Annotated in this window: 46 protein-coding genes and 1 pseudogene (1 of these 47 only partly in view); 21 read left to right on the forward strand and 26 right to left on the reverse strand. The window is 63.9% G+C overall.

The genetic code is table 11. From position 1 onward, the window contains the following. Nucleotides 1-154: 154 nt before the first annotated feature. The 5 genes from purL to CXY75_RS14575 form a co-directional block, all read right to left on the reverse strand. A complete protein-coding gene (purL, locus tag CXY75_RS14555) occupies nt 155-2,461 on the reverse strand; it encodes a phosphoribosylformylglycinamidine synthase subunit PurL (RefSeq protein ID WP_104083523.1) in 2,307 nt (768 codons plus the stop codon). Nucleotides 2,462-2,602: 141 nt separating this feature from the next. Further along, on the reverse strand, nt 2,603-4,306 hold the full coding sequence (locus CXY75_RS14560; protein ID WP_104083524.1) for an ABC transporter family substrate-binding protein: 1,704 nt from the start codon (nt 4,304-4,306) through the stop codon (nt 2,603-2,605). Nucleotides 4,307-4,403: 97 nt separating this feature from the next. Beyond that, nucleotides 4,404-6,464: an ABC transporter ATP-binding protein gene (locus CXY75_RS14565; protein ID WP_104083525.1), complete on the reverse strand. Its 2,061-nt coding sequence runs from the start codon at nt 6,462-6,464 to the stop codon at nt 4,404-4,406. Beyond that, the gene (locus CXY75_RS14570) at nt 6,461-7,312 is read right to left on the reverse strand and encodes an ABC transporter permease (RefSeq protein WP_104083526.1); all 852 of its coding nucleotides are present in this window, start codon (nt 7,310-7,312) and stop codon (nt 6,461-6,463) included. Before CXY75_RS14570 ends, CXY75_RS14565 begins: the two co-directional genes overlap by 4 nt. A 70-nt stretch (nt 7,313-7,382) precedes the next feature. Beyond that, nucleotides 7,383-8,366 carry an ABC transporter permease gene (locus CXY75_RS14575; RefSeq protein WP_104083527.1) on the reverse strand — a complete coding sequence of 328 codons (984 nt, stop codon included), beginning with the start codon at nt 8,364-8,366 and terminating at the stop codon, nt 7,383-7,385. 391 nt (nt 8,367-8,757) lie between these two features. Here CXY75_RS14575 and rsgA point away from each other — a divergent pair, with 391 nt between their 5' ends. Beyond that, a complete protein-coding gene (gene rsgA / locus CXY75_RS14580; RefSeq protein ID WP_104083597.1) occupies nt 8,758-9,786 on the forward strand; it encodes a ribosome small subunit-dependent GTPase A in 1,029 nt (342 codons plus the stop codon). Here the strand turns inward: rsgA and CXY75_RS14585 are convergent, their stop codons facing one another. Further along, nucleotides 9,787-11,040, reverse strand: coding sequence for an MFS transporter (locus tag CXY75_RS14585; RefSeq protein WP_158251215.1), 1,254 nt, complete (start codon nt 11,038-11,040; stop codon nt 9,787-9,789). A gap of 232 nt (nt 11,041-11,272) precedes the next feature. Here CXY75_RS14585 and CXY75_RS14590 point away from each other — a divergent pair, with 232 nt between their 5' ends. From CXY75_RS14590 to CXY75_RS14600, 3 genes are read left to right on the forward strand one after another with little or no spacing between them, the layout of a single operon-like run. After that, nucleotides 11,273-11,818: a hypothetical protein gene (locus tag CXY75_RS14590; RefSeq protein WP_104083529.1), complete on the forward strand. Its 546-nt coding sequence runs from the start codon at nt 11,273-11,275 to the stop codon at nt 11,816-11,818. Between the two features lie 13 nt (nt 11,819-11,831). Beyond that, a complete protein-coding gene (locus CXY75_RS14595; protein ID WP_158251216.1) occupies nt 11,832-13,064 on the forward strand; it encodes an MFS transporter in 1,233 nt (410 codons plus the stop codon). Next, nucleotides 13,061-13,900 (forward strand): endonuclease/exonuclease/phosphatase family protein, encoded by an 840-nt coding sequence (locus CXY75_RS14600; RefSeq protein WP_104083531.1) that lies wholly within the window; start codon nt 13,061-13,063, stop codon nt 13,898-13,900. The genes CXY75_RS14595 and CXY75_RS14600 overlap by 4 nt, the downstream gene beginning before the upstream one ends. 299 nt (nt 13,901-14,199) lie before the next feature. Here CXY75_RS14600 and CXY75_RS14605 read toward each other — a convergent pair whose 3' ends face one another. Then, complete coding sequence (locus CXY75_RS14605) at nt 14,200-14,874, reverse strand: hypothetical protein (RefSeq protein WP_146069486.1); 675 nt, start codon at nt 14,872-14,874, stop codon at nt 14,200-14,202. Nucleotides 14,875-14,980: 106 nt separating this feature from the next. On the opposite strand from CXY75_RS14605, the gene CXY75_RS14610 reads away from it, so the two are divergent. The 4 genes and pseudogenes from CXY75_RS14610 to CXY75_RS14625 form a co-directional block, all read left to right on the forward strand. Beyond that, complete coding sequence (locus tag CXY75_RS14610) at nt 14,981-15,379, forward strand: DUF4190 domain-containing protein (RefSeq protein WP_233201929.1); 399 nt, start codon at nt 14,981-14,983, stop codon at nt 15,377-15,379. Between the two features lie 347 nt (nt 15,380-15,726). Continuing rightward, nucleotides 15,727-16,473 (forward strand): phosphonatase-like hydrolase, encoded by a 747-nt coding sequence (locus CXY75_RS14615; protein WP_104083534.1) that lies wholly within the window; start codon nt 15,727-15,729, stop codon nt 16,471-16,473. A gap of 2 nt (nt 16,474-16,475) precedes the next feature. Next, complete coding sequence (locus CXY75_RS14620) at nt 16,476-17,714, forward strand: alcohol dehydrogenase catalytic domain-containing protein (protein WP_233201930.1); 1,239 nt, start codon at nt 16,476-16,478, stop codon at nt 17,712-17,714. A 273-nt stretch (nt 17,715-17,987) separates the two neighbouring features. After that, a pseudogene (locus CXY75_RS14625) lies at nt 17,988-18,539 on the forward strand (MFS transporter); the annotation flags it as partial. A gap of 7 nt (nt 18,540-18,546) precedes the next feature. Here CXY75_RS14625 and purQ read toward each other — a convergent pair. The 5 genes from purQ to kynA all read right to left on the reverse strand — a co-directional run bounded on the left by purQ (nt 18,547) and on the right by kynA (nt 22,712). Further along, on the reverse strand, nt 18,547-19,242 hold the full coding sequence (gene purQ / locus CXY75_RS14630; RefSeq protein ID WP_104083535.1) for a phosphoribosylformylglycinamidine synthase subunit PurQ: 696 nt from the start codon (nt 19,240-19,242) through the stop codon (nt 18,547-18,549). Beyond that, nucleotides 19,242-19,526 (reverse strand): phosphoribosylformylglycinamidine synthase subunit PurS, encoded by a 285-nt coding sequence (locus CXY75_RS14635; RefSeq protein WP_104083536.1) that lies wholly within the window; start codon nt 19,524-19,526, stop codon nt 19,242-19,244. Before CXY75_RS14635 ends, purQ begins: the two co-directional genes overlap by 1 nt. A gap of 77 nt (nt 19,527-19,603) precedes the next feature. After that, nucleotides 19,604-20,836, reverse strand: a complete 1,233-nt coding sequence (locus tag CXY75_RS14640) for a kynureninase (protein ID WP_199182477.1) — start codon at nt 20,834-20,836, stop codon at nt 19,604-19,606. 89 nt (nt 20,837-20,925) lie between these two features. Further along, nucleotides 20,926-21,861, reverse strand: a complete 936-nt coding sequence (locus CXY75_RS14645) for an amidohydrolase family protein (RefSeq protein ID WP_104083538.1) — start codon at nt 21,859-21,861, stop codon at nt 20,926-20,928. Next, nucleotides 21,858-22,712, reverse strand: coding sequence for a tryptophan 2,3-dioxygenase (kynA, locus tag CXY75_RS14650; RefSeq protein WP_104083539.1), 855 nt, complete (start codon nt 22,710-22,712; stop codon nt 21,858-21,860). The genes CXY75_RS14645 and kynA overlap by 4 nt, the downstream gene beginning before the upstream one ends. A 97-nt stretch (nt 22,713-22,809) precedes the next feature. Between kynA and CXY75_RS14655 the strand changes: the two genes are divergently transcribed. Continuing rightward, entirely contained in the window at nt 22,810-23,529 is a 720-nt protein-coding gene (locus CXY75_RS14655; RefSeq protein WP_104083540.1) for a TetR/AcrR family transcriptional regulator, read from the forward strand. Between the two features lie 104 nt (nt 23,530-23,633). Here the strand turns inward: CXY75_RS14655 and CXY75_RS14660 are convergent, their stop codons facing one another. The 3 genes from CXY75_RS14660 to CXY75_RS14670 form a co-directional block, all read right to left on the reverse strand. Then, nucleotides 23,634-24,482: a VOC family protein gene (locus CXY75_RS14660; RefSeq protein ID WP_104083599.1), complete on the reverse strand. Its 849-nt coding sequence runs from the start codon at nt 24,480-24,482 to the stop codon at nt 23,634-23,636. Between the two features lie 178 nt (nt 24,483-24,660). After that, nucleotides 24,661-25,647: a phosphoribosylaminoimidazolesuccinocarboxamide synthase gene (locus tag CXY75_RS14665; RefSeq protein WP_104083541.1), complete on the reverse strand. Its 987-nt coding sequence runs from the start codon at nt 25,645-25,647 to the stop codon at nt 24,661-24,663. Nucleotides 25,648-25,661: 14 nt separating this feature from the next. Then, on the reverse strand, nt 25,662-26,333 hold the full coding sequence (locus CXY75_RS14670; RefSeq protein WP_104083542.1) for a FadR/GntR family transcriptional regulator: 672 nt from the start codon (nt 26,331-26,333) through the stop codon (nt 25,662-25,664). A gap of 155 nt (nt 26,334-26,488) precedes the next feature. Here CXY75_RS14670 and CXY75_RS14675 point away from each other — a divergent pair, with 155 nt between their 5' ends. From CXY75_RS14675 to CXY75_RS14685, 3 genes are read left to right on the forward strand one after another with little or no spacing between them, the layout of a single operon-like run. Then, complete coding sequence (locus CXY75_RS14675; protein WP_104083543.1) at nt 26,489-27,856, forward strand: SLC13 family permease; 1,368 nt, start codon at nt 26,489-26,491, stop codon at nt 27,854-27,856. Between the two features lie 32 nt (nt 27,857-27,888). After that, nucleotides 27,889-29,097, forward strand: a complete 1,209-nt coding sequence (locus tag CXY75_RS14680) for a CaiB/BaiF CoA-transferase family protein (RefSeq protein ID WP_104083544.1) — start codon at nt 27,889-27,891, stop codon at nt 29,095-29,097. Nucleotide 29,098: 1 nt separating this feature from the next. Further along, nucleotides 29,099-30,625 carry an acetyl-CoA carboxylase carboxyltransferase subunit alpha/beta gene (locus tag CXY75_RS14685; RefSeq protein ID WP_233201931.1) on the forward strand — a complete coding sequence of 509 codons (1,527 nt, stop codon included), beginning with the start codon at nt 29,099-29,101 and terminating at the stop codon, nt 30,623-30,625. Between the two features lie 112 nt (nt 30,626-30,737). On the opposite strand, the gene purD is transcribed toward CXY75_RS14685, so the two are convergent. Next, the gene (purD, locus tag CXY75_RS14690) at nt 30,738-32,003 is read right to left on the reverse strand and encodes a phosphoribosylamine--glycine ligase (protein WP_104083545.1); all 1,266 of its coding nucleotides are present in this window, start codon (nt 32,001-32,003) and stop codon (nt 30,738-30,740) included. A gap of 55 nt (nt 32,004-32,058) precedes the next feature. On the opposite strand from purD, the gene CXY75_RS14695 reads away from it, so the two are divergent. The 3 genes from CXY75_RS14695 (at nt 32,059) to CXY75_RS14705 (ending at nt 37,467) form a co-directional block, all read left to right on the forward strand. Next, nucleotides 32,059-32,262, forward strand: a complete 204-nt coding sequence (locus CXY75_RS14695; RefSeq protein WP_104083546.1) for a hypothetical protein — start codon at nt 32,059-32,061, stop codon at nt 32,260-32,262. 17 nt (nt 32,263-32,279) lie between these two features. Next, nucleotides 32,280-32,639, forward strand: coding sequence for a sterol carrier family protein (locus CXY75_RS14700; protein WP_104083547.1), 360 nt, complete (start codon nt 32,280-32,282; stop codon nt 32,637-32,639). A 166-nt stretch (nt 32,640-32,805) separates the two neighbouring features. Then, complete coding sequence (locus CXY75_RS14705) at nt 32,806-37,467, forward strand: lamin tail domain-containing protein (RefSeq protein WP_146069487.1); 4,662 nt, start codon at nt 32,806-32,808, stop codon at nt 37,465-37,467. Between the two features lie 72 nt (nt 37,468-37,539). Here the strand turns inward: CXY75_RS14705 and CXY75_RS14710 are convergent, their stop codons facing one another. Next, on the reverse strand, nt 37,540-38,457 hold the full coding sequence (locus tag CXY75_RS14710) for a ribokinase (protein WP_104083549.1): 918 nt from the start codon (nt 38,455-38,457) through the stop codon (nt 37,540-37,542). Between the two features lie 38 nt (nt 38,458-38,495). Here CXY75_RS14710 and CXY75_RS14715 point away from each other — a divergent pair, with 38 nt between their 5' ends. The 3 genes from CXY75_RS14715 to purM are packed head-to-tail and all read left to right on the forward strand — an operon-like array spanning nt 38,496 to nt 41,668. Next, on the forward strand, nt 38,496-38,939 hold the full coding sequence (locus CXY75_RS14715; protein WP_104083550.1) for a hypothetical protein: 444 nt from the start codon (nt 38,496-38,498) through the stop codon (nt 38,937-38,939). A 12-nt stretch (nt 38,940-38,951) separates the two neighbouring features. Next, the gene (gene purF / locus CXY75_RS14720; protein ID WP_104083551.1) at nt 38,952-40,541 is read left to right on the forward strand and encodes an amidophosphoribosyltransferase; all 1,590 of its coding nucleotides are present in this window, start codon (nt 38,952-38,954) and stop codon (nt 40,539-40,541) included. Continuing rightward, the gene (gene purM / locus CXY75_RS14725; protein WP_104083552.1) at nt 40,538-41,668 is read left to right on the forward strand and encodes a phosphoribosylformylglycinamidine cyclo-ligase; all 1,131 of its coding nucleotides are present in this window, start codon (nt 40,538-40,540) and stop codon (nt 41,666-41,668) included. The genes purF and purM overlap by 4 nt, the downstream gene beginning before the upstream one ends. 267 nt (nt 41,669-41,935) lie before the next feature. Here the strand turns inward: purM and CXY75_RS14730 are convergent, their stop codons facing one another. From CXY75_RS14730 to CXY75_RS14750, 5 genes are all read right to left on the reverse strand, one after another. Continuing rightward, entirely contained in the window at nt 41,936-42,223 is a 288-nt protein-coding gene (locus CXY75_RS14730) for a DUF3073 domain-containing protein (RefSeq protein ID WP_104083553.1), read from the reverse strand. A gap of 204 nt (nt 42,224-42,427) precedes the next feature. Beyond that, on the reverse strand, nt 42,428-44,551 hold the full coding sequence (locus tag CXY75_RS14735) for an APC family permease (RefSeq protein WP_104083601.1): 2,124 nt from the start codon (nt 44,549-44,551) through the stop codon (nt 42,428-42,430). Nucleotides 44,552-44,885: 334 nt separating this feature from the next. Then, a complete protein-coding gene (locus CXY75_RS14740; protein ID WP_104083554.1) occupies nt 44,886-45,572 on the reverse strand; it encodes a PadR family transcriptional regulator in 687 nt (228 codons plus the stop codon). Next, nucleotides 45,569-46,507, reverse strand: a complete 939-nt coding sequence (locus CXY75_RS14745) for a DUF4097 family beta strand repeat-containing protein (RefSeq protein ID WP_233201932.1) — start codon at nt 46,505-46,507, stop codon at nt 45,569-45,571. Before CXY75_RS14745 ends, CXY75_RS14740 begins: the two co-directional genes overlap by 4 nt. A gap of 83 nt (nt 46,508-46,590) precedes the next feature. Further along, nucleotides 46,591-47,385, reverse strand: coding sequence for a CPBP family intramembrane glutamic endopeptidase (locus CXY75_RS14750; protein WP_104083555.1), 795 nt, complete (start codon nt 47,383-47,385; stop codon nt 46,591-46,593). A gap of 111 nt (nt 47,386-47,496) precedes the next feature. On the opposite strand from CXY75_RS14750, the gene CXY75_RS14755 reads away from it, so the two are divergent. Further along, the gene (locus tag CXY75_RS14755) at nt 47,497-48,654 is read left to right on the forward strand and encodes a M20/M25/M40 family metallo-hydrolase (protein WP_104083556.1); all 1,158 of its coding nucleotides are present in this window, start codon (nt 47,497-47,499) and stop codon (nt 48,652-48,654) included. A 32-nt stretch (nt 48,655-48,686) separates the two neighbouring features. On the opposite strand, the gene CXY75_RS14760 is transcribed toward CXY75_RS14755, so the two are convergent. Further along, entirely contained in the window at nt 48,687-49,310 is a 624-nt protein-coding gene (locus tag CXY75_RS14760) for a YitT family protein (RefSeq protein WP_104083557.1), read from the reverse strand. Nucleotides 49,311-49,357: 47 nt separating this feature from the next. Here CXY75_RS14760 and CXY75_RS14765 point away from each other — a divergent pair, with 47 nt between their 5' ends. Next, the gene (locus CXY75_RS14765; protein WP_104083558.1) at nt 49,358-52,531 is read left to right on the forward strand and encodes an efflux RND transporter permease subunit; all 3,174 of its coding nucleotides are present in this window, start codon (nt 49,358-49,360) and stop codon (nt 52,529-52,531) included. A 267-nt stretch (nt 52,532-52,798) separates the two neighbouring features. Here the strand turns inward: CXY75_RS14765 and CXY75_RS14770 are convergent, their stop codons facing one another. Then, entirely contained in the window at nt 52,799-54,424 is a 1,626-nt protein-coding gene (locus CXY75_RS14770) for a peptidoglycan DD-metalloendopeptidase family protein (RefSeq protein ID WP_146069488.1), read from the reverse strand. Between the two features lie 227 nt (nt 54,425-54,651). Next, the gene (gene hutH / locus CXY75_RS14775) at nt 54,652-56,169 is read right to left on the reverse strand and encodes a histidine ammonia-lyase (RefSeq protein WP_104083602.1); all 1,518 of its coding nucleotides are present in this window, start codon (nt 56,167-56,169) and stop codon (nt 54,652-54,654) included. A gap of 255 nt (nt 56,170-56,424) precedes the next feature. Here hutH and CXY75_RS14780 point away from each other — a divergent pair, with 255 nt between their 5' ends. Further along, nucleotides 56,425-57,198 carry an IclR family transcriptional regulator gene (locus CXY75_RS14780; RefSeq protein ID WP_104083560.1) on the forward strand — a complete coding sequence of 258 codons (774 nt, stop codon included), beginning with the start codon at nt 56,425-56,427 and terminating at the stop codon, nt 57,196-57,198. A gap of 240 nt (nt 57,199-57,438) precedes the next feature. On the opposite strand, the gene CXY75_RS14785 is transcribed toward CXY75_RS14780, so the two are convergent. Next, on the reverse strand, nt 57,439-57,671 hold the 3' end of the coding sequence (locus tag CXY75_RS14785; RefSeq protein WP_104083561.1) for an alpha/beta hydrolase. It continues 1,006 nt past the right edge of the window; only the last 233 of its 1,239 coding nucleotides appear in the window; the start codon falls outside the window, past its right edge — the gene reads right to left on this strand; the stop codon is at nt 57,439-57,441.

The raw sequence follows: 57,671 nt of genomic DNA on the forward strand, positions 1-57,671 counted from the left end.
TTCATACTTCAGAGCATGCCCCGTACCCGGGTCGAACGTGACTTATCCACAGGATTGGCTGTCGCCACAAGCAGACCCCGCTTGCGAGAGCGGTAAAAACGTTGCTTCAGCTGTCTCGAAGCAGCACTTTTTCCGCTCTCGCGAGAAGGGGGGGTTAGGCGAAGGCTGCGGGGAGGGGGGACTGGTGACGGGTGCGCATCTCCGAGAGGGGGGCGGTGAAGACGTCTTGCACTTCGAGTGCGTGCAGGGTGTTGTCGGTTACGCCGATGCGCAGCACGGGGACGTAGCGGCCGGCGCAGAGGCCGAGGAACTTCACGTCGTCTTCGCGGGGCACTGACACGATGACGCGACCGGCCGACTCCGAGAATAGGGCAGTGGATGCGTCCACCCCGTCGCGCCCGCAAATGTCACCCAGCCAGACCCGCGCGCCCACACCGAAGCGCATCACGGCTTCGGCCAGGGCCTGGGCGAGCCCGCCCTCGCTCAAGTCGTGGGCGCTGTCGATGAGGGCTTCCTTCGACGCGGCATGCAGCAGTCCGGCGAGGGCCTTCTCCCGACCGAGATCCACGATCGGCGGACGACCGCCGAGGTGGTTGTGCACGACACCGGCCCAGGCCGAGCCGTCCAGTTCGAGGCGGGTCTCGCCGAGCAGGTAGATGTTGTGTCCGTCGTCCTGCCAGCCGCTCGGGATGCGGCGGGCGACGTCGTCGATGACGCCGAGCACGGCCACGACCGGGGTGGGGTGAATCGGCTGATCGCCGGTCTGGTTGTAGAACGAGACGTTGCCGCCGGTGACGGGAATTTCCAGCTCCAGGCATCCGTCGGCGAGGGCCGTTACGGCCTCACGGAACTGCCACATGACCTCGGGGTTTTCGGGGGAGCCGAAGTTAAGGCAGTCGCTGACGCCGGCCGGCACGGCGCCGGTCGCCGCAACGTTGCGGTACGCCTCGGCCAGGGCAAGCTGGGCGCCGCGGTACGGGTCGAGTTGGCAGTAACGGCCATTCGCGTCGGTGGCGATGGCAAAGCCGAGTCCGCTCTCCTCGTCGATACGGATCATTCCGCCGTCGTCGGGAAAGGCCAGAGCAGTGTTGCCCTGAACGTAGTGGTCGTACTGGTCGGTGATCCAGCTCGGGTCGGCCAGGTTGGGCGAGCCCAGCAGGTCGAGAAACTGCTCGCGCAGGGTCTTGCCGTCAAGCGCACGGGGTAGAACGGAGGCGGTGTCGGCCTGCAGGGCGTCGATCCAGGTCGGGTAGGCGAGGGGACGCTCGTAGACCGGACCATCGACGGCGACGGTGCGCGGCAGCACGTTGACGATTTCTTCGCCGTGCCAGTTGATGATGAGGCGGCCGGTGTCGGTGACCTCGCCGAGCACGCTGGTTTCGACATCCCACTTCGTCGTGACGGCGAGAAAACCCTCGAGCTTCTCGGGCGTGACGATCGCCATCATACGTTCTTGGCTCTCGCTCATCAGAATCTCTTCAGCGGTGAGCGTGGGGTCGCGCAGCAGCACCTTCTCGAGCTCGATGAACATGCCACCGTCGCCGTTGGAGGCGAGTTCGCTGGTCGCGCAGCTAATTCCGGCCGCACCGAGGTCTTGAATGCCCTCAACGAGCTTGCCCGCAAACAATTCAAGGCAGCACTCGATCAGTACCTTCTCGGCGAATGGGTCACCCACCTGCACGGCGGGGCGCTTGGTCGGCCCGCCGGCGCTGAACGTGTCAGAGGCAAGAATCGATGCCCCGCCAATGCCGTCGCCGCCGGTTCGGGCACCAAAGAGAATCACCTTGTTGCCGACGCCGCGGGCATTGGCCAGGTGCAGGTCTTCGTGCCGCAGCACGCCGACAGAGAGCGCGTTGACGAGCGGATTGCCCTGGTAGACCCGGTCGAACACGGTTTCGCCGCCGATGTTGGGCAGACCGAGGCAGTTGCCGTAGAAGCTGATGCCGCTGACGACGCCGTGCACGACGCGGGCGGTGTCGGGATCATCAATCGAGCCGAAACGGAGGGCATCCATCACGGCAACCGGACGGGCACCCATCGAGATGATGTCGCGCACGATGCCGCCGACGCCGGTCGCGGCGCCCTGGAACGGTTCAATGTACGAGGGGTGGTTGTGCGATTCGATCTTGAACGTGACCGCCCAGCCCTCGCCGACGTCGAGCACACCGGCGTTTTCGCCCATGCCGACCATGAGGTTTTTCTTCATGGCGGGGGTGACCTTGTCGCCAAACTGGCGCAGGTACATCTTCGAGCTCTTATAGGAGCAGTGCTCGCTCCACATCACCGAGTACATGGCGAGCTCACCTGACGTCGGGCGGCGGCCCAGAATTTCGCGAATCTTCGCGTACTCGTCGGCCTTGAGCCCGAGCGCGCCGTAGGGCTGCTCCTTCTCGGGCGTGGCAATAGCGTTGGAAACGGTGTCGGCGGCGCCGCGGGAAGAAGTATTGGAAACAGCGGTCACGTGTGGAATTCTCCCCGAGATAGCGGATGCTTGACCCGCCAAGTCTACCGGTCGCCTCGCTACGCCGACATCGGCATGACGAAAGGGCGGGTCGGATGCCGAAGCACCCGACCCGCCCTGTTGGGTTTAGTGGGTCAGCCCCTACTTCTCCCAACCCATGTTCTCGACGGGTTGCACCCCGAAGAGGTCCAAGCCAACGTAGGGCTCGGGCGTGAGGTTCGCGAGGCCGTCCTTGACGGTCCAAATTTCTGGTCCGTTGTACAGCGGGAAGATGCCCCAGGTCTCGGCCATGATCTCGGCCTCGAGCTTCATCGCCTGGACCGTCTGCGCCTCGGGGTCAGAGATCGTCTCGAGCTCCTCGTGAATCTTCGTGTCGATCTCGGGAGTTCCCGTTCCTGAGAGGTTTAGCCCACTGTCGGAGCAGTAGATCTGGCAGAACCAAGCCGCACCGAAGGGGTCAGAGGCACTGAATCGTAGCGAAAAAATGTCCCAGTTCTTCGTGGTGTAATCGGTGGAGAAGTCCTGAGGTGAACGCGTGTCGATGGTGACAGCAAAACCGGCGGCCTTCAGCTGCTGCTGCAAAGCCTTGGCGCTAGCCTCCTGCACCGGGTCGTCGCTGAAGATGGGGTAGGTCACCGCAAGTGCGACGCCATCCTTCTCGCGAATTCCGTCCTCGCCTTCGACCCAGCCGGCCTCGTCGAGCAGTACCTTGGCGCCTTCGAGGTCAAACTTGTAGCCTGCCTCTTCGAGCGCGTTGACGTAGTCGGGCTGGAAGGTGTACAGCGTGAAGGAACCAGCGGGATCTTCTTCGTAGTTCAGACCGTTCCACACGACCTTCTTCTGCTGCTCCACATCAATGGCCATGAAGAATGCCTTGCGCACATTGATGTCTTGGAACTGTGGCTTGTCGGCGTCAACCTGCAAAAGCGTATTGGCTGTCTGCTGAGCCCGGTAGGTTACGACACCCTCCATGTCCTTGACCTGCTCGAGGCGGTCCTTGGTGTTGGTGCTCGTCATGTCGATCTCGCGGTTTTTGAAAGCGTTAATCTCTGCTGCGCGGTCCAGCTGACGAAAGGTCACCTTGTCGAGCAGTGGCTTCTCGCCCCACCAATTTTCGTTGGGCTCAAACACCACGGTTCCACCGTTGATGTCGAAGTTGCTGAGCTTGTACGGCCCGGCACCCCACTCGGCATGCGGCTCGTCAATGTAGCCCTCGTTGAAGATTTCGGGTGTGTTCACATGGGGGTTCAGCACAGTGGTGAAGAGCATCTGGGGCCACGCAAATTCACCCTTGAACGTGACGACGGCCTGCTTATCGGTTTCGCCCTTGGTGACCGACTCGATCTCCTTGTAACCGTCGGTGGCATTGGGACTGTAGCCCTCTTCGTAGGAACGGTTGGCGATCCAGGTTGCCTCGAACGCTGTCCAGTCGATGGGTGTGCCATCGTTCCAGACTGCGTCAGCGTTGATGGTGAAGTTGACGAAGGTCTTGCCGTCCGCGGTGCCGAATTCCCAGGCGTCGAGGTAGGCATCGTTCTTGTAGGGAGTGCCATCCTCTTCCATGAGCAGAATCTGTGGCGTGTACCACGTAGCGAGGCGCGAGGTGTCCGCGCTCGCGTCGCCGTTGAGGGGGTTCATCTGCGGGGTGATCTCCGTGATCGGGAAGACCACCTCGCCACCCTGCTGCAGGTTCTCGCGTGGTTGGGGATTATAGTCAGCTGACGAAACCGCAATGATGCTTTCGTCCTCGTTGCCGGTGTCACCTCCCGCGGTGCAACCGCTGATACCGAGGGTGAGAACACCGCCCAGTGCGACAATTCCAAGTAACTTTCTGTGCTTATTCATACCGTTCCTTACTGTGTAGGTCTGGACGTGGGAAGACTGATTTCGGCTAAAAACCTTGGCACCCGAACGGTGGCACGGCTCACTCCGCGCAGACGTTCTATCTGAAGTGACATGCGTTGCGATGAGCGTTCTCTGGCCCGGTCAATGGCGGCACTTCGCCGAGACAACGTGCCTGTTTCTCTGGTGGCAAAACCTTGAAAAGCTGGCACCTACTGGCGAAGGAGCAGCCACCAACTTGATCGGTGGCGCTTGCCAGATCGCCACTGAGCACGATGCGTTCGCGGGTGCGCTCAACGTCCGGATCCGGGATGGGAATCGCAGAGAGCAACGCCTGCGTATAGGGATGCTGTGGATCTTCAAATATCTCGTCGACGCTGCCATGCTCAACGAAAGCTCCGAGATACATGACGGCCACTCGATCGGCGATATGCCGAACGACGGAGAGGTCGTGCGCGACGAAAAGATAGGACAGGCCCAGCTTGGCCTTGAGCTCATCGAGCAGGTTGATCACGCCGGCCTGGATGGAAACATCGAGTGCCGAGACGGGTTCATCAAGCACCACAATCTTGGGGCTGGTGGCCAAGGCTCTGGCGATACCGATGCGTTGGCGTTGGCCTCCCGAGAACGCGGACGGAAAACGGTTGCTGTGCGTTGGATCGAGGCCGACCAAGTCCATCAGCTCATCGACACGCGTTTCGCTCCCAGCTTTCTTGGTCCCGATCGCACGTAACGGCTCGGCGATGATATCGGCCACCGTCATGCGCGGGTCGAGAGCGCCCATCGGGTCTTGAAACACGATTTGGATGTCACGCCGCAGCGTGCGCTCGGCGTGACCGCCACGCACGTCGGCGACGCTCGTTCCGCCGAGGAGGATGTCGCCGTCGACCTGTTCGACCAGATCCATGATTTGCAGTAGCGTAGTGGTCTTGCCGCAACCCGATTCGCCGACGATGGCCATCGTCTCGCCCTCGCGAATGTCAAACGATATTCCGCGGATTGCATGGACTTCCCCGACCTTGCGTTTGAGGAACGCCCCCTTCATCAGGGGAAAGGTCTTGGTTAAATTACGTACTTCGAGTGTCACCGGCCGATCCTCACGGGGTACGCCCGCTAGCGCGCGCTCGGGGATGTCTGGCACCGGAAACACGGGGTGCCCATCGATAAGGCCACCATCAGTAATTTCGTGTGAACGTATGCAGGCAGTTTTGTGTTCGCCCACCTCATCGTTGTCAACGCTCACGAGATCGGGTTCGCGCGTGTGGCAGGCATCGATAGCGATTGGACAGCGCGTCGCGAATGGGCAGGCATCCGGAAGATTTATCAGCAGCGGCGGGTTTCCCTTGACCGGTATGAGGGGTTGTTTCTCCGCTTTGTCGACCCGGGGGATCGCGCCAAGGAGGCCAATGGAGTACGGCATGCGCGTGCGGTGGAAGAGCTCGTGCACGGGAGCCTTCTCGACCGGCTTGCCCGCATACATCACCAGCACATCGTCCGCGGTCTTAGCAACGACCCCCATGTCGTGAGTGATCATGATGACGGCGGCACCGGTCTCGCTCTGGGCTTTGGCGATCAGGTCGAGAATCTGGGCCTGGATTGTCACATCGAGGGCGGTTGTCGGCTCATCGGCGATGATCAGTTTCGGCTTGTTGGCCATCGCGATCGCGATCACCACGCGCTGGCGCATCCCGCCTGAGAACTCGTGGGGGAATGACTTCATGCGCCCTTCGGGATTGGGAAGCCCCACGGTCTCGAGCAGTTCGACGGCACGAGCCCACGCTGCACGCTTCGACAGCTTGCGATGAACGGTGAGCGCCTCAATAAGCTGGTCACCAATGCTGAAGACCGGGGTGAGCGACGACAGCGGGTCTTGAAAGATCATCGCCAAACCGTTGCCCCGAATCGCGGAGAGCTGCTTGTCAGACTTGCCGAGTAGCTCCTGGCCGTCGAAGGTGATTGATCCAGAGACCCGAACGTTCTCGTCTAGCAGCCCCATGATCGCCAACGACGTGACCGACTTGCCCGAGCCAGACTCGCCGACAATGCCGAGTGTGCGACCCGCCTCGAGGTCGAATGAGATGCCGCGCACGGCGTCTACGGTGCCCGTCTCCGAAGGGAAGCTGACCTTGAGGTCGCGAACAGAAAGCAATGCGTTGGTCATGCTCGCCCTCCAGCGGCCGAAGTCGGGTCGAGCGCGTCCCGCAGGCCGTCAGCGACCAGCGCCATCGAGACGGTGAGTAGCGTGAGCGCGGCGGCAGGAAAATAGAACAACCACGGTGCGCTGGTGATGGTGTTTGCACCGGAGCCAATCAGTGAACCGAGCGAGACATCCGGGATTTTGACACCGAAGCCGAGGAACGAAAGACCGGTCTCGGTCATCACTGCGGCAACCACACCTAGAGTGAAGTTGATCACCAGAAGCGACCCAATGTTGGGCAGCATGTGGCGCAGCACGATCTTCATACCCGGCACGCCCATATAGCGGGCGGCGTGTACATACTCTCGTTCACGCAGTGAGAGCGCCATCGTCCAGATCACGCGAGCGGGAAAGAACCACCCGATGAGAATCATGATGAGTGAAATAATGCGCCAGTCTCCACCAGAACTGTTGGAGAACATCGCCAGCAGCAGGAACGTGGGCACGACCATCAAAAAGTGAATGAGCAGCAGTGTGAGCCGCTCGAACATGCCGCTGAAGTATGCGGCCGCGGTGCCAACCACTGCGGAGATTACGGTGGTTCCTACCGAGACTGCGACGGCGATCATGAGTGAGCGTTGCAGGCCGATTGCCACCTGGGCGAAGGTGTCGTTGCCTGCGCTCGTGGTGCCAAGCCAGTGTTCGCCGCTCGGCGGCTCACCGAGGTTGAGAAAATCGAGCTCAATGTGGTCGTAACGCGCAAGCAGGGGAGCAACGAGCGCGAACAGCACGAGGACGGCAAAGATCACGAGGCCCGCGACCGCCGGACGATTGCGCCGAAAACGCCTGGAGTAGAGCTCCCATTTCGACATCCGTTTTCTGGGAAGCCGAAGGGCAGTGGTTTCTGGACCGACGGCCGGTTGGATTGAATTTCTGGGCATCTCAGCTCACCCGCACTCTTGGATCGAGAACAACAACGGCGATGTCGGCGAGCAGCGCGCCGATCGCGGTGAGAACCGCGCCAAACGCGGCAATCGCGACGGTTCCATGGATGTCATTCTTTGCAATGGTTTCAAGAAAGTAGCGCCCCATACCGTTCCATCCGAAAATCGACTCGGTGAGGATTGCGCCCATAAAGACGGTGGGGATTGTGAAGGCCACCTGTGTTGCGACTGGAATGAGCGAGGTGCGCAGCGCGTGCTTGCGAATGGCCTGTGCCTTGGTCAGGCCCTTGGCGCGGGCGGTACGCACGTAGTCGGCATTGATGTTGTCGAGCAGCAGCGAACGCTGGAGAAAATGGGTGCCAGCGTAACCAATGATCACGAGTGCGATGGTCGGTAAAATGAGATGCTGCAGGGCATCGATGATGATGGGGAAGAACCCCGTAACACCCAGACTCGACGAGCCGGTGACGAAGAACACCGTCGTTCCGACCATGTTGTTGAAGCCGATCGCCAGCAGCACGATTCCGAGAGCCGCCACGACGATATTGATGTTCATCGTGACGATCGAGGTAGCCTGACCGATGCGGTCGGCAATCTTGTACTGTCTGGACGCGGTGTACACGCCGAGGGCAATGCCCAAGACGGTGGCGAGTATCGTGGCACCAAGTACGAGCTCGGCACTCACCCACATGCGATACGCCACTTGATCATTTACCGACTGGCCGACCGGGCTGACTCCCCAATCCCAGCCGAAGATGATGGCGGAGAACCAGCTCCACCAACGTTCCAGGAGTGGGACGGTATCGCTGAGGTTTCGTGGTTGGAGCAGTTGGACTACCTGCTCCTCTGACAGCGGTGGGCGACGTCCAACATAGTTGTTGCGCGGGTCAAGGAAGCCCCATGCCAAAAAGTAAGTTAAATTCGTCGCGACCACGATCATGAGCATCCAGCCAGCGAAGCGACGTATCAAATACTTGATCAAGAGCTTGTCTTTCTGCAGTGAAAGCGCGTGTCAGGATCGCCGACGCCACGTTGAGTCAGTTTGCGGTGTGTACCCATGCGCTCGCCATTTGTGTACGGCGTGTTGACATGTGTAAAAGTTTTGTATCACCACAGTGTGTACCTACAGTGTGCCACGTCTGGTGTCTGTGGCGTTAGTCGATGACGGCCACCGCGTCTTTTGAAGGTCATCAACGCGATCGCGAGCAAGGTGCCTCAGTAGACCCCGATGCGCTACGGTTTCAGTCACTTTGCACGCAGTCGCTATCTAACCGGTGGCGCCGCAAATTTATGCGATGCCAGCCTTATCGGCCGTGGCCGACAGCCATAGCGTCGTCCGCTGGAGTTCGACGTTTACGGGGTGGGAGTACGAAATGGCACGGGATAGCTTGGTTGATTGCTTTGGACCGCTCGGGTGGACCGCAAGCGACGATGCCACATTTATAGGGAGTCACCCTGGAGCAGTCCTGGCTCGGGTCGTCATCGTACATAGCAACCGAGCTGAGGTAGCACTTTCCGGTGGGTTGGTGAACGAAGATACCCATCTTGCGACCGGTTTAAATTTTACGCCAGTTGCTGGTGATTGGGTGGCTGTCACGAACGGCCAGATCGTTGCTGTGAGTGACCGGCGTACGGCTATCACTCGCCCCGACCCTGACGGGACCCGCACGCAGGTACTGGCCGCAAACGTCGACACCGTTCTGATCGTGGTTGCGATTGATCATTCGCCTAGCCTGCGTGCAATCGAGCGTCTGCAAGTCATGGCCTGGGATTCTGGTGCGATACCGTTGCTTGTTCTGACCAAAGCTGACGCTCACGACGATCCGGAGGAAGTACTCACGTTTGTCGCACCTGTTGCAGTTGGCCTCGAAACCTTCCTGACCAGCACCCGTGACGGGCGCGGGTTGGATGCGCTCCGGGACCGAATCTCGGTCGGAACGACCACCATGTTGGGAGCGTCAGGTGCGGGAAAGACGTCTCTCCTGAATGCGATGGAGGGCACCCATGCTGCTACGGCGGACGTACGAGGTGACGGCCAAGGCCGTCACACCACGACGACCAGGCGGCTGTACCCCATGCAAAACGGAGGCGTCATGCTCGATGTTCCCGGCATTCGCTCTCTATCTCTGCACGCTACCGATGAGGGGATCGCCGAGACGTTCACGGAGATCGCCCAAGCCTCACAGCGGTGTCGGTTCCGCGACTGCGCACACGATGGCGATGCCGGTTGCGCCATCGCTGCTGCGGTTATTACGGGTGAGATCTCCGCTCGGCGGCTCGAGAGTTGGCGGGCTGTGCAGCGTGAATTATCCCATCAAGATCGACGACATGATCCCGCTGCCATGGCCGAGCAACAACAACGATGGAAGCAGATGACCAAAGCGAGCCGCAAGCGTCGGTGATTACCGTCTGCCCTCGGTTACGAGATTCGCCGGTTCATTTTTATTTCTGGTCCCGCCAGAAAAGAGCACCAAGGCACCCATCAGGGCGACCGTGATTGCGATCGTAATCACTGCCACTGTAGTCGTACCGGTTGCACTCGCGACGCCGAAAACTAGCATGCCGGCGGGGATGCCCACTGTGTTCACTATTTGGTCACGCGCGGCGAAAGTATGTACACGAACCTCGTTGCCGATCGATTGCCCCAAAGTATCCCATCGAATTCCCGAGAGAGTAGTCAGCGCGGAACCAATGAAACCTGCAGTCCAAATCGCTACGGGTATGGGGACGAAGAGGAAAAACAGCAACTGCAGTGCGATACCCACGCAGCACAAGAGCTGCAGATACTTCCACGGAACCCGTTTCAGAACACCTAGCAGCGACGATGTCGACCCAAGTAGCGATCCCACAGCCATGCATGCCGCAGTCACCGCCCAGGTCTGTGGAGAGTTTCTGTCAATTACCAGGGTCGGCCCCGCGGTGCCCAGGAGCCCGATCGTGAGCGCAACAAAAAGCCAGGTAATGAGCCCCATGTTCACCCAACGTGGAAGATTCGTGCGAATCCGTTCTGTCTTCACTATTTCTTCGTCGGAAGATAACGCTCTGACTTCGACAGATGCGGGAATGCGCACACCCGCAAGTAATATAATCCCGATCAGAAAACCGACCGCATCAATAAGAAGCACCGCATTGAATCCGAGCAGTAACACCACAACTGATCCGGCTAGCGGCCCGGAAATGGCGAAAGCATCGCCCAGAATAGACAACCACGCATTCGCCTGCCCGTGGTATTGAGTAGGAACGATGCGGGGAATCGCCGTGAATCTCGCTGGTTGAAAGAAGGACGTTGCGATCCCGTATACAGCCGACGAAACAGCCATCGCGACGATGGCCGGCCCCGGACCGTCACTTGCAACCCCGCCAAATACCAGCCAGGCAAGCAAACCAGCCTGCGCGAAAAATCGCACAATATCGGAGCCGATCATTATGCGAACCGGGTTACGTGCTGGTGCAGATCGCTGCACTACTAACATGCCTACGAAACGACCTCCCCACAACGAAAGCAGAACTGCCGTTAGGCCCCAACCAGACGGCTCAATCCTGAGGCTTTCCAGCGTGAACGCAATAGGAATGAGTGACCCGCCCAAGCCCGATACAAAAGCAGCCGAAACGAGTCTGCGAAACCCATCGAGGCGGAAGGGATGAAAAGTGCTCACGCTCAGCGAATACGGCAATCCTGACCCCCGTGATCACTTCGATATGATCTTGAATTGTTTGCGCATACGGAACGTAATTGTTCATATGATTGGATACACTGTAGCGCCCTATAGCTCCCCGTCGAACGAGAGACCACAGAGAGCTTGAGCTTCGCGCATTCTTTGGGCGATATCGGAACCCTCTGGCCACGTGACGACTTCACGTGCCCGGGGCTGGACAAGGACAGTGGGGATGCGTTCCGGTATGTCGGATCTGTGCGGTTTTGGAGCGGTTCGGGCTGTTGATTTGGCCCAGTTTGCAATGGTATTTGACTATCCTAAGCGCGGTAAGAGCTGGGGTGGGAAGATGAACCTGATGACGATACAACCTCCCCGTCTATTCGCTCCGGTAGGCAACGCCACGCACGTTGGCGCTGCTGTGGACACGGTCGAGGATGTCGACGGCTGGCAGGTGTTTGTGCACGGCACGTTGTTCCTTGCCTGGGACACCGATGATATGCCACGGTTAGTGGCTAATCCTGCCCAGGAGAAAGTGAAACTGGGGCGGAGCCGGCCCGGGCAGCAGATCCTGGACCAGGAGATGAAACGCTTCACCCACAGCATCCGCATGGCCGCCGTCAACACCGCCGACACGCTCGCCCGAGAGATCCGCACCAACACCGGATTCCAGCGCGCCGACCGCGAATCCCCTATCAGAACCCCTGGTGTTGAGGGTATAACACGCAACATAATCACAGGTTTCGTAAAAATAAATAGCGGTGAAAACGATGCAGAGTAGCGAGAAACGGAGGGTGTCTAATAAACGAACGTTTATTGGGATTGCTGCAGTTAATCAATTTGGTAACTGGTTGACTTTTCTCTCGGTCATCGTGTTTGCGCAGCAATCATATGGCTCAGCAGCAAGCGCTCTGATATTCCTGGCGCAAACGGTTCCGGCACTACTTGCGGCCCGCTCAATCAGCGACCGTATTCCTGTAAGGTACACCCGGCGTGCTTGGATACTGGGACAGGTTACTCTGGCCGGAATCACGCTAGGAATAGCGGTTACGTATCACTATTTTGCTGCGATTCTTGCTTATGTAGCCATTTCGATGATGATTCGTGCTGTTCTCAATCCACTGTATATGGCACTTCTTGTGGAGTCCGTTCCGCAGCCCCAACGACAATCGACGATGACGGGGGTTGGTGCAGCGGGTTCTATTGCGGTCGTGGTCTCTCCCGCTGTAGGGGGCTTGCTGCTGGCCACCGTGGGGCCGACCTACTTGTTCTTACTTGACGCCGCAACCTTCGTAGCTGTCAGCCTCTGGATGCTGACAGCCAAAGGGGTCCAGTCCCCGAAGAGCGGTAACCCACCAACAAATCGCTGGTGGAGTGGTTTGCCGTCTCCACGTGCTCTAGCTCGTGCGCCAGGCCTGGCGAATCGGCACGTTTGGGGTTTCCCGGCGTTGACTGCCTGGATCTTCTTGCTTCTCGTGGGGGCATTGTTGAATGCACTTGAAACACCCTTTAGTTTCACCATAATTCAGGTATCTGAAGCCGAGTTTGGTTGGATCTTGGCATGTTTTGGCGCTGGTGGCTTGTTGGTACTTATTGCCTCACTGTTTTCTGAGGTCAAGCTACTGCGACCCAATCTCGCGGTGGTGGGGTATGCCGTTGGACTCCTCGTGTGGATGGTATTACCCACTGCTGGGCCGTATCTTGGTTTCTTCATCGCGGGGCTCTCCGCAGCAACTCTTTCCGGCTGGGTACGAGCCTCGGTGGACGCGTGGTCTCAAACAAACAATGTTGACGCCAAGCTGGTGTGGGGTTGGGCCAATCAGTCCACACTTTTCGTGAATTTAGTCAGCTACGTCCTAGCTTCCGTTCTCTTTGGTTTAGGGCTTTCCCCGATCTATCTTGCAGCACTGCTCTTTCTCGCATTCATACCGTTGGCAGTATCTGTTCATAGGCAGCGTCCTGAGCTGGCCGATGTATGGGGAATGCGGAGGAATGCAGCCCGCGCGCGCCATAGGCTGTCTCCATGACAGACAGCGCGCTCATCGGCCCCGTCGCCGCACCGGGTCTGCATGTCATGAGTTTCAACATCCGTCGACGCCTGCCGCACCTCAACCCGCGCAGCCCCGATCGGTGGGTGCACCGGCATCCGCTTCTGAAACGATTGCTCGAGCTGGAACAGCCCGCGCTGATCGGCGTGCAAGAAGCACTGTTCGACCAGGCGAACTTCGTGCGTCACGCGCTCGGCGATCGTTACCGCTCGATCGGTTATGGCCGGGAAGCAAACAGGGGCGGGGAAGGTTGCCCAATCGTCTACGATTCCCATCGTCTGCGCGTGCTCACATGGAAGCAGACGGCCCTCTCCGCCACACCGTCGCAACCGGGCTCCACCTCGTGGGGCAACCGCACTCCGCGCGTCGTCGTTGAGGCGTCCTTTCGCGACATGGCCACCGGCACCGAGTTTCGGGCCGTGAACACGCACTTTGACCACCGCTCCCGCACCTCGCGGCTGCGATCCGCCGACGTGCTTCGACAAATTGTGGCCGCATCATTGCTGCCCACCATCGCGACCGGCGATTTCAATACGGATGCGAATACCGCCCCCTATCACCGTCTCACCGACCACGGTCTCCTGCTCGATACCTGGAACACAGCAGAAAAGCGCCTCACCGACGAGTGGGGAACGTTTCTGAACTATCGCCCGCCGCGGCGCAATCTCAAACGCATCGACTGGCTCCTCGTCACGCCCGGCGTCACCGTGCTGACGGCGGCCATTAACGTGAAGCGCTATGGGGGCGGCTGGCCGTCGGACCACGCCGCGATACAGGCCGTCGTGAATCTTGCCGGCGTCGCCTCCGCGGCTTGAGAGGTGACTGAGCGCTGACCGGTGCGGGGTTAGGTCAGTCGTGCAGCACGAGCCGCATGCCAGTGACGCTCCCGATTCGTGACACCAGAGCGGTGCAGACCGCGCGTTTTGGCCTTCCAGCTGCTTGAGCTATGAACCCTAACTCGTCGTCACTATAGCTCTCAGTGAGGTTATGGGTGAGGCCACAGTGAGCAGGTGAGCGATGGGCATTGACGTCTAGAAACCGCAAAACCCGAGGCCTCGCCCTGCGAGATCTCCCAGGGTCTGCTTCTAGCACCACCGCGAGGGGTCAACCACCGCTAGCACGTGATTTGGGGGCGGTCGAGGTGCGGGCGATAGCCCTGGTGGGTGGCCCAGTCGAGCCAGTTCGCTGGCATCCAGCTTCCGTCGCGTAGCTGGGGATGGTGGGGGTGCCGACGCAGCGCCCAGAGCACGAAGACGAGTTCTGACCATTCGGAGGTCAGTCGCCAGGTGACCGGGCCAGACGTTGACCGCGCCTGCATAATGACCACGTTGAATCCCACGACCTGCATCAGGTCAACCGAGTCCCAGGTCCAGGGGTAGAGCCCCTGCATGGTCTGGATGTAGAAGCCCTCGCTCGTGACGAAGAGCGTGCCGCCGAACAGTGGTCGCCAGGCCTGCTGCGCGTCGGCGGCGGCCTGGTTGCGCCGGGACGCGTTGCCGGCCGCGCTCGCCGCTAGCGTTCCGGCTGCCAAGGCGAGGCCGAACGGTCCAGCGCCCCAGACGAATGTCGAGGACCGCTCGTAGGAGCCGTTGCCAGCTGCATAGAAGGAGTCCACGAACAGGTTGCCCGCCGCCAAAGCGATCTCGCCGCCGGCCAGCGGAAAGAGGGTCTCGATACGGTGCTCGGGCGTCCGCCCCTGCACCGTGTCGGAGACGATGTGGCACGTGGTCCAGAGGGATGTGTCTGCGGGCAGCCACGAACGCTTCCGGGGGTGTGAAAGAGGGGGCACCCTCGAACCATAGCGCTGGTAGCCGGCCACAGGCACGCGCTGTTCAGCGCGTCGGAGCGAGGATATGCTGGGCGCATCGTGCTCGGGCCAGAAAGCGGGAGAAGTCATGTCTGATCCATTGAACCAGCCGGAGCAGCCCGTTCCGCCGCACCCGGTGCAGTACCAGCAGAACGGCTACTCGCCGACGGGCTACTCACAGTACGCCGCACCAATCGCCTATCAGCCGGTGTTTGTCACCCCGGCCAGCACGGGATTGAGTGTCACCTCGCTCGTGCTCGGCCTCGTCTCCATCTTCTTCGGCTTCACCTTTCTCGTTCCACTGGGGGCCCTGATCTTCGGACTCATCGCGCTCAAGCGTGAGCCAGGCGGTAAAGGGATGGCGATCGCCGGCATCGTGATCGGCGCAGCGTTCATGCTGTTCTGGTTGGCCTTCGGCGGAGCCATCCTGGCCCTGTTCTTCGGCATGATGTCGGCCGTAATGTCGGCCGGCACGGTTTCCGGGTAACGGCTCAGGCGGGATCCGCTCAGCTTGCCGACGGCTGTAGTCTGCCGCGGCACGCTCCCGGGCGCCGATTTGGGATCACGCCGATGAACGCGGTGGGGTCTAGGCCAGAGCGCTGAGCTACCGTATAACTGTGCCCGTGGGGCCAGGCAAGCGCTCGTTTCAGTGACACGACGTGTTCACCCGTCGTTTACCCGAGTCGCCATGATTGTTGGCGCGGACTGCCTAACCTTGCAGAACGTAATGCCCTCGAGTTCACCTCATGGCGGCGACCACGGCAATCGGAATGACGACCGGTCGCGGCGTTGCCATAGTCTGCGAATCACCCCACCTCTTCTGAAAGGCATTTCATGAGTACAGCACCCCTCACTTCTGACTTCGATCTTGACGAATTCGACCCGGAAGACGTCGACGTTGAGCTCGTCGTCTTCGACATGGCCGGCACCACTGTGAGCGACGATGGACTCGTCGAACGGGCGTTCGTGCTCGCCGCCCAGCGCAGCGGCATCGCCGACACCTCGGATGCGCTTGAAGAGGCCGTGGCGTTTGTACGTGAAACCATGGGCCAGTCCAAACTCGAAGTCTTTCGCGAGCTGACCGACTCCGAAGAAGCGGCCGTCGAGGCGACGACCGCTTTCGAAACCGCCTACAGCGAACTCGTCGAACGCGTCGGCGTCACCGAAGTTCTCGGCGCGGCCGATCTGTTTCAGGAGCTCCGTGATGCTGGAGTGAAGGTGGCCCTGGTCACCGGATTCTCCCGCGCCACCCAGGACGCCCTCATCGACATGCTTGGCTGGAGGGATCTCATCGACGTCAGCCTGTGTCCGGTCGAAGCCGGTCGCGGACGCCCCTACCCCGACCTGCCGCTCACCGCGCTGTTGCGTACAGGGACCTCGAGCGTCGCAGCCATGGTCGTCGTCGGCGACACCGCGAGCGACATGCTCTCCGGCCTGAGTGCTGGCGCCGGCCTCGTGGTCGGTGTGCGCACCGGAACCCACGACACCGAGACCCTCGAAGATGCCGGTGCCGACGTTGTTATCGACAGCGTGGCCGATCTCGCCGAACTGCTCGGCCTGCGTGGGGACGCGATCGAGTAGTCATGATAGAAAACAACCCGCACGCGAGGCCTTCCGAGAGCGCACCGGTCGCGACAGAAGCGCCCGGTGGGCTGTTTCCGGCCAGCGGATACCGACGCGGGCGCGAGGTCGTGTTGCCACGCGCTGCCGAGGCCATGGTCTGGTCGGGAGTTGGCCTGCCGTTGGAGAGCGTCGCGGTGCCGGGCGTGTTGCTGCGGCCCGGCGATGTGCTGGTCGAGGTCGAATTGGCCACGGTCTGCGGCTCCGACGTGCACACGGCGTTGGGTCACCGTTCGGCGGCAAAGCCGCTCGTGCTCGGTCACGAGCAGGTCGGCCGCATCGTCGCGACCGGGGAGCAGGCATATGCCGCAAATGGAATGCCCCTGCGGGCGGGGCAGCGAGTGGTCTGGTCGGTCGCCGTGAGCTGCGGAACCTGCCAGCGCTGCCGTCGCGGCCTGCCCCAAGAATGCGGCGACCTGGCCCAATACGGCCACGAACGGATGCAGCGGGGCTGGGAACTCAGCGGGGGCTTCGCTACCCACGTGCAGGTGCGATCCGGCACCGCGATCATCGTCGTCGATGAGCTCGTCCCGGCGTCGGTATTGGCGCCAGCCTCCGGCGCGACCGCGACGGTCGTTGCGGCATTGGGGGCGGCATCCGCTCTCGTGCCACTCGCCGGCGCGACGGTATTGGTGACCGGTGCGGGGATGCTGGGCGTGACGGCCTGCGCGATGGCGACGGATGCCGGTGCTCTGGTGGTGGTCAGCGACCCGGATGCCATAAGACGGCAACTCGCGCTCGCCTTCGGCGCTGCAGCCGTTGCCGACCCGAGCGCGCCGTGCGAGTCGCCAACCGGGGTCGCCAGTGTACTCGCCGCGCTGCAGGACGCCGGCGCGGCTGAGCCCACGATCGCGCTCGAATTGAGCGGTGCCCGGTCAGCGGTGCAGACCACTATCGACCTGATCGGCACCGGCGGGGTGGTGGTATTGGTCGGCAGCGTATCGCCGGGGGAGCACGTTGCGCTTGACCCCGAGTCGATCGTGCGCCGACTCATCACGCTGCGCGGCGTGCACAACTACACACCCGGAGATCTGCAGACGGCGGTGGACTATCTCAGGGGGGCGTGGCACCGGCATCCGTTTTCAGCACTCGTTGGCACGACCTTTCCCCTCGAAAAAGCGGATGCTGCCCTCGCGCTGGCCGCAACCGCCCGTTACCCCCGCGTCGGCATCGCCCCGCAGCCCCCAGCCACTCTCGGCTGACCTCGCTGCGTGACCAGGCCGCAGCCGACCGGGCTCGGACGGCGGGGAGCGGCCATCGGACCGACGGGGCCCAATTACTGGGAGCCCACCGATAATATTGCAGTTCTATAAACTTACAGTTGCGCAAAAACGCAGTGCGCGCAAGAATTTTGAGCGTGATAATCGAACCGAACACTGCGACCCTGTGGCCGAACACGGGCCGCTCGAATCGGTTATCCACCTGCTGCTAACCGTCATCGGCCCGCCGTCGACCCGCCGTCGGCCCGCCCGACAATGCGCGAGGACCGACTGGAAATCCTGCGCCGGCCCCCCCTACTCACCGCCCAGCTTGCCCAGTTCACCCAGCTGACCACCGAGGTCACCATGTTCCTCGCCTCGCTCGACCAAACCATCTTCAGCACCGCGCTGCCGACGATCGTGGGCGAACTCAACGGCGTCGACCACATGCTCTGGGTGACCACCGCCGACATTCTCGCGTCGACCATTATGCTGCCGGTCTCAGGCAAGCTCGGCGACCTGATCGGCGGTAAGGGCCTGTTCATTGGTGCGATTAGCATCTTCGTTCTGGGCTCGATCGTCGGCGGCCTCGCCCCTGATATGACCTGGCTCATCATCGGGCGTGCCGTTCAGGGCCTCGGTGGCGGTGGCCTGATGATCCTCTCGCAAGCAACCATCGCCGACGTCGTTCCGGCCCGCTAGCGCGGCAGGTACATGGGCATGATGGGTGGCGTGTTCGCGCTGTCATCCGTGGCCGGCCCGCTGCTCGGCGGTTGGTTCACCGAGGGCATCGGCTGGCGCTGGGCGTTCTGGATGAACATTCCCCTCCGCACGGCTACACCCCGACGAGCGCCCGCGTAATCACCGAGGTAAAGAACGTGAGGCCATCGACGCCGCTCGCCATGGCTTCTGCTGTGTCTGGCCCGAACCCGGCCTCGACGGCGTGCTCGGGGTGCGGCATCAGGCCGACGACGTTGCCGCGGGTGTTGCTCACCCCGGCGATGTCGTTCAGCGAACCGTTCGGGTTGCCGAGGTACCGGGCCACGATGCGGCCCTCGCCCTCGAGCGCCTTGAGGGTCTCGGCGGAGGCTATGAACGAACCCTCGCCGTTCTTCAGCGGAATGACGATCTCCGCGTTGGCTTCGAACCCGTTGGTCCAGTCGCTCGAGTTGTTTTCGATGCGCAGGCCTTGGTCGCGGCAGATGAACCGGCCCTGTTCGTTCCGAATAAGTCCGCCGTCGAGCAGGTGGGCCTCGGTGAGCATCTGAAAGCCGTTGCAGATGCCGAGAACCGGCATGCCCTTATTCGCGGCGTCGATGACCTCGGTCATGATCGGCGAGAGGCTCGCGATGGCGCCGGCCCGTAGATAATCGCCGTAGCTGAACCCGCCGGGCAGCACCAGGGCGTCGACGCCGTGCAGGTCATGGTCGCCGTGCCAGAGTGCTACGGCATCGGCGCCGGCCAGGCGAATCGCGCGCGCGGCGTCGCGATCGTCGAGCGAGCCGGGAAAGGTGACGACGCCGATGCGCATCAGGCGACCGCTGTCGAGGGCTCGTCTTGCACGTGGATGCCGACGACATCCTCGATTACGGAGTTGGACAGCACGGTGTCGGCGAGCTCGCGTACGGCGGCGAGGGTGGCGGTATCCGCGTCGCCGTCGATGGAAATTTCAAAGCGCTTGCCGACGCGCACACCGGCGACGTTAGCCAGCGCTGGCTGGGTCTGACCGAGGCGACCGAGGGCGCCGGCGACGGCCTTGCCCTGGGGGTCAAGCAACTCAGCCTTGGGCATTACTTCGACGACGATCGTTGGCACAGGGCACTCCGCATACAGTCTGGGGGATATAGTCGTGGCAAATCAGTGCAATTCTACAGGTCGGCCCCGATGCCGCCTTACTGGGCGAGGCCGCTCTGACCAAGCAAAATTCCGCGCAGTACATCGCGCACGGCAGCCACACCGTCGTAGGTCTCCACGAAGCTCGTGCTGAGCGGGGCCAGCCCGAGCCGCAGCCCGTTTGGCGCACGAAAATCGGGAATTACATCGTTGTCCCACAGAATCTTGGTCACCTGACGCATCAACGGATGGTTGACGCTCACGTGCCCACCCCGGTGGGTCTGCTCCCGCGGTGAGGCGACGGTCACGCCCATCGGTGCCAGCCACTCGTCGACGAGCGTAATCGCAAATTCGGTCAGCGCGACCGACTTGGCCCGCACCGCCTCGATCGTCGCCTCGTCGAGCATCGCGATCGTGTCCTGCATCGCGAGCATTCCCACGACGGCCGGCGTGCCACTCATAAATCGACGAATGCCGGTGGCCGGCACATATCCCGGCCCCATGTCAAAGATGGCCTGGGCGCCCATCCACCCCTGAATCGGCTGGGTGAGCACGTCATGCAGATCGCTTTTGACGTAGCCGAAGGCGGGGGCGCCCGGTCCGCCACTCAAATACTTATAGGAGCAACCCACCGCAAGATCGACATCGCACAGGTCAAGTTCGACCGGAACCGAGCCGACCGAATGGCTGAGGTCCCAGAGCACGAGCGCGCCATGCTCGTGCGCGATCGCCGTGATGGCTGGCATGTCGGCGAGATAACCGGAACGATAGGCGACGTGGCTGAGCAGTATGAGTGAGGTCTGTCGCCCGACCGCCTGGCGCACCTGCTCGGCGGTGACCCCGCCCTCGGGGTCGGAGTCGATCCAGCGCAGGGTGAGGCCGCGCTCGCGCGCGATGCCCTCGAGAATGTAACGGTCGGTGGGAAAATTGTCGCGATCGAGCACGATCTCGGTGCGCTGTGGGCGGGAATCGACGGCGGCGCGGGCTAGCTTGTACAGCAGAACCGTGGTGGAGTCGCCGACGAAGACCTGCCCGGGCGCGGCGCCGAGACACACCCGACCGAGGTCGTCACCGATCTTGAGCGGCAGGTCCATCCATTGCTCGTCCCAGCCCCGAATGAGTCGGGTGCCCCATTCGGTGTTCAGAAATTCGGCGATGCGTTCGGCGCTGGCCCGCACGGGCCGGCCGAGCGAGTTGCCGTCGAGATAGGCGCGGGGATTGGCCAGCTCGGCGTCGACGTCGGTGCCGAGAAATCGAGCGCGGTAGTGAGCGAGACCGTCGATCCGGTCCATCCGCCGCGCGAATGCGAGGTGCGCGTCGTGGCCGGTCGATTCGGCCGGCGCGCCCTGGAGCGCCGCGCGGTTGACACTGGGGGTGGGAGTCATGCGAGAACCTCGAGTTCGGGGCGGGTGAGGGCGCGAGCGGTGCAGAGCCAGTCGGCGAATTCGGTGGGGTCGCGCGGCCGCTCGCCCGGAATAAAGGTCACACGGTTGTCGGACAGAGCCAGGCCGAGCGGCGCGGGCGCGCACAGGGCAGTGAGCACGTCGGCTGGCTTCAGCCCGGCGTCCTGCAGCGCCGCGATTTCGCGACTATTCACGCCGACGGGGAGGGGCCCGTTGCCGAGGTCGGTTCCGTAGAGAATGCGACCACCGGCCGCATGAAACCGGCGCAGGTTGTCGCTGGCAATGTCGAAGCCGTCGGTTGGGGAACCCCAGCCGTGCATGTCGAGGGTGCTGATCCAGGTCATGCGGGCAGCCATCGCGGTCACGAGATCGTCGGCGAGACGCTCCGAGAACGGCGTGTGCGCGAAGGCATCGACTCCAGCGGCAAAGGCGCGATCGGCCTGCCCGGCACCCTCAGCGTGTGCCACCACCGGCAACCCGCGGGCGTGCGCTTGAGCAACTACTGCTGCGAGCGTCTCGGCGCTCAACACAGGTCCGGCCAGAGCGTTGAGGGTGACCTTGAGAACGGATGCCCCAGCCGCGACCTGGCGGTCGATCGCTGCCGCAGCTTCCGCTGGCCCGGCGGCAGCAGAGCCGACATCGTCGACCGCGCAGCACCAACCGGGCTCAGCCCAGCCGGTTCGGCTCGGATAGCCTCCCGGTGCTGTGACGAACTGGTGAGCATATGCCGTATCGGGCATGTCGTCACGCGGGCCGTCTGGCAGCCAGCCGCCGAGGTCAATCACCCGCGCGATGCCGCCGGCCATGAGCTGGGCGGGGTCGATCAGGGCGAGGTGCACGTGAGCATCGAGAAAGCCGCGATAGATCTCGCCGCGACTGTCAAGAAAGCGCCCGTGAGAGGACTGCCCGGTCACGATCCGATCTCCGTTCGCACGGCGAACAGTTCGGGAAAGAATGTGAGCTCGAGGGCCTTCTGAAGAAACGCCGCGCCGCTCGATCCGCCGGTGCCGTGCTTCATGCCGATGATGCGCTGCACGGTTTTGAGATGGCGAAAACGCCAGAGCTGAAAGTTATCTTCGAGGTCGACGAGCTCCTCGCATGCCTCGTACGCGGCCCAATGCTCGGTTGCATTCTCGTATATTCCGCGAAAGGTATGCACAAGTTCGGGGTGAAAAATCCACGCTTCTGTCACGTCGCGTTCCAGCACGGCGGCCGGAATATCGAAGCCTGCGCGGTGCAGGTAACGCAGAAACTCGTCGTAGAGGCTGGGGGCCTGAAGTGTGGCGGTGAGCAGCGCGTGAGCCGCGGCATCCGCTTCAAAGACCGTGAGCATTCTGCGGTTCTTGTTGCCGAGGGCAAACTCGACCGCGCGGTATTGGTAGGACTGAAAGCCGCTGGAGCTGCCGAGGAACTGCCGAAATTGGGCGTATTCGGTGGGGGTCAGGGTTGCCAATACCGACCACTGTTCGGTCAGCGTGCGCTGAATGTGCTTGACCCGGGCGATGCCCTTCAGCGCCGGTGCGAGCTGATCTTGGCGCAGCGCATCGATGGCCGCGCGCAGTTCGTGCAGCACGAGTTTGAGCCAGAGCTCCGTGGTCTGGTGCTGAATAATGAACAGTAGCTCGTCGTGATGCTCGGGGACACTGACCGGTTTCTGCGCGGCGAGCAGCGTGTCCAGGTCGAGATACGACCCGTAGCTCATGCGCTCTCGAAAATCGGTGACGATCTCTGGGTCAAAGTCGCGGGTGTTGTTTGTCAGTGGCATCGGGTTCCGTTCGGCTTGATCAAATTGTGCGCGGTTTGGGGCAGCCGGCGCAATACACCGGCAGAACCGCACAGGTCGAAGTTCTACACTGGAGTGCATGACCTCGCCGACCCGCAAGCCCCAGGATGGCGTGCCGGCGCCGTCGGTGCCCGAGCGCGCCGCAGCGCCGTCGTCCCGTCGGCGAGACGCTCGGCAAAACCGCGAACACCTCGTCGTTTCGGCGCGTGCCCTGATCGCGCAGCACGGTATCGACGCGTCGCTGGAAGAAATCGCGCGGCTTGCGTCGTGCGGAGTTGCCACCCTGTATCGCAACTTCGCGACCCGGGATGATCTCATCCGCGCGCTCTATGATCTGGCCCTAGCTGAATTGCACGCCGTGCGCGGCGAGATCGAGGCGGCGCCAACTCCCTGGGAAGCCCTCGTCGTCTACACCGAACGCGTCGCCGAGTGGCTCGTTGCCGACCCCTCTTTGCCTCCGATTCTCAAGCGGATGGCGCAGCTCGACCCCTCGGCGCGCCCCGCCGCCGAGTTTGATGGTTTCATCGCGAGTGTGGTCGCTGGCGCCAAGAAAGACGGCACGCTGCGCCGCGACGTGGATGCCATCGATCTGGCCGTGCTGGTGACCATGGTCGGCTCGCTCGGGTCGCTCGGCGACGGATACGCTGGTCAGTGGCGTCGCCAGCTGTCGATCGTGCTCGACGGTCTGCGCGCCGTCGATGCGCCGCGCACGAAGCTTCCGGGCCGACCGCTCAATGTCAAGGAATACCAGGCCACCGTGCACGGCCTGACCCGTCGGGCGGCGCGCGCCGCCCGCTAGACGGACTCAGCTTGGTGCTTATACTCGGGTGCGGCCGGCTCTGGCGGTGCGAGCGTCTGAACGGGACGCTCGATCGGCGAGGCTACGGTGGCTAGGCCGAGTGGCTAGGCCGGCTCGACGGGAGCGGATGCCGCGGCGGTATCCGTGCGCACCACAATGTGGTTAGCCCAGGGGTCATCGAAACTGAGGGTCTGCCCGTCGTGACGGGTGTCGACGCCGAAGTGGGCCATCCGCTCGGTGAGGGCGCCGATGTCGTCGGTGCCGGGAACGATGATGCTGACCTGCCCGAGCCCCAGGGCGAGGCGGCGTTTGCCGCTGCCCGAGCTCTCCCAGGTATTCATGGCCATGTGGTGGTGGTAGCGGCCGGCCGAAACGAACAGGGCCGAGGGGCCGAAGTTCGCGGTCGCCTCGAAGCCGAGACGGTTCACGTAGAATTCGCGTGCACTCGTGACATCGCCGACCGACAGGTGTACGTGCCCGACGATGGCGTGCCCAGCGCTCGAGTCTGGCGACATATGCTCCGAAATGAATGCGTTCGGGTCGAGATAGAGCGAAGCCATTTTGACCTGGCCGTGGGTCCAGCTCCACAGGGTGCGGTCGCGGTCCCAGTACAGTTCGATGCCGTTGCCCTCGGGGTCGGTGAAGTAGAAGGCCTGGCTGACGAGGTGATCCGCGCTGCCGGTGAAGGTTCCGGGCGACTTGGTGCCGATCGAATAGACGGCGGCGGCGAGGTCGGCCTGCGTGTCGAACAGTATGGCCGTGTGGTACAAACCGGCCGACCGCGGTTCGGCAGCCTTGAGCTCCGGAGCATGCTGCAAAATCACGAGTGGAACCTGACCGCGACCGAGCACAGCAACGGCGCCATCATGGCTGAGTAGGTCAAGCGTCACGACGTCGCGATAGTAGGCGATCAGGGCGTCGAGGTTGCCAACGCGCAGGGTTACCGCGCCCATTCCGGTGTCGGCGGCCAGCAGGTCTTTTCCAGTGAGAGTCACAGCGGACACAACGGATGCGCCGCCCCGGCTATTCCGCGTGTGCGATCCGAGGAACACGTGATGCCGCCGGCTGCTGGGCTGTATGTGCTGCCCAGCGCCGACGGTGTACGGCGGTCAGGTGGCGGTCAGGCGCAGATCAGGCGCTGGTCAGGCGCTCGAGCAGCTCGCGGTAGCGGGCGGCGGTCTGCTCGACGATCTCGGTCGGCAGCTCGGGCGGTGTGCCTGAGCCATCCCAATGCGCGGCGAGCCAATTGCGCACAATCTGCTTATCAAAACTGGCCATCCGGGTCTCGGGGGTGGTTGCGTTGTGCCAGGCCTCGGCATCCCAATAGCGGCTGGAGTCGCTCGTGAGCACCTCGTCGGCGAGCACGGTCAGGCCGGTCTGCCGGTCGGCGCCGAACTCGAACTTGGTGTCGGCGAGAATGACGCCGGCCTTCTCGGCGATCGCTCCGGCAGTAGCGAACAGGGCGAGGGAGAGATTGCGCAGTTCGGCGGCAACGACCGGCCCGACGAGCTCGACCGTGCGTTCGAACGAGATGTTCTCGTCGTGCTGGCCCATCGGGGCCTTCCATGCTGGGGTGTAGATGGGTTCGGGAAGCCGGTCGCCATTCTGCAGGCCGGCCGGCAGTTGTATGCCGCAGACCGACGAGGATTCGAGGTATTCCTTCCACCCGCTGCCGGTGAGGTAGCCGCGCACGACGCACTCGATCGGGTACATGTCGAGGGTGCGGCAGAGCATAGCCCGGCCGGCCACCGCCGCGGGAATCAGCTCGCGCACGGTGTTATTGGCCAGTTCATGGTCGGCGACGAGGTGGTTGGCGATTCCCGTCAACTGGTCGAACCACCACAGGCTCAGGGTGGTGAGCAACTCGCCCTTGCCAGGAATGCCCGGCTCGAGCACGTGGTCGAAAGCGCTCACCCGGTCGCTGGCGACCACGAGAACTCGGGAAGCGTTTGCGAGCGACGGGGCGGCATCCGTTAATTCGATACCGTTTGTTTCGATACCGTTTGTTTCAATACTGTTTGTCTCAATATAGAGGTCTCGCACCTTGCCCGAGTAGGCATGACGCCATCCGGGCAGATCGCGGGCGGCGGTTGCTGTGGGCTGAGCGGATTCGGTCACGCTTGTATTCTCCCCTATTTCAGTAGGGCCACGTCGGAGACGAGCTCGATGTGCGAGAGCATTGCCGCGGTCGAGGCCGCAACGTTCTGTGCGCGGATCGCGTCGGTGATCGCGCGGTGCGAGGCCAAGGATTGCTCGGGTCGGCCAGGTTGGGCCAAAGACTCTAATCGCGTTTCGAGAATCATCTCCGCGATAAACGTCATGAGTTGGGCCAGCACGGGGGAGTGAGCCGCTGCTGTGACGGCTTGGTGAAAGAGTTCATCCCCGTGTGCGCCGCGATCTCCGACAGCGATCTCCTCGGCCATAACCCGAATGGCGTTCTCGATTGCGGCCAGGTCGGCATCCGTCCGCCGCATCGCGGCGAGTTCAGCCAGCTTCACCTCGAGGGTGCTGCGAGCCTCGACGATTTCTGGAAGTCGATTTCGGTGGTCCCGGAGACCTTTGATGACCGTTGCGATGCTGGGCCGGTAGACGAGTACGGCGCCGGTGCCATGTTGTACATCGATAACTCCGAGCACCTCAAGCGCCACGAGTGCCTGCGCCAACGTGGCGCGCGAGACACCGAGGCGTTCTGCGAGATCGCGCTCGGCGGGCAGCAGATCGCCGGGACCGAGGCGTGCCGACTCGATGTACGAGAGAAGCTGCTCCACGAGCTGTTCGTACAGCCGAGGCTTCGACACTCGCATCAAGGGTAGGGGTTCTGGTTCCTGGGCCACGCGTGAGCCTCCCGCATTGAAGTGTGACTCTCATGGTACACGGGTATTGACAAACTCACCTACTATCTAGGAGGCTAGGCCAGTGAGCCAATAGCCCACATTCGTTAAATCCTGGAGGAACAAAGATGTCCGCTCCCATCATCTCGATCATCATCCTGGCGGTGATGTTTCTGACCGCCACGCTGCTTCCCGTCAATATGGGGGCGCTGGCTTTCGTTGGTGCTTTTCTGCTCGGCGCCGTTATTCTCGGCATGGAAACGACCGATATTCTCGCCAATTTTCCAGGCGGTCTCTTCCTCACCCTTGTGGGAGTCACCTACCTCTTCGCGATCGCGCAGGGCAACGGCACGATCGATCTGCTCGTGCGCGGTTCGGTGCGTCTTGTCGGTGGACGAGTGGCCCTCATTCCCTGGATCATGTTCGTCATCACGGCAGTGATCACCGCTGTCGGCGCCCTGTCTCCGGCTGCGGTGGCCATCGTGGCACCGATCGCGCTCGGTTTCGCTCGCAAGTACAAGATCAGCCCACTACTGATGGGCATGATGGTGATTCATGGGGCCCAGGGCGGTGGATTCTCCCCGATCGCCGTGTATGGCGTGATCGTGAACAGCCTGATCTCGACGACTGGGCTCGACGCAAGCCCGACCGCGGTGTTCCTGTCGAGCCTCATCTTCAACTTTCTGATCGCCGTCGTACTGTTTATCGTGCTCGGTGGGCGGGGGCTCATATCGAGCAGGGTCGGACACTTCGTCGAGCAGGCAGCCGAAGCTCGCATGGCAGTCAGTGTGCGGGCCCGGAGCGGCGGCGACGTGGCGTTCAAGGGCTTTGGCTCCGGCATCTATGGCCCGCGCGACCCCGCCGGTGATAACGCTCAGGAGACGCCGAACCGGGCGGAACGCATTCCTCAGCTGATTACCGTGGCCGGTCTCATTGCGCTGGCCGTGATCGCCCTCGGCTTCAAAATCGACGTGGGTTTCGTGGCCATTACGATCGCCGTCATCCTCGCTCTGGTCTCGCCCGCGGCGCAGAAGGGTGCCGTCAACAAGATCAGCTGGTCGACGGTACTGCTCATCTGTGGCATGCTCACCTTCGTTGGCGTGCTCGAAGAGGCTGGAACCATCGAATACGTGTCGGACGCCGTCGCCAACCTCGGTATGCCGCTGCTCGCCGCGCTGTTGATTTGCTACATCGGAGCTGTCGTTTCGGCCTTCGCCTCGTCGACAGCCATCCTGGCCGCCCTGATTCCACTTGCGGTACCGTTTTTGGCCAGCGGGGAAATCGGCGCGATCGGCGTTATCTGTGCCCTCGCTGTGGCATCGACCATTGTGGATGTGTCGCCGTTCTCCACGAACGGTGCTCTCGTGCTGGCCAACGCCCCGGACGACGTCGACAAGGACCGCTTCTACAAGCAGATCCTCGCGTACAGCGGAATCGTCGTGGTGGCCGGCCCCGTCATCGCCTGGGCGGTGCTGGTCGTACCCGGCTGGCTATAGATCGCACACCGCACATCGAGAAGGGACTGAATATGAGTACGGACACACAGGCCCGAGCGCGGGGTCCGCTCGAGGGCTATCTGGTCGTTGACCTCAGCCGGGCCCTGGCTGGGCCGCACGCGAGCATGATGCTCGCCGACCTCGGAGCACGCGTCATCAAGGTGGAAAATCCCGGCACGGGAGACGACACCCGAGGCTGGGGACCGCCGTTCGTCGGTCCCGACGACGATTTGCAATCCACGTATTTTCTCTCCTGCAACCGCAACAAAGAGTCAATCGCCCTCGATCTGAAGAGCGACGATGGCCGTGCGGTGCTGCGCGACTTGCTGCTGCGCGCCGACGTGGTGGTCGAGAACTTCCGTCCCGGTGTTCTGGAGCGCCTCGGCTTCTCGCCCCAGGCGATGCACGAGCTCAACCCGTCGCTCGTTATCCTCTCCATCACTGGTTTCGGCCATGACGGCCCCGAGGCGAGTCGCAGCGGCTACGACCAGATTCTGCAGGGCGAAGCCGGCCTCATGTCGCTCACCGGATCCGGCCCCGATGACCCGCAGCGGGTGGGAGTGCCGATCGCCGATCTGCTCTCGGGCATGTACGGGGCCTTCGGGCTCCTCGCGGCCCTGCTCCAGCGCGAGCGCACGGGGGAGGGCCAGATCGTTCGCACCTCGCTTTTGGCCGCGCTCGTGGGAGTGCACGCTTTCCAGGGCACCCGTACCACGGTGGCGGGCGAGGTGCCAGAGGCCCAGGGCAACCATCATCCGTCGATCGCACCCTACGGCCTGTTCGCATGCCGCGACGGCAGTGTACAGATCAGCATCGGCAGTGAGAAGCTCTGGGCAACCTTCGCGGCCGAGTTCGGTCTCGATCCCGACCGAGCCGAGTGGGCTACCAACGCGCACCGAGTGCGCAATCGGGACGGTCTCAAGGCTGCGATAACGGATGCCTTCGCTCATTTCGACGCCGAGCCGCTGCTGCAGAAGCTCGGCGACGCCGGGATTCCAGCCGGAAAGGTGCGCTCACTTGATGAGGTTTATAAGTGGGACCAGGTTTTGTCGCAGGGGCTGTTGATCGACGTCGAGCATGAGGTGCTCGGCCAAATCAGCCTCCCGGGCCCGCCGCTGCGGTTCTTCGGCCCCGCCGATACTGCCGAAATGACCAACACCACTCATTCTGCTCCACCCGTGCTGAATCAGCACGGCACCGAAATACGCGACTGGCTCAATCGCTCCACGGAAGGTAATTAACGTGTCGGATGAAAACGTGTTGATCGAACCGAAAACCCGCCACCTCAGCGCCGCCGAACTCATTGGGGTGGTACTCGATGACGGATCATTCTCGAGCTGGGACCAGCCCGTGGTTGATCCCGACCCGAACGAGGCGTACCGGCTTGATTTGGTGAAGGCGCGTCAGAAAAGTGGAACCGACGAATCTGTGCTGACGGGCGAGGGCCTGATCCGCGGGCACCGGGTAGCAATCGTGGTGAGTGAGTTCGCGTTTTTGGCCGGATCGATCGGGCTCTCCGCCGCGGACCGTATTGTCGACGCGATCGAACGAGCAACCCGCGACGGTTTACCGGTATTGGCCGGGCCAGCCTCCGGCGGTACCCGCATGCAGGAGGGCACACTCGCCTTTCTCTCCATGGTGAAGATCACCGCCGCCGTGCGGGCGCACCGAGAGGCGGGGCATCCGTATCTCGTCTACCTGCGTCACCCCACCACGGGCGGTGTCATGGCGTCATGGGGTTCGCTCGGGCATGTCACGGTGGCCGAGCCCGGCGCGCTACTCGGATTCCTGGGTCCGCGCGTGTATGAGGCGCTCTACGGAAAGAAGTTTCCGGAGAACGTGCAGGTCGCCGAAAATCTGTACAACCAAGGACTGATCGACGCCGTTGTGACACCCGAACAGCTGCCGGAAATCGTCGACCGGGCGCTCACCATCCTCACCGGCAAACCGGCCACCCCGGTGGCAGTCCCGGAGACCGTGCAGGTGCGGCCAGCTTCTGTTGGCGCGTGGCAATCCATCCAAATCTCGCGCAACCCGCGCCGGCCCGACCTGCGCCAGCTGCTCGCCTATGGCGCCCACGACGTACTGCCGCTCAACGGTACGGGCGAGGGCGAGAACGATCCGGGGCTCATGCTCGCCATGGCTAGGTTCGGGCAGCAGAGCTGCATCGTTCTCGGCCATATCCGCCCGCGGCCGTCGCAAGATACCTCGATGGGCCCGGCGTCGCTGCGCGAGGCCCGACGGGGAATGCGTCTGGCTGAAGAACTCGGCCTGCCGCTGCTGACCGTGATCGATACGGCAGGGGCCGCCCTGTCGAAGGAGTCCGAGGAAGGCGGGATGGCCGGTGAAATTGCCCGCTCGCTGCACGAACTCATCGGGCTGCGCTCGGCCAGCGTGTCGGTTTTGCTCGGCCAGGGAGCTGGTGGTGGGGCGCTCGCGCTGTTGCCGGCCGACCGCACCATCGCCGCACAGCATTCCTGGCTGTCACCGCTGCCGCCCGAGGGCGCGAGTGCCATCGTGCACCGTACGACGGAATTCGCCCCGGCCATGTCGGAGGCACAGGGCGTGAACGTTGCGTCGCTCTATGCCAACGGGATCGTCGACCACATTGTCGACGAGCGTCCGGATGCAGCCGAAGAAGGAAAGGCATTCTGCAAGCGGATGGCCGCGGCCATCGAATACGAGTTGTCCACGCTCTCGAGCGTGTCCGTTGACGAGCTGCTGCTGCGCAGAGTGTCGAAGTTCCGTGCGATGGGACGGCGCGCCTGAACCCACTATGGCGATGGCATCGGGGCCGAATTTCGCGTCGAGCCGTGAGCCGGGCTCTGCTGCTTGTGAAATTCGACCTCAACCTCACGGCTCGCCGAGCGGATGCCAAGGGTCAGGTGACCCGGGCGGCGATGTCCGTACGAAAGTGGGCACCGGCGAGGTGCACCTGACCGATGGCCTCGTAGGCCCGGGCTCTGGCCTGGGTGAAGGAATCGCCGACTGCGACGACGCTGAGCACTCGACCGCCGGTCGACACGAGGGCACCGTCGATGAGGGCCGTTGCCGCGTGAGCGATCGTGACACCGTGACCAGACAGAGCGGCAGCAAGTCCGGTGATCTCGCGCCCGACCAGCGGATCTTGTGGGTAATTTTCGCTCGCGAGCACCACGGTCACGGCCACATCCGCGGAAAACTCCGGCCGGGCCAACGCGCCGAGACCGCCGGTCGCCGCCGCGAACAGCAGGCCCGACAGGGGCGTCAGCAGGCGCGGCAGCACGACCTGCGTCTCTGGATCTCCAAAGCGCGCGTTGAACTCGATCACGCGGATGCCGGCATCCGTCAAAATAAGCCCACAGTAGAGCAGCCCGACGAACGGGGTGCTCTCCGCCGCGAGCTGGCGCACGGTCGGCAGCGCGACGGTTGCGATGATCTCGTCGACGAACTCGTTCTCGCTGCCGAACTGGGCGTCGAGCCAGGGCAGCGGCGAGTAGGCGCCCATGCCGCCGGTGTTGGGCCCGGCGTCGCGGTCGAGGGCACGTTTGTAGTCCTGAGCGGGGGAGAGTGGCAGCACATTCTGTCCGTCGCTGAGCAGAAAGAGCGAAATCTCCTGGCCGTCGAGAAATTCTTCGATCAGAACGCTGCCGTGTTCGAGCCAGAACGTGGCGTGGGCGAGGCCTGCGGCGCGATCCTCGGTGACCAGCACACCCTTGCCGGCGGCGAGGCCGTCGGCCTTGACGACGTACGGCGCGCCGAATTCGTCGAGGGCGGCTTCGGCTTCGGCGAGGGTTCCGGCGCGCACGGCGCGGCCGGTGGGAACGCCGGCTTCATCCATGATGCGTTTGGCGAAGGTTTTGCTTCCTTCGAGCGCGGCGGCGGCCCGGTCGGGCCCGAACACGGCTATGCCGCGGGTGCGCAGGGCATCGGCGACGCCGGCAACGAGCGGAGCCTCCGGCCCGATGACGACGAGTTCGATGCTGTTCAGCACGGCATAGTCGGTCACGGCGACCGGGTCGTTGGGGTCGAGGGCGACGACCGGAACCTCGGCCGCAATGCCGGCGTTGCCGGGCGCACACTCGACGCTCGGCCGCGGCTGCTCACGGAGCAGCGCGGTGATGATGGCGTGCTCGCGGGCACCGGAACCAAGGACCAAAATTTTCACCGTTTCAGGCTACCCGATGCCTCGGGGCCACCAGCCCCAGGAATAGGGTGTGGGCATGGCCCTCATCCCCACTCAAACACTTGTGACCGTCAGCGTTCCCGGCTACAGCTTGGAGAACGCCTCGGAGGCCCTGCGCCTGGCGCTGATTCCCCTGCCTGACGCGCGCATCGTCGCCGTGACGCTCCAGACCAACTGGATGAGCGCGTTCTTCGGCAAAACCTCGCTGCTGGCCGTCGTGGAGTACACGCCAGCCGCCTGATCGGGCAGACTGGAACCATGGCACGAGCACGAATTGACGACGGAGCAGGCCGTGCGGCCGTGCGGGCAGCCCTCGCCGACGGTGTCAGCGCGAGCCGAGATATCCGCGCGCAAGCGGTGCGATACACCCTGCAGCTGCTGGCCGAACAGGCCGAAGGCAACACCCTCGAGGTGCGCGTGCCGCCGTTCGGCGCCGTGCAGTGCGTCGGCGGCCCGCGTCACACTCGCGGCACCCCGCCCAACGTCATCGAAACGGATGCCGCCACCTGGCTAGCGCTCGCCACCGGCGCCCTGCGCTGGACCGACGGGCTAGCCTCCGGCGCCATCCACGCCTCCGGCGCCCGCGCCGACCTAACCGGGCATGTGCCGGTAATCTAACCCTCCCGCGAGAGCGCAAAAAGTGCCCGTTTGACCCATCCATCCGGGCACTTTTTGTGCTCTCGAGTGACGGCGGCACCCCGAAGTGGGTGGGTGGTGACCCCGTCCGTTCACCAGGATGTCATCGACCCGACGTCCAGGCTTCCTATCGTGAGCGAGTCCGCCCATGAACCAAAGGTCTCACTCCGTGCGCATTTTGTCTCGTCCCTTCCGTCCGTCGTTGACCGCTCTCGGCCTCGTGCTGCTGATCGGTGTCGGAGCGGGGGTCAGTTCCGGAGAGCTGTCGGCAGCTGCGGCAACCGACGTGGCGATCCCACCGCTTCTGGTCACCGAAATCACCCCGGATAACGTGGGCTACGACAATTTCGAGTTCTTCGAGGTGACCAACACCACGACGGTTGATATCGACGTCGATGATGCGGGCGTCGGCCTGAACTACATCTTTGCGGACTCGGATGACCGTATTAAAGACGTGCCGTTCGTCGTGCCGACCGGCACGGTCATTGCAGCAGAGGGAACCACCGTGTTCTGGCTCGATTACAGCACCGCCACCGTCAATACCCAGGCGTTCACCGAAGCTGATTTCCGTGCGCACTTCGCCAGCGAAACCGATTCGGTCGACGCGTATCCGGTGGTTCGGGTCACCGGTCAGTCGGGGATGGCCAATGGCGGCAATCGCGGCATCCGCATCATCGACGGCACAGGGGCCGCGATCAGCTGGGCGTTCTATCCAACCGGATCCGTCGCCGTCGACGCCAGCTCCCACTTCGGCGCCCCGGCCTCGAGCGCGTCGCTGTCGCAGGAACTGGTGCAATCACTCGGTACTCCGACCCCCGGTAACCCTGCCCCGAAAACCGCACCGACGCCGACACCAACTGCCACCGCAACGCCGACACCAACCGCGACCTCGGCACCCTCCAACGCCGACACCGCCCCACTGCAGATCACCGAAATCACACCGGACAGCACCAACGTCGGGTCGGCCGACGGCTTCGAGTTCATTGAGGTGTACAACGCCACCGCGGACCCCATCAACTTTGCGGACTACACGCTCAACTACCTGTATCCCCTCGCCGACCTCACCAACAGCTCAACGGTGCGCTGGCCGAGCACCCCGAGCGACGTGGTCATCGCGCCCGGCGGCACCCTCGTGTTCTGGATCAAAAATGGCCAGAACGACACTCTCACGGCAACCGAATTCAACGCCGCATTCGGGTCGAGTCTGACCTTCGGTACCGACCTGGTCGAGGTCTTCGCCGGCGGCATGGCCAACGGTTCGGCGCGCGGCATAGAGATTCTGACCAATACCGGTTTCAGCGTCAACACCGCCTATTACAACCTCAACAGCGTCGACGATGTCGATCCGAACGTCGGCATCCAGTACGGCAACGATGGCAGCAATCCGGCGCGGCAGCTGAACCTCGCCAAAGTCGCGGCCAACCCGGGCACGGTGTTTGCGGCGCAGGTTGCCAGTGACCTCAAAATCGTTGCCGATGACAGCACGCCACCCGCGATCACCGACCACACCCTCGGTGAAATCGATCCCGCGCAGAACTTCACTCTCTCTGCCACCGTCACCGACGACGTACAAGCTCGCACGGTCGAGGTGCACCTCAAGAGCAATATCGACACCGAATTCGTGGCGACAAACCTGTCGACCGACGGCGCCGACGGCTACCGGCACGACCTGCAGCGGGTCGATCTCACCGGCAAGCGCTGGTACGAGTACTACTTCACGGCCGACGACGGCAGCACAGAGAGCAGCACCCCGGTGGTACGGGTTGACCTGACCGGCGTTGATAACTCTCCGGTGCGGCTCAACGTCACCGACGGCCAATTCGTGGCCGGCAGCACCACGCTCTCGGCGGCCGGCGACAGCAGCGCCGACGGCATGACCCTGAGCATCGACAATCAGGTCGTGCATACGAGCCCCGACTTGGAGTTCGCACCCCAATTCGTGTTCGAGGTCACCGCAGTGAACACGTTCTTTCAAAACGGTGTGCTGGCCGGGACCGACATATTACACATTTTCGACGACGGCATCCCGACGGGCTGGGAAACCATTGCAACACCGGTACCGCTGACCCACGTGACCCAGGGCGAGGACCTCGTCGTGAGCGTCTGGGCCGGCTCGAAGGTTGCCCCCGAGATCAACCCGAACGAGAACAACGACGACTTTCAGATTCGCAACCCCCGCCTCGTGCTGCCCGACGGGCGTAGCCTGCAGCCCGTTGGTTATAGCGACCCCACCCTGGTTCTCAACATGGGTGACAGCGCCGGCAAGCTCGACTTCTACGATGCGAGCTTCACTATTCCGAGTGACGCATTCATGGCCGTCGCGCATTCCTGGGATACCGCTGCTGTCGCCGACGGCGCGCACAGTGTGCTGGCGAGCAACGGCGTCGACACGCTGACCCGCACGGTGACGGTCGACAACACGGCTCCGGTCGTGACGACATCCGCTGTCGCCGGAACGCTTTACCAAGGCGAGTTCATGATCGAGGGCGGCGCGACGGATGCCGGCGCCGGCTTCGACACGCTCGTCGCGACCCTCGATGGCCGGGCCATCGAGCTGCCCTATGCCACCTCGTCGATCCAACTCGCCGATGGTGAACACACCCTGGTGCTTACGGCCAGGGACATGGTTGGCAATGTTGGTGTGCTGAATACCGTGTTCTCGACCCCCGTCGAGGAGCCCGGCAACGAACTGATCACGCCGCTCGACGGCGCCGTCGTCGAGGAGGGGCCGATTGACCTCAGCGCACGGGCGACCGACCCGACCGGTGACCAGCTCGACGTCACCTTCCGGCGGGGATTCGTGGCATCCGCTGCCGACAGCAGTGTGCGCGGCTATTCGGGCACCACGGCCATCGCGAACGGCACCGATCGGGCGGAAAAAACTCTGCTGACCGATGATCAGGTCACAGCGATGGCGCGACTCGACGGTGCTACTGCGCCGGTCACCTCCGAGTCGGAGTTTCCCTACCAACTGTTCGAGGTTGATGTGCCAGCGGATGCCGGTGCTGATTTCACCGCGCGGGTGCGCTGGGATGGCACTGCGAACGCCGACGCCAAGGTGCTGCTCTACGTGCAGAACCTGACGACGGGCGCCTGGGAGGAATTCGACCGGCACGTGACCATCGGCGAGGGAGCCACCGCGTTCACCCTCGACGCGATGGTGCCAGCACTCGACCATATGCAGAACCAGGTCATGACGGTGCTGATTCAGCATTCCGAAGGCTTCGCCGGCGCCGATCTCTCCGATCGGTCGAGCACGCTGCCGGTCAATAATGTGAACGACACCGCGCGGGCGGATTATGACTTCACGCTGGCCGTGGAATCCGACACGCAGTATTACAACGACACGTTCTTCCAGCGCCAACTCGACATTCACGACTACCTGCTGAAGCAGCGCACGGCGCTGAACCTGCAGTACCTGTTCCACACCGGCGATATCGTGGATAACTTCGAAGCTGAACACCAGTGGGCCAACGCGAATGCGGCCTACAGCATGCTCGACGACGCCGAGCTGCCCTACGGTGTGCTCGCCGGAAACCACGATGTCGGCCAGAAAGACGCCGACTACGCGGCGTACAAGGCCAATTTCGGGGCCGAGCGGTATGACGCCAACCCCTGGTATGGCGGTAGCTTTGAAGATAACCGCGGCCACTACGATCTGATCACGGCCGGTGGAATTGACTTCATCATGCTCTACTTGGGCTGGGCGCCGAGCGCCGACGGCATCGCCTGGCTGAACGAGGTGCTCGCCCAGTACCCCGAGCGCACGGCCATTCTCAACCTGCACGAGTACATGCTCACCACCGGCGGTCTCGGCGCGGTGCCGCAGCAGATCTACGACGAGGTCGTCGCACCGAACGCCAACGTGGCCATGGTCTTCTCCGGCCATTATCACGACGCTTTCACCCGCATTGATCAGTTCGACGACAACGATGACGGCACCCCCGATCGCTCGGTCTACCAGATGCTGTTCGACTACCAGGGCTTGCCAGAGGGCGGCCAGTCCTTTCTGCGGCTGCTGCACTTCGACAACGTGGCCGAGCAGATCAGCGTGCGCACCTACTCGCCGTATCTCGACATCTACAACTCCGACGATCCCACCCTCGACCTGGAGCACCAGGAATTCACGGTGCCCTACTCGGCCTTCGGCATGACGTCGATGCAGAAATCCCTCGCCACGGATGCCTTCACCGTTGACATCCTGACGAATTCCGAAATCGCCGGCTTCGACGCCGTGACGAGCGGCACGACGGTGACCGCCAGCTGGAACCCCGGCGTGGGAACGCACGGCTGGTTCGCCTACTCCGCAGATTCATACGGCGCCAACGCCTATTCCGAGGTGCGCACCCTGACGGTCACTGCGCCAGTGGTGGTCCCGGAGGTGACGGTGCCGGAGGTGACGGTGCCGGAGATGACGGTGCCGGAGGTGACGGCGCCCCGTGCGACACCAGCCCCGGAGTCCGCCCCCGCGTTCACCGGGTCTAGCTCGACTAAGGTCGTGGTTCCAGCCATGCTCACCGCTGCCTCGCAGGCGCTCGCTGACACGGCCAGCGTGGCGCTCGCGGCCGAGATCGCCGCAGAGCTTGCCGCAGAGCTGGCCGCAGTGCAAACGGATGCCTCGACCACCGCCCCGCGCGCCGCGTCCGGCACCGACGCCCCCACCGACGATCGCGGTGTCGTCGGAGAGGTCGATGTCGTCGATAACGTCGCGCCGTTCAACATCTGGACCATCGCGCTGATTCTGCTCGGTGCTGTCGCCGCAGCCGTGATTGCTCTCGTGGCCATTCGCATTCTCCGAACCCGCCGCTGACATCTCGCCAGAGCGCAAAAAGTGCCCGATTGACTAGCTCACACGGGCACTTTTTGCGCTCGCGCGAACTCGTTAGACGAGAATCTGCTCGACCTCAGCGCGGGTGGGCATCGATGAGGTTGCCCCGGCCCGCGTCACCGCGATCGAGGATGCGAGCGTCGCGTAGCGCACGGCCTCGATCATCTGGTCGGGCGTCACCGCCGCACCGCGCACAAATCCCGCAGCCAGCCGCGCCACGAGCGCACCGACGAAAGTGTCGCCCGCCGCCGTCGTGTCGACGGCCGTCACCGGGCGGGCCGGTGCGAGCCCGAGCGCTTCGCCGTCGTAGGCCACGACCGATCCTTCCGAGCCGAGCGTCACGATAGCCCAGGTCTTGCCGGCGCTGAGCACCTCGGCCGCGCGCACCGGGTCGCTTTCCCCGGTCAGTTCGGCGGCCTCGATTTGGTTCGGCACGATGAGGTCGACCGAGGCAAGAAACCCCTTCGGCAGCGGCACCACCGGGGCAGGAGTCAAGACCGTGAATACGCCGGCGGTGCTGGCCGCAGCGATCCCCTCGACCAACACGGAGATCGGCAGCTCGCACTGCATGACCAAAAACGCCGACTCCGCAACGGCAGCCTGCTGCTCATCGCTGAGCGTCGTGACGGTCGCATTCGCGCCAGACACCACGACGATCGAATTCTCACCGCTGTCCACGACCGAAATGTGCGCGGTGCCGGTGGGGGCATCCGCTGTGGAGATCCCGTCAGAACGGATGCCCTCGGCCAGTAGCAGCGCGCGCAACTCGCTTCCATAGGCATCAGCTCCCACAGCTCCCAGAAAGTTCACGGCCGCGCCCAACCGCGCTGCGGCGACCGCCTGGTTGAGTCCTTTGCCACCGGGAACGGTGCTGAAATCGGCCCCGAAAATCGTCTCGCCGGGGCGGGGTAGGCGTGCCTGCCGCACGACGAGGTCCATGTTGGCGCTTCCGAGTACCGCAATCGTGTTCATACGATCAGTCTCGCATCCGCTCATGGGACAATGAACGAGTGAGTTCTTCTGAGCAGCCCCAGAACCCGTCGCATGAGACTAACGCCAGCAACGAAAAATTGCTGGCCGAGACGACAGTGACCCTGCATCGGGCGCCGCGGTACCGCAATTTCATGCTGCTCGGCGCTATCGTCGGCGTGCTACTCGCCCTCATTCTCACGCTCTCTTTTCCGGAGAACGACGAGTACAGCCGGGCGGCGATCTTCGGCTTTCTGCTGCTCGGCGGGGTTGCCGTCGGTACCGCCCTCGGAGCGGTCGTTGCCCTCGTGATCGACCGCATCATTGGCCGCTCGAAGATGTCGGTGGTCGCGGATAGACTGGGCGCGAACGAACTCAGTACCAACAAACTCAGTACCAACGAAAACGGTACCAACGAGTTGCGTGCCGCTGAGCCTGACTCCGGCACCCCCAACGACGATTTCCAAGCGTTCAACGAGAAGTAAAGAGGCTGCGGCTTGCCCGGTGGCGACGGACTGTTAAATCACGATCTTCTACCCAACGAGAAGGGCCCACAAGATGCGTGTGGGGTTTTTGGCGTCTGGGCTCCCGGCGAAGAGGTGGCGAAGCTTAGCTATTTCGGCCTCTACGCCCTGCAGCACCGCGGCCAGGAATCAGCCGGGATCGCCACGAGCGACGGCAGCAAGATTCTCATCTATAAAGACATGGGGCTCGTCTCGCAGGTCTTCAACGAGGCCTCGCTGAGTACCCTGCTCGGGCACATCGCCGTCGGGCACACCCGGTATTCCACGACGGGTTCGTCGAGTTGGCAGAACGCGCAGCCGACCCTGGGCCGCACCGCGGGCGGAACGGTGGCCCTGGGCCACAACGGCAACCTCACCAACACCGCCGAGCTGATGCAGCTCGTGCGCGAGCGCTACCCCCAAGTTGACGGCGAGTTGGCCCGTGGCAACACCACCGACACCGCCGTGATCACCGCACTCCTCACCGGAGACCTCGACCATACCCTCGAGGCCACGGCGCTTGAGGTCTTGCCGCTCCTCCGCGGCGCCTACTGCCTGGTATTCATGGACGAAACCACGCTTTATGCGGCCCGCGACCCGCAGGGCGTCCGCCCGCTCGTGCTCGGACGCCTCGAACGTGGCTGGGTTGTCGCCTCCGAAACCGCCGCCCTCGACATCGTCGGCGCGAGCTTCGTGCGCGAGGTTGAACCCGGCGAACTCATCACCATCGACGAGAACGGGCTGCGCTCGCAGCGCTTCGCCACGGCCGACCCCAAGGGCTGCGTCTTTGAATACGTCTATCTGGCCCGCCCCGACACCACCATCGCCGGCCGCGGCGTGTACGAAGCACGGGTCGAAATGGGGCGCCGGCTCGCCGGCGAGCATCCGGTCGAGGCCGACCTGGTTATCCCGACCCCGGAATCTGGCACTCCGGCCGCTATCGGGTATGCGCAGGCCTCCGGTATCCCGTTCGGTCAGGGCCTGGTCAAGAACTCTTATGTGGGGCGCACCTTCATCGCGCCGTCCCAGACCATCCGGCAGCGCGGCATCCGTTTGAAATTGAACCCGCTCAAGAGCGTTATCAAGGGCAAGCGCCTGATCGTGGTCGACGATTCGATCGTGCGCGGCAACACCCAGCGCGCCCTCGTGAGCATGCTGCGGGAGGCCGGCGCCGCCGAGGTACACGTGCGCATTTCGAGTCCTCCCATTACCTGGCCATGCTTCTACGGCATCGACTTCGCCAGCCGCGCCGAGCTCGTGGCGACCGGCCTCGAAATCGACGAGGTGCGCCAGTCGATTGGCGCAGACAGTCTCGGCTACCTCTCCGAAGACGGCATGATCGAGGCCACCGAGCAGCCGCGTGAACGCCTCTGCACCGCCTGCTTCACCGGTGTCTACCCCATCGCGCTGCCCGAATCACAGCACCTCGGCAAGAACCTGCTCGAGCGACCGGCGGCATCAAATGGATGCGACCCCGGCCCGGATTCCGATCTGGAAGCCGTGCTGGCGCCCGCCGTCCGAAGAGAAGAAGCCCTCGCCCGACTGGGGCAGGTGCCGTTTGGTGACCCGGGAAGACCAGAATGACGAATACGTACAGTGCCCCCAGTGCTCCTAATGCGTCATATGCAGCAGCCGGAGTCGACACCCGGGCCGGCGACCTTGCGGTTGAGCTTATGAAGTCCGCCGTCTCGAAGACGCACGGTCCAGAGGTCTGGGGCGGGGTCGGCGGCTTCGCCGGACTGTTCGACGTGTCGTTCCTCACCAAGTTTCGGCAGCCCCTGCTGGCCACCTCAACGGATGGTGTCGGCACCAAAGTTGCCATCGCCCAGGCTATCGATAAGCACGACACTATCGGTCAAGACCTGGTCGGCATGGTCGTCGACGACATCATCGTGGTCGGCGCTCGCCCCTTGTTCATGACCGACTACATCGCCTGCGGCAAGGTCGTGCCGGAGCGCATCGCGGCGATCGTGGCCGGCATCGCCCGCGCCTGCTCGGAGACCGGAACCGCCCTCGTCGGCGGTGAAACCGCCGAGCACCCGGGTCTGCTCGGTCCAGACGACTATGACGTGGCCGGCGCAGCCACCGGCGTTGTCGAGGCCGACCAGGTGCTCGGCGCCGACAAGGTTCTCTCCGGCGACGTCGTCATCGCGATGGCCTCGAGTGGCCTGCACTCCAACGGCTACTCGCTCGTGCGCCACATTCTTTCCCAGCGTGGCATTGGCTACACCGACATGTCTGCCGAACTCGGCGGCATGGTTGGTGAGGTTCTGCTGGAGCCGACCCGCCTGTACACCGGCCCGCTGCTGGACGTGCTGGGTGATCCAGAGTTGGCCGGAGCCATCCACTCGCTCAGCCACGTCACTGGCGGCGGCATCGCGGCCAACCTCGCCCGCGTGCTGCCCGTCGGATCGTGGGTCGAGGTCGACCGGTCCACCTGGTCGCCGGCACCGGTGTTCCGGGTGCTCGGCGACATGGCCGGGTCCACGCTGGAAAGCGCGGAGGGAACCTGGAACCTCGGAGTGGGCATGTTTGCGGTCGTGGATGCGGCATCCGCGTCATCGGTTATTGCGCGACTGGCAACGAGCGGCATTGCCGCCTGGGTCGCCGGGCGTGTTTCACGTGCCGCACACGACCTGACCGGGTTCGAGCAGGGCGCCAAGGGCGTCAATGGCGGAGCCGTGCGTCTCGTCGGGGCCTACGCGAACTAGCTCCCGACTCAGGCGCACGCGGCGCGGCCGTTTTCTACCCTGCGCAGCCGGGTGCGCCGACAGTGGCGCGGCCGCTTGCTTGCCTCCGCTGTCACACTCGCTGACAGTGGCGAGCCGGCTTGCTGCACGCGCTGCCGTGCCGTGCGGGAGCGCATGGCAGGCCAGGCGCGCCAGCGGTAAACAGCAGAGCGACTCGTGATTGACAAATCGCAGACGTTGGCGGCAGCGACGCAACGAATTGAGGATGCCGCGAACGGCGCGGCCGTGCTAGGCGCGCTTCTTCTCGTCTTCGGTCGCGTAGTGGTCGACATACCGGTCGTCGTCGCCATCCGGATCGTCGTCATCGTCGACAGAATTCTTGGCGTCGCCACCGGCGGCCTTTTTGGCCTTGTCCGCTTCGTACTCCGGCCATTTGGCCAGGTCTTCGTCGAGCTGCGGATCGGACGGATGCCCGGTCAGTTCGCGCTCGAGCGCATTGTAGTTAGTATCCGGGCTGAAATATTTCAACTCCCGAGCTACCTTGGTGTGCTTTGCTTTTTGACGGCCGCGCCCCATGCGTGACCCCCTTACGATGCCAGGCCGAGCAGGTCGCGAGACCCTCGGGATTTGCCGAACGGAATGTGTAAAATCTAGAGCTTAGTTTAGCATGGCGGGCCTAGCCCCCCATCTCGTGCTGATCGGTGGCTGATCCGCAGGATAAGAACAGGTTGAGAGCACGACGGTGTCCCGGTGTTCGTCGCGGCGGCGCTGCAATCCGCGCTATTTGCGCTTGCGACGCCGGGATGCTGATGGTCGCGACTGAGCGGTAACGACGGCCGGACTCGACTTCATCGCCGGGTCCGTTGTTCCCGTCGGCGGGGCGAGCGGCCGGCGCGAAACCGGGCGTGACCGCACGGGCTCGCCGCGGCGGTCTTGGCCGGGAATGGGGCGAGACCTCCGCCCGTAGACGAGCTCGGAAGAATCGAGTAGCCAGGGCACAAGCGCGATAGTCACTCCGTGCACCATCATAAGTTTCTGGCGCAATCGGCGGGCCTTGTGGTTGTGTAGCAGGTTCTCCCACCAGTGGCCGACGATGTAGATCGGCGTGTAGACGGTAATAACCTCAGCGCCGTGATCCACGCGACGATCCTTGATGTAGCTAATCAGCGGCCAGCTGATGTCGCGGTACGGCGAGGCGACGATGCGCAGTGGTACCTGAATGTTCTGCTTGACCCAGTCGCGCTTTAACTCCTTGGTCTCGATGGTGTCGATGGAGACATGCACAGCTTCTAGGCTCACGTGGCGCGCGGCGATGGCGTAATCGAGCGCCTTGAGGACGGGCTTTTGCATCTTGCCGACGAGCACGATCGCATGATCACCCTTCGCGCCAAACGTCGTGATGGGGTCTACCTCGATCTCCTTGGCGACGTCGCGATAGTACCGATTCACCCCCATCATGAGAAAGAACAGCACCGGCATCATGACAAAGACCAGCCAGGCACCGTGCGTGAACTTGGTGACGGTCACGACGATCAGCACGACACCGGTCAGCAGGGCGCCGAATCCGTTGATGGACAGGCTCATGATGATCGAGCCGCGGTTGGGCGGGTTCTTTTTCAGTAGTTTCAGCCAGTGCCGTACCATACCGGTCTGCCCGAGAGTGAACGACACGAAAACACCGATGATGTAGAGCTGGATGAGCACGGTGAGGTTGGCCCGGTACACGACCACGATCACGCACGCGGCGAGGGCGAGCAGTACCACTCCGTTGGAGTAGATCAGGCGGTCGCCACGGGTGCTCAGCGACTTGGGTGCGTACTTGTCGCGCGCAAGTACGGAGGCGAGCAGCGGAAAGCCATTGAATGCGGTGTTCGCGGCCAAGAGGAGCACGGCAGCTGTCGCTGCCTGCAGCACGAAGAACATGATGGAGAAGTCGCCGAACGTTGCCGCAGCTACCTGTGCGATCAGGCTGCGCTGCGGCGCGGTGGCGCACTCGGCCCAGCCGATCAGGTCGCAGGCGCGTTCCGCATAGTGCACCTGCGAGATCAGCGCGAGCGCGGTCAGCCCGACAAACAGCACGATCGCGATAGCGCCCATCAGGGTGAGGGTGCGCTGGGCGTTCTTGACCTTGGGGTGTTTGAACGCGGGGACCCCGTTGGCGATGGCTTCGACCCCGGTGAGCGCGCTGCATCCGCTTGCAAAGGAGCGCAGCAGCAACAGAACAAACGCGGCTTGAGCGAGGTTCTCGCCCTGCACCTCGTACCCGGCCGATTCTGCCACCGGCGCATCGCCGAGAAACGCCCGAACGAGGCCGACGACGATCATGAGCAGCACGCTGCCGATGAACAGGTAGGTCGGGAGGGCGAAGGCCTTGCTCGACTCTCTTACGCCGCGCAGGTTCACCGCTGCGAGCAGAATGATGAAGATTACCGCGAGCTCTACCCGCAATGGCGCCAGAAAGGGCAGGGCGGAGATGATATTGTCCACGCCGCTGGCGACCGAGACGACCACGGTCATCACGTAGTCCACCAGCAGAGCGGATGCGACGACCAGGCCGGCCTTTTCACCCAGGTTCTTGTGGGCGACCTCGTAGTCACCGCCGCCAGATGGGTAGGCCTTGATCAGCTGGCGATACGACGCGACGACGACGACGAGCAGCATGACGACGACCGCGGCGACCCACGGTGCAAAGCTCAAAAATGCCAGCCCGCCGAGGGTCAAAATCATCAGGAGCTCTTGCGGCGCGTACGCCACGCTCGACAGCGGGTCGCTGGCAAAGATGGGAAGAGCGAGGTGCTTGGGAAGCAGCTGACCGTCTAAGTGCTCGGTGGGGAGCGGGTCGCCGATGATCCACCGCTTAGGCGATCGGTTTTCCGGTACGGGGGCATTCGCCTCGGGTGTCACGAGGGTCGACACTACACCCCCGGTAGCCCGTGTCAAGTCGGCGCCCACTTTTGGAGTGTTCTGGTTCGCGAAACGGATGCCGGGGGCTACCGGCTAGGTGTGGACTGCGCTGCGCGGGAGCTGCGCCAGTGCGCGGGACTTCCGGCTCCCGGGCGGTGCTGGCCGGGCTCGTTACGCGGGACTTGCGCCAGTCTGCGGGACATCCGGCAGGGCCAGAGCTCCCGCGCACCGCGTGGCGTGGGAGCTGCGCCAGTGCGCGGGAGTTGGGCCTCCCGCGCAGCGGCGCAACTCCCGCGCACCGCGAAGTGGCGGCGGCCGACCCGGAAAGTTGGGACTACGGGTGCAGCGTCGCGAGGACGCTCGCGCGCACGTCGGCAAGCTGGCGGCGGAGCGACGAAACGGTGTCCGGCGGAACGACCGAGCGGGCCGCTTGCGTGCGCAGATCTGTGCGAAGCTGCTGCCGGAATTCGTTCAGCACCATGTCGGCTTCGTGCAGGGCGAGGCGCGAGTCCACGCGAGCGGATGACTCGGGCGCATCGGTCGACGGAGGCGTCGGACGCGGTTGCTCCGCGGTGGGGTTGTCCCAGGATTCGGCGGTACCGTCGTAGCCGTGCGGCTCCGCGGTGGCGGCTTCGCGTGCCTGCCGGGCGGCCGAAGCCAGGTCGGCGCGCAGGGTTTTCATGGCGGAGTTGACGCCGCTGCGTACCTGGTCGGCGAGTCGCCGCACGGAGTCGGTCACCTCGTCTTCGATTGCGCCGAGTTCACTCTCGCGGGCGAGCAATTCGGCGCGGCCGGCATCCGTTATTTCGTAGACCGTCTTGCGGCCATCGGCCGATTTGGTGACGAGGCCGTCCTCCTCGAGCTTGGCCAGGCGCGGGTAGATGGTGCCGGCGCTGGGGCTGTAGGTTCCGCCGAAGCGATCGCTGAGGGCCTGAATGAGCTCGTAGCCGTGCCGGGGGCGCTCGGCGAGCAGGCTCAGCAGGTAGAGGCGCAGGCTTCCGTGGGCGAACATGGCGCTCATGCCTGGTCCTTGGGGGCGTCGGCGGAAGCCGGCGCTGCGGCATCCGTTGCAGTGGTCGATGTGGCAGTGGTCGATGTTGCAGTGTTTGATGTTGCAGTGGTCGCTGCTGCGCTGGTCGACGCTGCGCCGGTAATTTCGCTGCGCACAACCGAGATATCGCCGGACACCGAGTTGGCGCGCATGTCGATCCAGCTACCGTCGAGGGTACCGGTGGAGCCTTCGTAGCCCTTGCCGAACGCCGTACGCACGGTGTGGTCGTCGAGCTGGAGGGTGCCGGAGAGGGTGTTGAGGTGGTACCGCGCGGACACGCCCGGCTCCAGTCGAACGGTGAGGTTGCCGCTGACCGAATTCGTCACGATCGCATCTGGTGTGCCGGTCAGGTCGAGAAACACGTTGCTCGAGACCCCGTCGAGCGAAAGTTTGCGGATGTTGCCGCTCGCCGTGAAATCGCCAGACACCGTGTGTACCGCCAGCGCTCCGACGTGGCCCCGCACCGAGATCTCACCGTTCACCGCGTTCAGCTCGAGGTCGCCCTCGACATCGTCAATGACGAGATCGCCCGAGACGGTGCTGAGCTTGGCATCATTGCGCAGGCCCGAGACGAGCGCATCGGCCGAGACAACTCCGAAGCGGAGGGCGACGTCGCGGGGGACCGAGATGCTCACCTCGGCGCGCGCGGTTCCGCGAAACGAGGCAAAGACCTCGATGAAGTTGTCCCAGCGCAGTTGAGGGTGGTCGATCTCTAGGCGGTCGCCGTCCATTGAAATCTTGAGATCCTTACCCGTGACACCGTGCACTTCGATGCGGGCGCCGGGCTCGTCATGGCCGATGATGTTGACCGTGCCAGCGATCAGTCCGACCTTGAGCTTGCGCACCAATTCGACATCGATAATTTTGGTCTGCCCCGGGCCGACCAGCCATTTTTCCAATGACACCGTGTTGTCCTTTCGCTAAAGACACGATATATCGCGTGTCCTACAAGACACGATATATCGCGTTCCTGCGAGTGGCAAGGGCGTCAGTACAGAAAGATCGCCAGCCAGTGGCGATTGTGGGCGTGCACGAGCACGAGAAACACCACAACGTCGAACAGAAGGTGCACGCAGACCACGTAGGTCAGTGACCGGGTGCGAGCAAAGGTGTAGCCCTGCAGCAGCGCGAACGGCACGGTCAGCAGCGGCCCCCACGACTGGTAGCCGAGCTCCCACAGAAACGATGAGAAAATCACGGCCTGCAGAATATTGGCCTGCCAGTCGGCAAAGTGCCGCCGCAACAGCGCGAACGCGATGCAGATGAAAAACAATTCGTCCCAGATACCCACGAAACCCACGCCCACAAACAGTCGGGCAATTTCATCGGGCGCCGTGACCGCCGGCCAGTTCTGAAACGCGCCGGACCCGATGAAATAGCTCGGCAAAATTAGGTAACCCAGCAGCAGCACGATCGGCAAATAGGCTCGTTCGAGCCGGGTCCAGCGCTGGCCGGTGCGAATGGGAAACCGGATCGCGTGATCCTTGAAGTAGAAGCGCGAGAGCAGATACGGCACGGCCACCGACAGGCTCAAGACCGTTCCCATCAGAGCAATATTCGAGTAGCTAATGTTCGCCTCGACCGAGATCGAGCTGATGATGACAAGCCCAATGCCAATCAACGCCAGATCACGAAACAACGCCCGGTCGATCACCAGCGCCAGTGCGAGGCCGCCGGCCAGCGCAGCGTAGCCGGCCACCGGCATCCGCAGCGCAAACAGCAGTACAGCGGATGCGCTCAGCATCGCTGCCGGAATCAGTCCCCACCGCGACGTTTTACCCATGCTGAACCCTACCCACGCCCCCCCGATTTCGCGCGAAAGCGGGAAAAGTGTCGCTTCAGTACCCCTGAAGCAGCGATTTTTCCGCTCTCGTGGGAGGGCTAGGTTCGAAGGATGACTCCAGAGACTGATCCCGTCGCGATACTGCAGCAGCTCGTGCGCATCGACTCGGTCAACCCCGACCTTGTGCCTGACGCCGCCGGTGAGGTCGAAATTGCTCTGTGGTGCGCCGACTGGCTGCTCGGGCAGGGGTTCGACGTCACCGTGCTCGAGCAGACTCCCGGGCGGCCCTCCGTCGTCGGCGTCAAGCGTGGTACCGGCGGGGGACGCTCGCTCATGCTCAACGCGCACCTCGATACGGTCGGCGTTGCCAGCTACGCGGGCGATCCGTTCAGCGGAGATCTTCGCGACGGCCGGGTGTACGGGCGCGGGGCTGTCGATACCAAGAGCGGACTCGCGGCCATTCTCGTGGCGGCAGGGCGGGCATCCGCTGCCGACCTGGCCGGGGATGTGATCGTGACGTTGGTCGCCGACGAAGAATTCGGCAGTATCGGCACCGAGGAGGTGCTGCGCAGCTTTCGTGCCGACGCCGCCCTCGTGATCGAGCCGAGCGGCCTCGAACTCACCACCGCCCACCGCGGATTCGCATGGTTCGAGCTCGAGCTGACCGGGCTCGCCGCGCACGGTTCGCAGCCAGAACTCGGCGTCGACGCCATCTGGCATGCCGGCCTGGCGCTGCGCGCCCTCGACGAGTTGCGGCAGCAGCTGCACCAGGAACCGGCGCATCCCACGCTCGGCCACGGGGCCGTGCGGGTGTCAAAAATCGTCGGCGGTGACGACGCCGCCACGGTCGCGGCACGCTGCGTGCTCACCCTGGAACGACGGATGCTGCCTGGCCAGTCCCCGGAGCAGGTCGAGACCGAATTGCGGGCACTGTTCACCGATTTGACCAGTGAAGAACCGCAGTTTCGGTTCGAGCTGACCCGGCTGGTGGCTCGGGCAGCCTTTGAGGCTGAGCCGCACTGGCCAATCCTGCGCGCGCTCACGACCAACACCGAGCGCGTGCTCGGTCACCCGGCAAAAACGCGCGGTGAACCGTTCTGGACCGACGCCGGACTGATTCTCGAGGCCGGCATCCCCTGCGTGGTGTTTGGCGCCGACGGTGGGGGCCTGCACGCCGACACCGAGTGGGCCGACGCGCAGTCCGTACGCGCGCTCGCCGAGGTTCTCACGGGAACGATCACCGAGTTCTGTGGGCCGACAGTCGGCTGATCCGCTCCAGCCACGGCCCGCAACGCGGGTAACTACTTGGCGACGCGCTCGGCCTCTGGATCATGCGCCGGCACTATCGCAGGGCGCTTGATCGCAAAGAAGGGGATGGTGCGCTGGCAGAACGGCCCGATCAGCACGGCAAACAGTACGGTGCCGATTCCCACGTTGCCACCGAGCGCCCAGCCGATGCCGAGCACGATCACTTCGATGCCGGTGCGCACGATCCAGATCTTCCAGCCGGTGCTCTGATGTAGGCCGGTCATCAGCCCGTCGCGCGGACCAGGGCCGAAGTGCGCGCCGATGTAGAGGCCGGTCGCGACCGCCACCGTCAGCAGCCCCGCGGCGAAGAGGAGGATACGCGCCCATAGGTCGAGGTCGGCGGGAATAAGCCACAGGCCCACATCGGCGGCCGGGCCAACGAGCACGGCGTTCAGCAGCGTGCCGGAACCGGGCTTCTGGCGGATGGGAATCCAGAGCAGCAGCACGACACCGCTCAACAAAATCGTGATCAGTCCGAAGCCAAGATGCGTGTGGTTGTCGATGCCCTGGGTGAGTACATCCCAGGGGGCTACGCCAATGCCACCGCGCACGATCAAGGCGATGCCGATTCCGTATAGGAAGAGGCCAATCAGCAGTTGAAGCACACGACGAGTCACGAGAAATCAGTCTAAGGGCGGGCGGCGCGCGCTGGCATACTGAGCTGGTGCACTTTCTCGCGGTAGTGAGCATGAAGAATCGGGCGTTGATCGCCCTGATCACCATCGTGGCGGCCGTGTTTGGCGGCCTGGCCCTGACCGGCCTCAAACAGGAGCTGATCCCGTCACTGCAGCTGCCGCAGCTTCTCGTGTCGACGAGCTACCCTGGCGCGTCGCTACAGGTCGTCAACGACGACGTGTCGACCCCGATCGAGACCGCCATTCAGGGCCTTGTCGGCCTCGAAACAACGTCGACGACGAGTAGTACGAACTCGTCGCTGGTGAGTGCCACCTTCACCTATGGCACCGACCTGGTCAAGGCAGAATCCCGCATCGACCAGGCAATCAACCGCATTAAGAATGTTCTGCCGGCCGATATTGACCCGCAGGTCATCAGCGGCAGCATCGACGACTTTCCGGTGATCTCCCTCGCGGTGTCGTCGAGCGACACCGTGGCGTTGGCCGACCAGCTGGGGCGCAGCGTGCTCGGCGACATTCGCGACGTGGCCGGCGTGCGGGGCGCGTCCCTGGTCGGCTCCAGTGGCCGCCGAGTCACGATCACGCCCAACACCGACGAGCTCGCCGCGCGCGGGCTCAGCACGCAGAGCCTGCGCGATGCGCTTCAGCAGAACGGGTCGCTGATTCCGGCCGGTGCTATCACCGAGGGTGACACGACCCTGTCGGTGCAGGCTGGCTCGAAACTCGGCTCGGTCGATGACATCGCCGCGCTCCCGCTCGTTGCCAGCTCGAGCAGTTTCACCGCCACTACAGCGGATGCCGCCCCCACGACAATAGGCGACGTCGCCACGGTCACCCTCGCCGGCAACCCGGTCACCAGCATCTCCCGAGTGAACGGCGAAAGCGCCCTGACCATTGCCGTCACCAAGGTGCCCGCCGCGAACACGGTCGACGTGTCCCGGGCCGTGCGCGCTATTCTGCCGCAGCTCGCGGCGGCCGTCGCCCCCGCCACGTTCACGGTCGTCTTCGATCAGGCGCCGTTCATTCAGCAGTCGATCGATGCGCTCACTCAGGAAGGTCTGCTCGGCCTCGGCTTTGCGGTGATCGTGATTTTGGTGTTTCTGCTCTCGGTGCGAGCCACGCTCGTTACGGCGATCTCGATTCCCACCTCGGTGCTGATCACCTTCATCGGGCTGCAGAGCGTGGGGTATTCGCTGAATATCCTCACCCTCGGAGCGCTCACGATCGCCATCGGCCGGGTTGTCGACGACTCGATCGTGGTGATCGAGAACATCAAGCGGCACCTCGTCGCGGAAGCCGACCGCGCCGCCACGATCGTCTTCGCCGTGCGGGAGGTGGCCGGAGCGATCACGGCCTCGACGGTCACAACGGTGACGGTGTTCCTGCCAATCTCCTTCGTCGGCGGGTCTACCGGCGAGCTGTTTCGTCCGTTCGCGCTGACCGTGACGATCGCCCTGCTGGCGTCGCTACTGGTCTCGCTGACCATCGTGCCCGTGCTCGCGTACTGGTTTTTGCGGGCACCGCAGGCTGTCGGCGCGCTCGATTCCGAACCGCAGGATGATGCAGCTGGCGCCGCGGCGACCGGCGCGCACTCGCGGCATGCGGCTGCGGCATCCGCTGTGGCGGGTCTGTCAGCGACCGCCGAAGCTGGCGAGAACCCGGGCCGGCTGCAGCAGGGCTACCTGCCGGTCATTCGGTTCACGCTCAAGCACGCCGTGGCGACGCTGTTGCTGGCCGTGCTCGTGCTCGGCGGAACGGCAGCCATGCTGCCGTTCATGAAGGTGAACTTTCTCGGATCGACCGGGCAGAACACGTTCCGGGTAACGCAAACGCTTCCGGTCGGCAGCAGTTTGGCCGCGCAGGATGCGGCATCCGCTTCGGTCGAGACAACGCTGCGTGACCTCGACGGTATCGAAATCGTGCAGCTGTCGATTGGTAGCGGAGGTACCGCGAGCGCGTTTCGTGGCGGGGCGCCGACCTCGAGCGCGGTGACCTATTCGATCACCACGACCGACGGCGCCAACGCTGATACGGTGCAAAACCAGGCGCGCACGTCCCTGGCCAAACTGAGCGATGTTGGCGAGATCTCGGTCGCTGCGGCGAGTGGTTTCGGGGCCTCCTCCGACATCGCCGTCGACATCACGGCGGCAACGGATGCCGACCTCACGACCGCGACCACGTCCATTCTCGGCGCGGTCCAGAAACTGACGTCGATCACACAGAGCGTGAGCACCCTTACCTCCTCGTTGCCGTACCTGGCCGTCACCGTTGATCGTGATGCCGCGGCTGCGGCTGGTTTCAGCGAATTGACTCTCGGAACCCTCGTGTCGCAGACCATGCAGCCCAGCGCGATCGGGTCGATCGTGATCGACGAGACCAACCTGACCGTGTACCTGTCGGCGCAATCTCCGCCGACGACATCCGCTGACCTGGCGGCGCTGCAAATACCGACGCGCGGGGGACCGGTAGCCCTCTCCACCCTCGCAACTGTCGAACAGATCGACGGGCCGGATACTCTCACCACGACCAAGGGCCTGCGCACGGCGACCGTGTCGGCGACGCCCGCGAGTGACGACCTCGGCACGGCGAACGCGCAGCTGAGCCAGATGCTCGTCGATACGGCGCTGCCGACCGGGGCGACTGCGACGCTCGGTGGGGTGAGCGCCGACCAGGCCGAGGCTTTTGGGCAGCTCGGGGTGGCGATGCTCGTGGCCGTTCTCATCGTCTACATCGTGATGGTGGCGACGTTCCGGTCGCTGCTGCAACCGCTGTTGCTGCTCGTGTCTGTACCGTTCGCGGCGACCGGGGCAATCGCCCTGCAGGTAGTGACCGGCATCCCGCTCGGGGTTCCGTCTCTCATCGGCGTGCTCATGCTCATTGGAATCGTCGTGACCAACGCGATCGTGCTCGTCGACCTGGTCAACCAGTACCGGCGGCGCGGCCTGTCGGTGCCCGATGCCCTCGTCGCCGGCGCGAGCCGACGGTTGCGGCCTATTTTGATGACGGCGCTTGCCACGATCTTCGCCCTGGTGCCGATGGCGATCGGCCTCACCGGTCATGGCGGATTCATCTCGCAGCCGCTCGCGCTCGTGGTCATCGGCGGGTTGGTGTCATCAACGGTGCTCACCCTGATTGTGCTCCCGGTGCTGTACCTGCTGGTCGAGGGCGCCCGGGAGCGTCGCGCTGTACGTCGGGCTGACTGACTTTGCCCGACGTGTCGTCCCTGCAAGCGCTGGCCCCCCGCGGGATGCCACCTGTGACCCTATGAACAGATCCATGACGATTGAATGTCTCGTTGCCCGTGTGACGCTTCTGTCTCATGGCTTCGGGGACAGTTATGTCTCCGAGCCAAACCGACAGGTTGTGCCTCACGATGGTTCTGAGACTTCGGGTAGCCCCTACCCAGTGCATCGTCGGGGAGGCCGTCGAACAGCTGCTCCAGCAACGCATCTCGATCTCGCGGGTGGCGGTTAGCCGCCGAGAATGATGCCGCGGTTCAGAAAGAACAGTTGGGGGTCGATACGCACGCCATCGACCCGAACCTCGACGTGAGCGTGACAGCCAGTGGACAGACCGGTGCTACCGACGCTCCCGATTTGTTGGCCGGCCGCGACCCGGTCGCCGACAGTGACCAGGGTTTCGCTGTCGGCGAGATGGGCGTAGCCCGTTTGCACGCCCGCGCCGTGGTCGATCAGAATCCAATTACCGTAGCTGCCGACGGAACCCGCAGCCTGCACGATTCCAGAGGTGGCGGCAAAGACCTGTGCCTGACAACTTGCCCCGATATCGGTGCCGTAGTGGAACGCGCCAACGCCGGGTAGCGGGCGCACGGGGCGCGGCCCGTAGACATCAGTTATTGGACCGCGCGCCGGGTTGGCCCAGCCTTGATCATTTAACTGGCCGGTGTCGCTTTGGGTAATCGGGCGGAGGTCGAGTCCGGCTAAGTCAACGGCCGCGCTCGCCGCCTGGGCGACCGCGACGACCAGCTCCTGGCCCGCATCCTCGAAGTCGGTGGTGGCAGCAGTCAGTGCGGCTTGGCTGGCGTCACTGGATACGGTGCTGGCAGCCGCGCGCGTTTCGCTGTCTTCCCGATTCAGCTTGAGCGCTCTGGCCTCATCGGCCTCGGCGCGCGCCTGAATCGTCTCGATGTTCTCGGCAATTCGGTCCAGGTGGTCGAGGGTGCTCAGCTGATCGAGCACAGTGCCGAGAGAGTCTCCGTCCAGAAAGACATCGGTCAGGCCCGCGCCGGACTGCTGTTGCGCGAGTTTGCGCGCGAGCACGGCAAAGCTCCGTTTAGACGCGGCCGCGGTGCGCGTGGCCTGAACGGCCAGTCGGTGCACGAGGGTTGCGCGTCCTTGAGCGAGCGTCTGGGTGGCCTGCGTCGATGCGAAAGTCGTGCGGGCGGTCTCCAGCGTGATTTGCGCTGACTGTGATCGGGTCAGTGCGCGTGCAAGCTCTGAAGCTCGTTGTGCCGACTCTTTCTGAGCGGATGCGCGTTGATCGCGCTCTCGCTCGGCTGCAGCCTGACTCTCGGCCAAGGCGGTTGCCGCTGAAGCACGGGCGGTTGCCGCTGAAGCCAGGGCTGCGGCTTGGGCTGCTGCCTGCTCCGTGACGCCGGAATCAAGTGGCGCTGGCGCTGCTTCTGGCAGTTCGGGGATGTTGGCGACCGGCGGGATCGGGCCGTCAGTCGGGTCGGGGATTGGCTCAGCGCTGGGGGTTGGCGTCGGTTCAGTCGTTGGTTCTGGGGTGGGTTCAGCTGTGGGTTCGGGTGTGGGTTCAGCCGTTGGTTTTGGGGTGGGTTCGGGTGTGGGTTCAGCTGTTGGTTCGGGTGTGGGTTCAGCTGTTGGTTTTGGGGTGGGTTCGGGTGTGGGTTCGGCCGTGGGTTCAGCTGTTGGTTCTGGAGTGGGCTCAGCAGTTGGCTCCGCCGTCGGTTCGGGAGTTGGCTCGTTGGTTGGTTCAGTGATCGAGTCAGCGCCCGCAGCCACGATCTGCGTCGGCAGAGCAGCCCCACCTGCTGGCAGTTCGTCGGCGCTCGCCGCGCTCGCCGCGGTCGGCGCACCAAACACGAGCAGCGCTGCCACGACGACGATCGCCAAGCGACCACGTGCCCGCCGAGACGAAGCGCCCGGGTGCTGAGGGTTCACTCGACCGATCGACACAGTGTGACCGTGACTTTCGGCTAGCAACATCGGCATACCTGATCCATTCGGGTAATGGACTCGCGCAGCCCGGGCGGGCTGACGTTGCGCAAGTATGGCACGGCAGCGCGGGACCCACAACGGGTCATAGGTGTAGCCCAAGGTGGTTATAAGGTGAGGTGCCGCTAGACCAACTGAGGCGCCCCGGTTGCTGCGGCGGCGCGCACGGCGCCCGAGGCGACGAGCGCGACGACGCCCTCGATTTCCGGGGAGAGAAAGCGGTCGTGACCGGGACCAGCGGCGACGGTGCGCACCAGATCGCGCACGGCGCGGGTCGCAGGGCCCGGCGCGAGCGGCGCCCGCAGATCGAGCGAGCGCGACGCGGTCATGATCTCGATCGACAGCACTCGTTCGAGCCCGTCAAGTGAGCGGCGTAGCTTGCGGGCGGCATGCCAGCCCATCGAAACGTGGTCTTCCTGCATCGCCGAGGAGGGAATCGAATCAACGGATGCCGGTGCAGCGAGTCGCTTGAGTTCCGACACGATCCCCGCAGCGGTGTACTGGGCGATCATCAGCCCGGAATCCACGCCCACCTCGTGCGCCAGAAACGGAGGCAGACCCTTGCTGCGGCTCGCATCGAGGTGACGGTCGGTGCGCCGCTCACTCATGCTCGCGACATCCGCTGCCACAATCGCGAGAAAATCGAGCACGTAGCCGAGCGGTGCGCCGTGAAAATTACCGTTTGACATAACCCGACCGTCGACGGTGACGACCGGGTTGTCGATGGCGCTGGCCAGCTCGCGGCCAGCCACGAGGGCTGCATGGGCTGCCGTGTCGCGTGCGGCGCCGTGCACCTGCGGGGCACAACGCAGCGAATAGGCGTCTTGCACCGAGGTGTCCTCCGGGCCGGAGTGACTCGCGACCAGCGCGGAGCCGCGCAGCAGCCGGCGCAGGTTGGCGGCGCTGTCGGCCTGGCCGAGCTGAGGCCGCAGCTGCTGCAGATCGGCAGCGAAGACCGCATCCGTTCCGAGCAAAGCCTCAACGCTCATTGCCGCGGCAATATCGGCGGTGGTGAGCAGCCGGGCTAGATCGTCGAGGGCGAGTACGAGCATGCCGAGCATGCCGTCCGTACCGTTAATGAGGGCGAGGCCCTCTTTCTCGGCGAGCATGACGGGCTCGATGCCGGCCGCGGCGAGGGCTGCGTCGCCGCCAAGGTGGGTGCCGGTTGCGTCGCGCGCCTGTCCCTCCCCCATCACGACGAGGGCGCAGTGGGCGAGCGGGGCCAGGTCGCCGGAGCAACCGAGCGACCCGTACTCGTGCACGACCGGGGTGATGTGCGCGTTGAGCACGGCCGCATAGGTTTCGGCGGTCGCCGGGCGCACGCCGGTGCGACCCGTCATGAGCGTAGACAATCGCAGCAGCATCAGGGCGCGCACGACTTCGCGTTCGACCTCTGGCCCGCTCCCGGCGGCGTGCGAGCGAACGAGGCTCGCCTGCAGCTGCGCCCGTCGATCAGGGGTGATGAACGTCGTGGCCAGGGCGCCGAAGCCGGTGGAGATTCCGTAGTGCGGCTCGGTGTCGGCCGCGAGCGCGTCGATGATCGTGCGCGTCGCCGCGACGTCGGCGAGACTGGCCGGGTCGAGGGTGACGCGCGCATTGTGCCGTGCAACGGCGATCACATCGGCGAAGGACAGGGCGGACATTCCCACCACGACCAAGCTCGTCTCAGCAGCGGATGCCGCGCTCGGGTCGGGCAGGTCGGTGCTGGGCGTCGTCACGAGAGTCATGATTCGATTGCACACCCGGGCCGCACCGGGCGATAGCCGGATACAGTGGATACTGTCCGGGATACCGGGCATTTGCTCTATTGAGCTTGGTCTGGAGCCCTGACCCGGGCATCCGCTCTGACCGGGTGCGGAGCCTGCGCATCCGCTGGCCAACGGTATGGGAGGAGCGCCATGGCAACCGCGGCGAAGGTTCCGGCCGCGGAAAGCACCCTGCGCGTGCTGACCCACCTGGCGGCCCAGCGCGGGCCGACGCGCGCCGCTGCGCTGGCGAGCGCGCTCGGTCTGCCGCGGTCGACCGTGTATCAGCTGCTCGACGTGCTCGTGGCGCAGGGTTTCGTCGTGCACCTGCCCGAGGAACACCGCTACGGACTCGGCATCGCTGCCTTTGAGCTGAGTAGCGGATTCAGCCGGCAGCAGCCGCTCTCCCGCCTGGGCCGTGCGCTCGTGGCTGCGCTCGTCGACCGGCTCGGGGAGAGCGCGCACCTCGTGGTGTTGCACGGGCGCGACGTGATCTACCTGGTCGAGGAGCGGGCCCCCCATCGTCCATCGCTCGTTTCCGACGTTGGGGTGCGATTGCCGGCGCACCTCACCGCGAGCGGGCGCGCGATGCTCGCCGCGCTCCCCGCCGCCCAATTGCGCGCGCTCTACCCGAATCAAAGTGCGCTTGAGCAGCGCGACGGTCGCGGCCCACGCACCAGACTTGAGCTTCGCGGCGTACTCGATCGAGTGCGAACGGATGGCTACGCCACCGAAAACGGCGAAATCACGCCCGGCATCGCCTCGGTCGCGCTCGCCGTGCACGACCACGCCGGTTGGCCCGCCGCTGCCATCGCGGTGACGTTCGCGCACGACCGGTATGCCGAGGCGGACTGGCCGGCGCTCGCCGAGTCGGTCGCCGCGACGGCGGTCGAACTCTCGCGCCGCATCGGTGGTCGCCCGCACTGAGCCCGAGTGGCGGGCGCCCGCCGCTCAGGCGCCCGCGCCCGCCTCGCGGCACTCGTTGGTCGGGGTGCCCCGTCGCTACCGAGTGCCACGACCGGCAGGCCCCGGGCGCGCCCGCCTCGCGGCACTCGTTGGGAAAGCTGGCACTCGTTCAAACCGGTGCGCGCTTCTCAAACGAGTGCTGCGAACCGTCATCCAGGCACCTGCACCCCGAGCTGCAGGCCCACCGCTGGCTTCGCCCGGCTACGCTCCCAGCTCCGCGTGCAAAAATGCCGCCACCCGGGCCCGCATACCCTCATCGAGGATACCGATCGAGTGCAGCTCCCCTGGCACGACCACAAGCTCGTTGCGAATGCCCATGCGATCGAGCTCGGCCGCGAATGAGGTCGATTGGCTCATGGGAATGAACTCGTCCGACGACGTGCCGATGAACACCGGTGGGTCGCTGCGGTCGAGCTGGCTCGACGCCGAGGCCT

Source organism: Cryobacterium sp. Y11, assembly GCF_002929535.1.
GTDB lineage: Bacteria > Actinomycetota > Actinomycetes > Actinomycetales > Microbacteriaceae > Cryobacterium.

Coding starts and splice junctions, on each gene's coding strand:
- purM (WP_104083552.1), top strand. CDS start 40,538: ATGACGAATACGTACAGTGCCCCCAGTGCTCCTAATGCGTCATATGCA.
- hutH (WP_104083602.1), bottom strand. CDS start 56,169: ATGTCCGCCCTGTCCTTCGCCGATGTGATCGCCGTTGCACGGCACAAT.
- CXY75_RS14640 (WP_199182477.1), bottom strand. CDS start 20,836: ATGGACCGGATCGACGGTCTCGCTCACTACCGCGCTCGATTTCTCGGC.
- purQ (WP_104083535.1), bottom strand. CDS start 19,242: ATGCGCATCGGCGTCGTCACCTTTCCCGGCTCGCTCGACGATCGCGAC.
- CXY75_RS14740 (WP_104083554.1), bottom strand. CDS start 45,572: ATGAGCGCCATGTTCGCCCACGGAAGCCTGCGCCTCTACCTGCTGAGC.
- CXY75_RS14655 (WP_104083540.1), top strand. CDS start 22,810: ATGACCTCGCCGACCCGCAAGCCCCAGGATGGCGTGCCGGCGCCGTCG.
- CXY75_RS14695 (WP_104083546.1), top strand. CDS start 32,059: ATGGCCCTCATCCCCACTCAAACACTTGTGACCGTCAGCGTTCCCGGC.
- CXY75_RS14730 (WP_104083553.1), bottom strand. CDS start 42,223: ATGGGGCGCGGCCGTCAAAAAGCAAAGCACACCAAGGTAGCTCGGGAG.
- CXY75_RS14600 (WP_104083531.1), top strand. CDS start 13,061: ATGACAGACAGCGCGCTCATCGGCCCCGTCGCCGCACCGGGTCTGCAT.
- CXY75_RS14610 (WP_233201929.1), top strand. CDS start 14,981: ATGTCTGATCCATTGAACCAGCCGGAGCAGCCCGTTCCGCCGCACCCG.
- CXY75_RS14670 (WP_104083542.1), bottom strand. CDS start 26,333: ATGCGAGTGTCGAAGCCTCGGCTGTACGAACAGCTCGTGGAGCAGCTT.
- CXY75_RS14615 (WP_104083534.1), top strand. CDS start 15,727: ATGAGTACAGCACCCCTCACTTCTGACTTCGATCTTGACGAATTCGAC.
- CXY75_RS14755 (WP_104083556.1), top strand. CDS start 47,497: ATGACTCCAGAGACTGATCCCGTCGCGATACTGCAGCAGCTCGTGCGC.
- kynA (WP_104083539.1), bottom strand. CDS start 22,712: ATGCCACTGACAAACAACACCCGCGACTTTGACCCAGAGATCGTCACC.
- CXY75_RS14680 (WP_104083544.1), top strand. CDS start 27,889: ATGAGTACGGACACACAGGCCCGAGCGCGGGGTCCGCTCGAGGGCTAT.
- CXY75_RS14590 (WP_104083529.1), top strand. CDS start 11,273: ATGCGTTCCGGTATGTCGGATCTGTGCGGTTTTGGAGCGGTTCGGGCT.
- CXY75_RS14565 (WP_104083525.1), bottom strand. CDS start 6,464: ATGACCAACGCATTGCTTTCTGTTCGCGACCTCAAGGTCAGCTTCCCT.
- CXY75_RS14780 (WP_104083560.1), top strand. CDS start 56,425: ATGGCAACCGCGGCGAAGGTTCCGGCCGCGGAAAGCACCCTGCGCGTG.
- rsgA (WP_104083597.1), top strand. CDS start 8,758: ATGGCACGGGATAGCTTGGTTGATTGCTTTGGACCGCTCGGGTGGACC.
- CXY75_RS14620 (WP_233201930.1), top strand. CDS start 16,476: ATGATAGAAAACAACCCGCACGCGAGGCCTTCCGAGAGCGCACCGGTC.
- CXY75_RS14675 (WP_104083543.1), top strand. CDS start 26,489: ATGTCCGCTCCCATCATCTCGATCATCATCCTGGCGGTGATGTTTCTG.
- CXY75_RS14750 (WP_104083555.1), bottom strand. CDS start 47,385: ATGGGTAAAACGTCGCGGTGGGGACTGATTCCGGCAGCGATGCTGAGC.
- CXY75_RS14570 (WP_104083526.1), bottom strand. CDS start 7,312: ATGTCGAAATGGGAGCTCTACTCCAGGCGTTTTCGGCGCAATCGTCCG.
- CXY75_RS14710 (WP_104083549.1), bottom strand. CDS start 38,457: ATGAACACGATTGCGGTACTCGGAAGCGCCAACATGGACCTCGTCGTG.
- CXY75_RS14660 (WP_104083599.1), bottom strand. CDS start 24,482: ATGGGCGCGGTAACCCTGCGCGTTGGCAACCTCGACGCCCTGATCGCC.
- CXY75_RS14700 (WP_104083547.1), top strand. CDS start 32,280: ATGGCACGAGCACGAATTGACGACGGAGCAGGCCGTGCGGCCGTGCGG.
- CXY75_RS14705 (WP_146069487.1), top strand. CDS start 32,806: ATGAACCAAAGGTCTCACTCCGTGCGCATTTTGTCTCGTCCCTTCCGT.
- CXY75_RS14560 (WP_104083524.1), bottom strand. CDS start 4,306: ATGAATAAGCACAGAAAGTTACTTGGAATTGTCGCACTGGGCGGTGTT.